55 protein-coding genes and 2 tRNA genes (1 of these 57 cut by a window edge) are annotated in these 56,260 nt (G+C 68.4%); 36 read left to right on the top strand and 21 right to left on the bottom strand.

Features of this window, described 5'->3' with window-relative positions:
• The first annotated feature begins 37 nt into the window (after window positions 1-37).
• A complete protein-coding gene (locus tag J2W45_RS13370; protein ID WP_310132688.1) occupies window positions 38-502 on the top strand; it encodes an Lrp/AsnC family transcriptional regulator in 465 nt (154 codons plus the stop codon).
• Between the two features lie 36 nt (window positions 503-538).
• Here J2W45_RS13370 and J2W45_RS13365 read toward each other — a convergent pair.
• From J2W45_RS13365 to dnaA, 10 genes are all read right to left on the bottom strand, one after another.
• Window positions 539-611 (bottom strand) — tRNA-Ala (locus J2W45_RS13365).
• 11 nt (window positions 612-622) lie between these two features.
• Window positions 623-699: transfer RNA gene (locus J2W45_RS13360), tRNA-Ile, on the bottom strand.
• Window positions 700-749: 50 nt separating this feature from the next.
• A complete protein-coding gene (locus J2W45_RS13355) occupies window positions 750-1,163 on the bottom strand; it encodes a DUF3566 domain-containing protein (RefSeq protein ID WP_310132685.1) in 414 nt (137 codons plus the stop codon).
• The gene (gyrA, locus tag J2W45_RS13350; RefSeq protein ID WP_310132683.1) at window positions 1,153-3,702 is read right to left on the bottom strand and encodes a DNA gyrase subunit A; all 2,550 of its coding nucleotides are present in this window, start codon (window positions 3,700-3,702) and stop codon (window positions 1,153-1,155) included. The genes J2W45_RS13355 and gyrA overlap by 11 nt, the downstream gene beginning before the upstream one ends.
• A gap of 47 nt (window positions 3,703-3,749) precedes the next feature.
• Entirely contained in the window at window positions 3,750-5,750 is a 2,001-nt protein-coding gene (gyrB, locus tag J2W45_RS13345) for a DNA topoisomerase (ATP-hydrolyzing) subunit B (protein ID WP_310132680.1), read from the bottom strand.
• A gap of 123 nt (window positions 5,751-5,873) precedes the next feature.
• Entirely contained in the window at window positions 5,874-6,362 is a 489-nt protein-coding gene (locus J2W45_RS13340) for a DciA family protein (protein WP_310132678.1), read from the bottom strand.
• Entirely contained in the window at window positions 6,355-7,521 is a 1,167-nt protein-coding gene (recF, locus tag J2W45_RS13335) for a DNA replication/repair protein RecF (RefSeq protein WP_310132676.1), read from the bottom strand. The genes J2W45_RS13340 and recF overlap by 8 nt, the downstream gene beginning before the upstream one ends.
• 13 nt (window positions 7,522-7,534) lie before the next feature.
• On the bottom strand, window positions 7,535-8,422 hold the full coding sequence (gene gnd / locus J2W45_RS13330) for a phosphogluconate dehydrogenase (NAD(+)-dependent, decarboxylating) (RefSeq protein ID WP_310132675.1): 888 nt from the start codon (window positions 8,420-8,422) through the stop codon (window positions 7,535-7,537).
• 36 nt (window positions 8,423-8,458) lie between these two features.
• On the bottom strand, window positions 8,459-9,604 hold the full coding sequence (dnaN, locus tag J2W45_RS13325; RefSeq protein ID WP_310132672.1) for a DNA polymerase III subunit beta: 1,146 nt from the start codon (window positions 9,602-9,604) through the stop codon (window positions 8,459-8,461).
• 415 nt (window positions 9,605-10,019) lie between these two features.
• On the bottom strand, window positions 10,020-11,453 hold the full coding sequence (dnaA, locus tag J2W45_RS13320) for a chromosomal replication initiator protein DnaA (RefSeq protein WP_310132669.1): 1,434 nt from the start codon (window positions 11,451-11,453) through the stop codon (window positions 10,020-10,022).
• A gap of 448 nt (window positions 11,454-11,901) precedes the next feature.
• Between dnaA and rpmH the strand changes: the two genes are divergently transcribed.
• The 8 genes from rpmH (at window position 11,902) to J2W45_RS13280 (ending at window position 19,127) form a co-directional block, all read left to right on the top strand.
• A complete protein-coding gene (gene rpmH, locus J2W45_RS13315; RefSeq protein ID WP_018189031.1) occupies window positions 11,902-12,039 on the top strand; it encodes a 50S ribosomal protein L34 in 138 nt (45 codons plus the stop codon).
• A complete protein-coding gene (rnpA, locus tag J2W45_RS13310) occupies window positions 11,978-12,442 on the top strand; it encodes a ribonuclease P protein component (protein WP_310132666.1) in 465 nt (154 codons plus the stop codon). The genes rpmH and rnpA overlap by 62 nt, the downstream gene beginning before the upstream one ends.
• Window positions 12,443-12,457: 15 nt before the next feature.
• Window positions 12,458-12,784: a membrane protein insertion efficiency factor YidD gene (gene yidD, locus J2W45_RS13305; RefSeq protein WP_310132664.1), complete on the top strand. Its 327-nt coding sequence runs from the start codon at window positions 12,458-12,460 to the stop codon at window positions 12,782-12,784.
• A gap of 9 nt (window positions 12,785-12,793) precedes the next feature.
• Window positions 12,794-13,759, top strand: coding sequence for a membrane protein insertase YidC (yidC, locus tag J2W45_RS13300; RefSeq protein WP_310132662.1), 966 nt, complete (start codon window positions 12,794-12,796; stop codon window positions 13,757-13,759).
• A 13-nt stretch (window positions 13,760-13,772) separates the two neighbouring features.
• On the top strand, window positions 13,773-14,333 hold the full coding sequence (locus tag J2W45_RS13295; protein WP_310132660.1) for a Jag family protein: 561 nt from the start codon (window positions 13,773-13,775) through the stop codon (window positions 14,331-14,333).
• Window positions 14,334-14,347: 14 nt separating this feature from the next.
• Window positions 14,348-14,974: a 16S rRNA (guanine(527)-N(7))-methyltransferase RsmG gene (gene rsmG / locus J2W45_RS13290; protein ID WP_310132657.1), complete on the top strand. Its 627-nt coding sequence runs from the start codon at window positions 14,348-14,350 to the stop codon at window positions 14,972-14,974.
• Window positions 14,975-17,265: 2,291 nt separating this feature from the next.
• A complete protein-coding gene (locus tag J2W45_RS13285; protein ID WP_396427089.1) occupies window positions 17,266-18,162 on the top strand; it encodes a ParA family protein in 897 nt (298 codons plus the stop codon).
• Complete coding sequence (locus tag J2W45_RS13280; RefSeq protein WP_310132652.1) at window positions 18,162-19,127, top strand: ParB/RepB/Spo0J family partition protein; 966 nt, start codon at window positions 18,162-18,164, stop codon at window positions 19,125-19,127. The genes J2W45_RS13285 and J2W45_RS13280 overlap by 1 nt, the downstream gene beginning before the upstream one ends.
• Window positions 19,128-19,134: 7 nt before the next feature.
• Here the strand turns inward: J2W45_RS13280 and J2W45_RS13275 are convergent, their stop codons facing one another.
• The 6 genes from J2W45_RS13275 to J2W45_RS13250 form a co-directional block, all read right to left on the bottom strand.
• Window positions 19,135-20,091, bottom strand: coding sequence for a D-alanine--D-alanine ligase family protein (locus J2W45_RS13275; protein WP_310132649.1), 957 nt, complete (start codon window positions 20,089-20,091; stop codon window positions 19,135-19,137).
• Between the two features lie 42 nt (window positions 20,092-20,133).
• The gene (locus J2W45_RS13270; protein WP_310132648.1) at window positions 20,134-21,459 is read right to left on the bottom strand and encodes an aminotransferase-like domain-containing protein; all 1,326 of its coding nucleotides are present in this window, start codon (window positions 21,457-21,459) and stop codon (window positions 20,134-20,136) included.
• A 138-nt stretch (window positions 21,460-21,597) separates the two neighbouring features.
• A complete protein-coding gene (gene trxA, locus J2W45_RS13265; RefSeq protein WP_089916071.1) occupies window positions 21,598-21,924 on the bottom strand; it encodes a thioredoxin in 327 nt (108 codons plus the stop codon).
• A 14-nt stretch (window positions 21,925-21,938) separates the two neighbouring features.
• A complete protein-coding gene (trxB, locus tag J2W45_RS13260; RefSeq protein ID WP_310132646.1) occupies window positions 21,939-22,925 on the bottom strand; it encodes a thioredoxin-disulfide reductase in 987 nt (328 codons plus the stop codon).
• Between the two features lie 82 nt (window positions 22,926-23,007).
• Window positions 23,008-24,615, bottom strand: a complete 1,608-nt coding sequence (gene murJ / locus J2W45_RS13255; RefSeq protein WP_310132644.1) for a murein biosynthesis integral membrane protein MurJ — start codon at window positions 24,613-24,615, stop codon at window positions 23,008-23,010.
• The gene (locus J2W45_RS13250) at window positions 24,608-26,893 is read right to left on the bottom strand and encodes a DUF6049 family protein (protein ID WP_310132643.1); all 2,286 of its coding nucleotides are present in this window, start codon (window positions 26,891-26,893) and stop codon (window positions 24,608-24,610) included. Before J2W45_RS13250 ends, murJ begins: the two co-directional genes overlap by 8 nt.
• A gap of 95 nt (window positions 26,894-26,988) precedes the next feature.
• Between J2W45_RS13250 and J2W45_RS13245 the strand changes: the two genes are divergently transcribed.
• The 7 genes from J2W45_RS13245 (at window position 26,989) to J2W45_RS13215 (ending at window position 33,316) form a co-directional block, all read left to right on the top strand.
• Complete coding sequence (locus tag J2W45_RS13245; protein WP_310132640.1) at window positions 26,989-28,413, top strand: CCA tRNA nucleotidyltransferase; 1,425 nt, start codon at window positions 26,989-26,991, stop codon at window positions 28,411-28,413.
• A gap of 257 nt (window positions 28,414-28,670) precedes the next feature.
• Window positions 28,671-29,042, top strand: a complete 372-nt coding sequence (gene rpsF / locus J2W45_RS13240) for a 30S ribosomal protein S6 (protein WP_018189014.1) — start codon at window positions 28,671-28,673, stop codon at window positions 29,040-29,042.
• Between the two features lie 4 nt (window positions 29,043-29,046).
• A complete protein-coding gene (locus tag J2W45_RS13235; RefSeq protein ID WP_310132637.1) occupies window positions 29,047-29,559 on the top strand; it encodes a single-stranded DNA-binding protein in 513 nt (170 codons plus the stop codon).
• Between the two features lie 81 nt (window positions 29,560-29,640).
• Window positions 29,641-29,904, top strand: a complete 264-nt coding sequence (gene rpsR, locus J2W45_RS13230) for a 30S ribosomal protein S18 (RefSeq protein WP_018189012.1) — start codon at window positions 29,641-29,643, stop codon at window positions 29,902-29,904.
• An 11-nt stretch (window positions 29,905-29,915) separates the two neighbouring features.
• Window positions 29,916-30,368: a 50S ribosomal protein L9 gene (gene rplI / locus J2W45_RS13225; protein WP_018189011.1), complete on the top strand. Its 453-nt coding sequence runs from the start codon at window positions 29,916-29,918 to the stop codon at window positions 30,366-30,368.
• Window positions 30,369-30,825: 457 nt separating this feature from the next.
• Complete coding sequence (gene dnaB / locus J2W45_RS13220; protein ID WP_018189010.1) at window positions 30,826-32,199, top strand: replicative DNA helicase; 1,374 nt, start codon at window positions 30,826-30,828, stop codon at window positions 32,197-32,199.
• 28 nt (window positions 32,200-32,227) lie between these two features.
• Window positions 32,228-33,316, top strand: coding sequence for a DNA glycosylase AlkZ-like family protein (locus J2W45_RS13215; RefSeq protein WP_396427088.1), 1,089 nt, complete (start codon window positions 32,228-32,230; stop codon window positions 33,314-33,316).
• A gap of 24 nt (window positions 33,317-33,340) precedes the next feature.
• Here J2W45_RS13215 and J2W45_RS13210 read toward each other — a convergent pair whose 3' ends face one another.
• On the bottom strand, window positions 33,341-33,589 hold the full coding sequence (locus J2W45_RS13210) for an SCO4226 family nickel-binding protein (protein ID WP_310132635.1): 249 nt from the start codon (window positions 33,587-33,589) through the stop codon (window positions 33,341-33,343).
• A gap of 108 nt (window positions 33,590-33,697) precedes the next feature.
• Here J2W45_RS13210 and J2W45_RS13205 point away from each other — a divergent pair, with 108 nt between their 5' ends.
• The gene (locus tag J2W45_RS13205) at window positions 33,698-36,517 is read left to right on the top strand and encodes an ATP-binding protein (RefSeq protein WP_310132632.1); all 2,820 of its coding nucleotides are present in this window, start codon (window positions 33,698-33,700) and stop codon (window positions 36,515-36,517) included.
• Window positions 36,518-36,520: 3 nt separating this feature from the next.
• On the opposite strand, the gene J2W45_RS13200 is transcribed toward J2W45_RS13205, so the two are convergent.
• Complete coding sequence (locus tag J2W45_RS13200; protein ID WP_310132629.1) at window positions 36,521-37,441, bottom strand: AraC family transcriptional regulator; 921 nt, start codon at window positions 37,439-37,441, stop codon at window positions 36,521-36,523.
• Between the two features lie 73 nt (window positions 37,442-37,514).
• On the opposite strand from J2W45_RS13200, the gene J2W45_RS13195 reads away from it, so the two are divergent.
• The 4 genes from J2W45_RS13195 (at window position 37,515) to J2W45_RS13180 (ending at window position 40,707) form a co-directional block, all read left to right on the top strand.
• A complete protein-coding gene (locus J2W45_RS13195) occupies window positions 37,515-38,900 on the top strand; it encodes a dihydrolipoyl dehydrogenase family protein (RefSeq protein WP_310132626.1) in 1,386 nt (461 codons plus the stop codon).
• A 78-nt stretch (window positions 38,901-38,978) separates the two neighbouring features.
• A complete protein-coding gene (locus tag J2W45_RS13190) occupies window positions 38,979-39,488 on the top strand; it encodes a hypothetical protein (protein WP_310132624.1) in 510 nt (169 codons plus the stop codon).
• Between the two features lie 287 nt (window positions 39,489-39,775).
• Window positions 39,776-40,378: a DUF308 domain-containing protein gene (locus J2W45_RS13185; protein ID WP_310132623.1), complete on the top strand. Its 603-nt coding sequence runs from the start codon at window positions 39,776-39,778 to the stop codon at window positions 40,376-40,378.
• A 26-nt stretch (window positions 40,379-40,404) separates the two neighbouring features.
• Window positions 40,405-40,707 (top strand): hypothetical protein, encoded by a 303-nt coding sequence (locus J2W45_RS13180; RefSeq protein ID WP_310132622.1) that lies wholly within the window; start codon window positions 40,405-40,407, stop codon window positions 40,705-40,707.
• An 18-nt stretch (window positions 40,708-40,725) separates the two neighbouring features.
• On the opposite strand, the gene purB is transcribed toward J2W45_RS13180, so the two are convergent.
• Entirely contained in the window at window positions 40,726-42,105 is a 1,380-nt protein-coding gene (purB, locus tag J2W45_RS13175; RefSeq protein WP_310132620.1) for an adenylosuccinate lyase, read from the bottom strand.
• Between the two features lie 69 nt (window positions 42,106-42,174).
• A complete protein-coding gene (locus tag J2W45_RS13170; protein WP_310132617.1) occupies window positions 42,175-42,561 on the bottom strand; it encodes a phage holin family protein in 387 nt (128 codons plus the stop codon).
• A gap of 55 nt (window positions 42,562-42,616) precedes the next feature.
• Here J2W45_RS13170 and J2W45_RS13165 point away from each other — a divergent pair, with 55 nt between their 5' ends.
• The 14 genes from J2W45_RS13165 (at window position 42,617) to J2W45_RS13100 (ending at window position 54,788) form a co-directional block, all read left to right on the top strand.
• Window positions 42,617-43,102, top strand: a complete 486-nt coding sequence (locus J2W45_RS13165) for a hypothetical protein (RefSeq protein WP_310132614.1) — start codon at window positions 42,617-42,619, stop codon at window positions 43,100-43,102.
• A 42-nt stretch (window positions 43,103-43,144) separates the two neighbouring features.
• Window positions 43,145-44,254 (top strand): pyridoxal phosphate-dependent aminotransferase, encoded by a 1,110-nt coding sequence (locus J2W45_RS13160; protein WP_310132610.1) that lies wholly within the window; start codon window positions 43,145-43,147, stop codon window positions 44,252-44,254.
• Window positions 44,255-44,258: 4 nt separating this feature from the next.
• Window positions 44,259-45,398 (top strand): thiamine pyrophosphate-dependent dehydrogenase E1 component subunit alpha, encoded by a 1,140-nt coding sequence (locus J2W45_RS13155; protein ID WP_310132609.1) that lies wholly within the window; start codon window positions 44,259-44,261, stop codon window positions 45,396-45,398.
• 377 nt (window positions 45,399-45,775) lie between these two features.
• Window positions 45,776-46,735, top strand: a complete 960-nt coding sequence (locus J2W45_RS13150; RefSeq protein ID WP_310135023.1) for an alpha-ketoacid dehydrogenase subunit beta — start codon at window positions 45,776-45,778, stop codon at window positions 46,733-46,735.
• A 47-nt stretch (window positions 46,736-46,782) separates the two neighbouring features.
• Window positions 46,783-48,174 carry a dihydrolipoamide acetyltransferase family protein gene (locus J2W45_RS13145; RefSeq protein WP_310132606.1) on the top strand — a complete coding sequence of 464 codons (1,392 nt, stop codon included), beginning with the start codon at window positions 46,783-46,785 and terminating at the stop codon, window positions 48,172-48,174.
• 94 nt (window positions 48,175-48,268) lie between these two features.
• Window positions 48,269-49,171, top strand: a complete 903-nt coding sequence (locus J2W45_RS13140) for a metal ABC transporter solute-binding protein, Zn/Mn family (RefSeq protein WP_310132604.1) — start codon at window positions 48,269-48,271, stop codon at window positions 49,169-49,171.
• Window positions 49,168-50,028 (top strand): metal ABC transporter ATP-binding protein, encoded by an 861-nt coding sequence (locus tag J2W45_RS13135; protein ID WP_310132601.1) that lies wholly within the window; start codon window positions 49,168-49,170, stop codon window positions 50,026-50,028. The genes J2W45_RS13140 and J2W45_RS13135 overlap by 4 nt, the downstream gene beginning before the upstream one ends.
• Window positions 50,025-50,930, top strand: a complete 906-nt coding sequence (locus J2W45_RS13130) for a metal ABC transporter permease (protein ID WP_310132599.1) — start codon at window positions 50,025-50,027, stop codon at window positions 50,928-50,930. Before J2W45_RS13135 ends, J2W45_RS13130 begins: the two co-directional genes overlap by 4 nt.
• Before the next feature lie 6 nt (window positions 50,931-50,936).
• Window positions 50,937-51,353, top strand: coding sequence for a Fur family transcriptional regulator (locus tag J2W45_RS13125; RefSeq protein ID WP_310132597.1), 417 nt, complete (start codon window positions 50,937-50,939; stop codon window positions 51,351-51,353).
• 138 nt (window positions 51,354-51,491) lie between these two features.
• Window positions 51,492-51,728 (top strand): 50S ribosomal protein L28, encoded by a 237-nt coding sequence (rpmB, locus tag J2W45_RS13120; protein WP_121263096.1) that lies wholly within the window; start codon window positions 51,492-51,494, stop codon window positions 51,726-51,728.
• A gap of 2 nt (window positions 51,729-51,730) precedes the next feature.
• Window positions 51,731-51,898: a 50S ribosomal protein L33 gene (gene rpmG / locus J2W45_RS13115; RefSeq protein ID WP_055922173.1), complete on the top strand. Its 168-nt coding sequence runs from the start codon at window positions 51,731-51,733 to the stop codon at window positions 51,896-51,898.
• Window positions 51,899-51,900: 2 nt separating this feature from the next.
• A complete protein-coding gene (rpsN, locus tag J2W45_RS13110; protein ID WP_310132587.1) occupies window positions 51,901-52,206 on the top strand; it encodes a 30S ribosomal protein S14 in 306 nt (101 codons plus the stop codon).
• Between the two features lie 213 nt (window positions 52,207-52,419).
• Window positions 52,420-52,704, top strand: a complete 285-nt coding sequence (locus J2W45_RS13105) for an HU family DNA-binding protein (RefSeq protein ID WP_018188985.1) — start codon at window positions 52,420-52,422, stop codon at window positions 52,702-52,704.
• 173 nt (window positions 52,705-52,877) lie between these two features.
• Window positions 52,878-54,788 (top strand): bifunctional copper resistance protein CopD/cytochrome c oxidase assembly protein, encoded by a 1,911-nt coding sequence (locus J2W45_RS13100; protein WP_396427119.1) that lies wholly within the window; start codon window positions 52,878-52,880, stop codon window positions 54,786-54,788.
• On the opposite strand, the gene J2W45_RS13095 is transcribed toward J2W45_RS13100, so the two are convergent.
• Entirely contained in the window at window positions 54,785-55,831 is a 1,047-nt protein-coding gene (locus J2W45_RS13095; protein ID WP_310132582.1) for a hypothetical protein, read from the bottom strand. The genes J2W45_RS13100 and J2W45_RS13095 overlap by 4 nt on opposite strands.
• A 93-nt stretch (window positions 55,832-55,924) precedes the next feature.
• On the opposite strand from J2W45_RS13095, the gene J2W45_RS13090 reads away from it, so the two are divergent.
• Window positions 55,925-56,260 carry the 5' portion of an ATP-dependent DNA helicase gene (locus J2W45_RS13090; protein WP_310132580.1) on the top strand. Its footprint extends 975 nt past the window's final position, so the window shows 336 of its 1,311 coding nt (coding positions 1-336); its start codon is at window positions 55,925-55,927; its stop codon lies off the right edge, out of view.

The raw sequence follows: 56,260 nt of genomic DNA, 5'->3' as shown, positions 1-56,260 counted from the left end.
GCGCATTCCGCCGTCGATCTCATGGCAGAATCGCGCCATGACCGTCACATCCCCGTTCGTCGCCGATAGCACCGACCGCACCATCCTCGCGGAGCTGCAGCGGGACGGGCGTCAGTCCATCGCCGAGCTGGCGCGCACCGTCCACATGTCGAACAGCGCGGTGGCGGAGAGGGTCCGACGTCTGGAGGAGGTCGGCGTGATCACGGGATACCGCGCGGTGGTGGATCCTGAGCGCCTCGGCTACGGCATCCTCGCCTACCTGCGGCTCCGCTACCCGAGCAGCCAGTACAAGCCGCTGCACGACCTGCTGGCGGAACTGCCCGAAGTGGTGGAGGCGCACCACGTGACCGGGGACGACTGCTTCATCTTGAAAGTGGTGGCGACATCCATGCGCCACCTGGAGCAGCTCAGTGGCCGAGTGGGGACGCTCGGAAGCGTGACCACGAGCGTGTCGTACTCGAGCCCGTTCCCGACACGGACGATCGTCCCGCCGAACGAGTGAGCCGGCCGCGTCGAGCCGCGGCCGATGCGATAAGTGTGGAGCCTAGGAGATTCGAACTCCTGACATCCTGCTTGCAAAGCAGGCGCTCTACCAACTGAGCTAAGGCCCCGCGAGAGGTGATGGTGGGGATACGAGGACTTGAACCTCGGACCTCTTCGTTATCAGCGAAGCGCTCTAACCGCCTGAGCTATATCCCCGAATGGGCAGATACGAGACTACCCGATCGGTCCTGGCATTGCGAAATCGGTCAGTTGTTGGTGAAGCCGACCAGCAGGCCGCCCGTGATCTTCACGGACAGGTTGTACAGCAGGGCGAAGACGGCTCCGAGGGCGGTGACCACGACGATGTCCAGGATGGCGACGATGAGCGAGAAGCCCATCACCTGACCCAGCCCGAGGATGGAGCGCAGGTCGCTCCCGCCGGCGCCCGAGATGTCCTTGAACAGGCTGTTGATCTGGTCGAAGATCCCGGTGCGGTCGAGGACCGTCCACACCAGGAACGTACCGACGATGGCGATGATCGCCAGGCAGATGCCCGCGAGGAACGACAGCTTCACGGTCGACCAGAAGTCGATGTAGACCAGCTTGAGCCGCACCTGCTTGGCGGATGCGGGTCGGCGGGTCGACTTCTTGGCGAGCTTGTCGGCGACGCTACTGCTCATCTACGGTTTCTTCCTTCCCGACCGCCTCGGTCTCCTCCGCGAGAGTGGAGTCGACGAGGTCGCGTTCGGTGTTCTTCGCCAGAGCGATGATCTTGTCGGACTCGGCGAAACGTGCAAAGACGACACCCATGGTGTCACGGCCCTTGGCGGGTACCTCGGCCACGGCAGAGCGTACCACCTTGCCGCTGGCAAGAACCACAAGGACCTCGTCGTCCTCGCCGACGATGAGAGCGCCCACGAGATCGCCGCGGTCGTCGCTCAGCTTGGCCACCTTGATGCCCAGACCACCGCGACCCTGGAGCCGGTACTGGTCCGCGGACGTCCGCTTGGCGTACCCGCCCTCGGTGACCACGAAGACGTAGCCCTCGTCCGAGACGACCGATGCATCGAGCAGGCTGTCCTCGCCGCGGAAGTGCATCCCGATCACACCGGAGGTCGAACGTCCCATCGGACGCAGAGCCTCGTCGGACGCGGTGAAGCGGATGGACATGCCCTTGCGCGAGACCAGCAGGAGGTCGGAGTCCTCCTCGACCAGCAGTGCGGAGACGAGCTCGTCGCCCTCCCGCAGCTTGATCGCGATGATGCCACCGGTGCGGTTGGTGTCGTACTCCGACAGCGCGGTCTTCTTGATCAGGCCCTCGCGGGTGGCGAGCACCAGGTACTTGGCCGCCTCGTAGTCGCGGATGTCGAGGATCTCGGCGATCTGCTCATCCGGCTGCAAAGCGAGAAGGTTGGCGACGTGCTGGCCCTTGGCGTCGCGGCCGGCCTCCTGCACCTCGTACGCCTTGGCCCGGTACACGCGCCCCTGGTTGGTGAAGAACAGCAGCCAGTGGTGCGTGGTGGTGACGAAGAAGTGGTCGACCACGTCCTCGCCGCGCAGCTGTGCGCCCTTCACGCCCTTGCCGCCGCGGTGCTGGCTGCGGTAGTTGTCGCTGCGCGTGCGCTTGATGTAGCCGCCGCGGGTGACGGTGACCACCATCTCCTCTTCGGGGATGAGGTCCTCGACGCTCATGTCGCCGTCGTAGCCGAACATGATCTCGGTGCGGCGGTCGTCGCCGAACCGGTCGACGATCTCGGTGAGCTCCTCGCCGACGATCGAGCGCTGACGGGCCGGGTCGTCGAGGATGGCGTGGTACTCCGCGATCTGCTTCTCGATCGCGTCCGCCTCCTCCATGATCTTCTGGCGTTCGAGGGCGGCGAGGCGACGCAGCTGCATGGCCAGGATCGCGTCCGCCTGCACGTCGTCGACCTCGAGCAGGCCCTTCAGGCCGTCGCGGGCGTCGTCGACCGTTGCCGACCGACGGATGAGCGCGATGACCTCGTCGAGGGCGTCCAGCGCCTTGAGGTATCCGCGCAGGATGTGCGCCCGCTCCTCCGCCTTGCGGAGACGGAAGCGGGTGCGCCGCACGATGACGTCGATCTGGTGGTCGACCCACGCGACGATGAAGCCGTCGAGCGAGAGCGTGCGCGGCACGTTGTCGACGATCGCCAGCATGTTGGCGCCGAAGTTCTCCTGCAGCTGCGTGTGCTTGTACAGGTTGTTGAGAACGACCTTGGCCACGGCGTCGCGCTTCAGCACGATGACCAGTCGCTGACCGGTGCGGCCGGAGGTCTCGTCGCGGATGTCCGCGATGCCGCCGATACGGCCTTCCTTGACCAGGTCGGCGATCTTGATCGCCAGGTTGTCCGGGTTGACCTGGTACGGGAGCTCGGTGACCACGAGGCAGACCCGGCCCTGGATCTCCTCGATGTTCACGACGGCGCGCATGGTGATCGAGCCGCGGCCCGTGCGGTACGCGTCGTGGATGCCCTTGACACCCAGGATCTGCGCACCGGTCGGGAAGTCCGGTCCCTTGATCCGCTTGATGAGCTCTTCGAGCAGCTCCTCGCGCGGCGCGTCCGGGTTCTCCAGGTACCACAGCGCGCCGGCCGCGACCTCGCGCAGGTTGTGCGGCGGGATGTTCGTGGCCATGCCGACCGCGATTCCCACCGAGCCGTTGACCAGCAGATTCGGGAACCGGCTGGGCAGGACGGCGGGCTCCTGGGTGCGACCGTCGTAGTTGTCCTGGAAGTCGACGGTCTCCTCGTCGATGTCGCGGACCATCTCCAGCGCGAGCGGCGCCATCTTCGTCTCGGTGTACCGGGGGGCGGCAGCGCCGTCGTTTCCGGGCGATCCGAAGTTGCCCTGGCCGAGCGCGAGCGGGTAGCGCAGGCTCCACGGCTGGACGAGGCGGACGAGCGCGTCGTAGATCGCCGAGTCGCCGTGCGGGTGGAACTGTCCCATCACGTCGCCGACGACGCGGGCGCACTTCGAGAACGCCTTGTCGGGACGGTATCCGCCGTCGAACATCGCGTAGATGACGCGACGGTGCACCGGCTTCAGGCCGTCGCGCACCTCGGGCAGGGCGCGCCCGATGATGACCGACATGGCGTAGTCGAGGTACGACCTCTGCATCTCCGACTGGAGGTCGACCTGGTCGATCCTTCCGTGGATGCCGAAACCGGCCCCGTCGCCCGACACGTTCTCTTCGTCCGTCACAGTCTTCTCTTCCTCTTCGGTTCCCTCACGTCATCGGCGCCGGAGCGTCAGATGTCGAGGAACCGGACGTCCTTGGCGTTCTTCTGGATGAACGAGCGTCGTGATTCGACGTCCTCGCCCATCAGGGTGGCGAAGATCTCGTCGGCCGCGGCCGCGTCGTCGAGCGTGACCTGGAGCAGCGTGCGCGTCTCCGGGTTCATCGTGGTCTCCCACAGCTCCTGGTAGTCCATCTCGCCGAGACCCTTGTAGCGCTGAACGCCGTTGTCCTTCGGGATGCGCTTGCCGGCGGCCAGTCCCTCGGCCAGGAAGGCGTCGCGCTCGCGGTCCGAGTAGACGTACTCGTGCTCGGCGTTCGACCACTTGAGGCGGTAGAGCGGCGGCTGCGCCAGGTAGACGTAGCCGAGCTCGATCATCGGCCGCATGTAGCGGAACAGCAGCGTGAGCAGCAGTGTGGTGATGTGCTGACCGTCGACATCGGCATCCGCCATCAGCACGATCTTGTGATAGCGCGCCTTCTCGGGGTCGAAGTCCTCGCCGATGCCGGCGCCGAACGCCGTGATCATCGCCTGGACCTCGTTGTTGCCGAGCGCGCGGTCGAGCCGCGCCTTCTCGACGTTGAGGATCTTGCCGCGGAGCGGGAGGATCGCCTGCGTCTCCGGGTTGCGGCCCTGCACGGCTGAACCGCCGGCCGAGTCGCCCTCCACGATGAAGATCTCGGAGATCGTCGGGTCCTTGGACTGGCAGTCCTTGAGCTTGCCCGGCATCCCGCCGCTCTCGAGCAGTCCCTTGCGGCGAGCGGTCTCGCGGGCCTTGCGGGCGGCGAGTCGCGCGGTCGCGGCCTGCAGCGCCTTGCGGATGATGTCCTTGGCCTGGTTCGGGTTGCGGTCGAACCAGTCGCCGAGCTGGTCGCCGACCACCTTCTGCACGAAGGCCTTGGCCTCCGTGTTGCCCAGCTTGGTCTTGGTCTGCCCCTCGAACTGCGGCTCGGAGAGCTTCACGGAGATGACCGCGGTCAGGCCCTCGCGCACGTCGTCGCCGGAGAGGTTGTCATCCCGGTCCTTCAGGATGCCCTTCTCACGCGCATAGCGGTTGACCAGCGTGGTCAGCGCCGCGCGGAAGCCCTCCTCGTGCGTGCCGCCCTCGTGGGTGTTGATCGTGTTCGCGTAGGTGAACACGCTCTCGTTGTAGCTCGTGGTCCACTGCATGGCGACCTCGAGGGCGATCTTTCGCTCGGTGTCCTCCGACTCGAACGAGATGATCTCGTCGTGGACGACCTCAACCTTCTTCGCGGAGTTGAGGTACTGCACGTAGTCCATGAGTCCGCGCTCGTATAGGAAGACCTCGTGGCGCGGGGTGTGCTCCTCGTCGACCTCTCCCTCGACCGGCTCGATCTCGGGGGCGCGCTCGTCGGTGATCGCGATCCGGAGCCCCTTGTTGAGGAACGCCATCTGCTGGAATCGGGTGCGCAGCGTGTCGTAGTCGAACTCGATCGTCTCGAACGTGTCCGGGCTCGGCCAGAAGGTGATGATCGTTCCGGTGCGCTCCGACGCCTCGCCCTGCTCGAGCGGCGCCTGCGGGACACCGTTGCGGTAGCTCTGCCGCCAGACGTACCCCTGCCGGTGCACCTCGACGTCGAGCCGGCTGGACAGCGCGTTCACGACCGAGCTGCCGACGCCGTGCAGTCCGCCGGACACTGCGTATCCGCCGCCGCCGAACTTGCCTCCGGCGTGCAGGATCGTCAGGACCACCTCGACCGTGGACTTCTTCTCCACCGGATGCTCGTCGACGGGGATGCCGCGACCGTTGTCGTCGACGCGCACGGCACCATCGGCGAGGATGGTCACCTCGATGTTGTCGGCGTGGCCCGCGAGGGCCTCGTCGACCGAGTTGTCGACGATCTCGTAGACCAGGTGGTGAAGACCGCGGGGACCGGTGGAACCGATGTACATCCCAGGTCGCTTGCGGACGGCTTCGAGACCCTCGAGGACCTGGATCTCATTAGCGCCGTATTCGTGTTCCGTCCCGGCCGCGTTCGGTTCCATCGTCATATGAAATTAGGCTCCTGACCGCACTCAACAGTGACTCTCCATTCTACCAAGAGCGCGCGGTGGAAATGCCGGAAAACGGCCGTCTGAGCCATTTTCTTCGGACTGGCGACCTCTTTTGTGCTCTCAGCCGTAAGTATCGCGCGGACCGCGCCCTGGAATGGACCTGGGGCCTCTTTTCCAGGAGGGGGCGTCCGGCCCCTGAAAACGGATCGACGCGATGCCCGCCTCGGGGAACCGTTCCGCGATGTGCGCGAGGAGTTCGGAGCGCATCATCCGCAGCTGCGTCGCCCACGCCGTGGACTCGCAGCGGACGACCAGCACGCCGTCCACGATCTGGTCCGGGACGGCGTGCTTCGCCGTCTCCTCACCGGCCAGTTCGCGCCACCTCTCGAGGAGGTCGGACTGGGCGAGAGCCGAGGTCCAGCCCAGCTGCGCGGCCAGCGCATCCACCACGTCCCCGACGCCGTGAGGGTCGCGGCCGGAACCGAACGGCGTGCTCGTCCCGGGGCTCTGCTCGTCGCGCGCAGCGCGCTTACGGCGCGCCGGCGTCCCGGTGAAGAGCGACTTCAGCCGGAGGTAGACGGCGGATGCTTCGCTGACCCGCTCAGACACCGGTCGCCTCCACGATCGCGCCCGCCTCTATACGGACGGTGTGGGCCGTGAGCTCGTCGGGCACGTCGTCGAAGACGGCCGCCGTGATGAGCACCTGCTCGTAACCTGCCACGGCGGTTGCAAGCATCCGGCGCCGGGCCTGGTCCAGTTCGGCGAAGACGTCGTCGAGGATGAGCACCGGGTCACCGGTGGTGGACTCGCGGCGCAGGAGCTCGGCGGAGGCCAGCTTCAGGGCGAGCGCGAACGACCACGACTCCCCGTGGCTGGCGTATCCCTTGGCCGGAAGCCCGTTCAGCTCGAAGAGGACGTCGTCGCGATGCGGGCCGACGAGCGTCAGACCGCGGTCGAGCTCCTTGCGACGTCCGGCGGCCAGTGCCCGCCGGAAGGCCTCGGGGGTGGTGACACCAGCTGACCCGGTCACATCGTCGGGGGCGGAATCGTCGTCGTCCTCGACGTGGGCACCGTGGATGGTGAGCTGAGGGACCAGACGCGGGTGGTGGTCGTCGCCGGCCACCGACCGATAGGCCGCGACGAGCGGATCGCTCAGCCGCCCGACCAGCTCGAGCCGCGCATCCATCAGCTCGGAGCCCAGCTGCACCAGGCGATCGTCCCAGATGTCGAGAGTGCCGAGCTGGTCCTCTCTGACGCGGGACGCGCGCGCGGATTTCAGCAGGGTGTTGCGCTGCTTGAGCACCCGCTCGTAGTCCGCGATGACCGCCGAGAACCGGGGGTTGCGCTGGATCAGCAGCTGGTCGAGGAATCGACGGCGGATCCCCGGCTCCCCGCGCACGAGCGCCAGGTCCTCCGGGGCGAAGAGGACGCTCGAGAAGTACCGCGGGAGTTCGCGCGGCTTGATCGCCGCCCGGTTCACCTGCGCGCGGTTCGCGCTGCCCCGGTTGAGCTGCACCTCGACGAGGAGCTCACGGCCGTCATGCTGGATGCGGGCCCGCACGATCGCGGCGTCCGCATCCTTCCGGATCATCGCCTGGTCGCTCGACACCCGGTGCGACCCGAGGGTGCTCAGGTAGCCGAGCGACTCGACGAGGTTGGTCTTCCCCTGACCGTTGCGGCCGACGAAAAGGTTCGCGCCGGCCGCGAACGGCACCTCCGCGGTGCGGTAGTTGCGGAAGTCGGTCAGGGAGAGGTGTGTGACACGCACAGAGTGACGGGTCTCAGTCCACGGCCTTCACAGCGTGGCCGCCGAACTGGTTGCGCAGCGCGGCGACGGCCTTCATGGCGGGCGAGTCCTCCTGGCGGGAGACGAAGCGCGCGAAGATCGACGCGCTGATCGTCGGCACGGGGACGGCGTTGTTCAGCGCCTCCTCGACCGTCCAGCGGCCCTCGCCCGAATCCTGCACGTAGCCCTCGATGTGCTCGAACTCCGGGTCCTGCTCCAGCGCCCGGACCAGCAGGTCGAGCAGCCACGAACGGACGACGGTCCCCCGCTGCCACGCCTTGAAGGTGCCGGTGACGTCCTTGATGATGTCCTTGCGCGTGTCCAGCAGCTCGTAGCCCTCGGCGTACGCCTGCATCAGCGCGTACTCGATGCCGTTGTGCACCATCTTCGCGTAGTGGCCGGCGCCGACCTCGCCGACGTGGACGAAGCCCTCGTCGCGCGGACCCTCCGGCCGGAGGGCGTCGAAGACGGGCATCACGCGCTCGACCTGGTCGGCCGAGCCGCCGACCATGAGGCCGTAGCCGTTCTCCAGACCCCAGATGCCGCCGGAGACGCCGACATCCATGAAGTCGACACCGCGTGGCGCGAGCAGCTCCGAGTGCTTGAAGTCCTCGGTGAACTTCGAGTTCCCGCCGTCGATGACGAGGTCGCCCTTCTCGAGCAGCGGCTCGAGCTCGCGGATCACCGAGTCGGTGATCTCGCCGGCGGGCACCATGACCCAGACGGTGCGCGGCGCGGGCAGCGCGGCCACCAGGTCGGCGACGGTCGCCACGTCCGACACGTCCGGGTTCGTGTCGTAACCCGTGACGTCGATGCCGTTCTTCTCGAGCCGGGCACGCATGTTGTTGCCCATGCGTCCGAGGCCGATGAGGCCGATGTGCATGATTGTCCTTCTTCTTTCGCTTCGACGGCGCCGGGTCTAGCGCAGGAGCAGGTTCGGCTGGAGCAGATACTTGTAGGAATCCGCGCCGGCCTGATCCTTCGACGTCTGGCTCGTGATGAGCACGGGCCCCGGCTTGTTGGGGTTCTCGGTCTTGGTGAACGAGATGCGCACGAATTCCGAGTGCACCGCACCGAGACCATCGAGCAGGAACTGCGGCTTCAATGAAACCACCGTCTCCTGGCCAGTGAGAAGAGCGTCGATGCTCTCGGATGCCTGCGCCTGCTCGGAACCGATCGCTTCCAGCGTCAGCCCGTCGGCGGTGAAGGTGTAGCGGAGCGCGGCCTCGCGCTCCAGCACGAGGGCGACGCGTCGCGTCGCCTCGATGAGCTCTGCGGTGTTGATCACCGCGTAGTTGTCGACCTGCTCGGGGAACAGCCGGCGGACCGGCGGGAAGTTGCCCTTGATCAGCAGCGACGTCACGGTCTTCCGGTCGGCGGTGAAGGCGATCAGCTCACGGTCGTCGCGGTTCGTGATGGAGATGGACACGTTGCCGCTGTGGCCGAAGGTCTTGCCGATCTCGGTGAGCGTGCGTGCGGGCACCAGCGCGGTGACCGGTTCGCCCGAGGTGGTGCCGTTGTCCCAGTCGATCTCACGGACGGCCACGCGGTAGCGGTCCGTCGCGACGAGGCCGAGCGTGTTGTCGCCCACCTCGAGCTGGACACCGGTGATGACCGGCGTGACGTCGTCACGGGATGCGGCGACGCCGACCTGCGCGACGGCCTGAGCGAACTCCTCGGCCGGCACCAGACCGGCCTCGCCGCCCACCTGCGGGATGCTCGGGTATTCCTCGACGGGCATGGAGAGCAGGGTGAAGTTCGCGGATCCGGCCCGGACGACGATCTTCGACTCCTCCGTCGAGAAGCGCACCGGCGCGTTGGGGAGCTTCGACGCGATCTCCGCGAGGAGACGGCCGGACACGAGGACGCGTCCCGGCTCCTCGACCTCCGCGGCGATCTCCGTCTGGGCCGAGACTTCGTAGTCGAACGACGACAGCTGCAGCCCGTTGTCCGTGGTCTCGATCAGCACGCCGCTCAGGATGGGCAGGGTCGTCCGCTGCGGAAGAAGCTTCACCGCGAAGGAGACGGCCTCGCTGAACACATCCCGATTGGCTTGGAACTTCACGAAGTCACCTCTGACGGCTTGACGGATAACGGACGTGACAAATCCTAGCGCCTGGCCTGTGACGCGGAAGCGGCGCCCGTCGGCCCTTGAGGTTGTCGTCCGCCCCTATGAGAAGAGTTAAGAAGTAATCGTGTTAACCGCTGTGGAAACTGTGGATAACTCTGTTGAAGCCAGACGAGGACTGGAAACTACACGTCGGTGACTTGTTGATGGCCTGAGGATTCCTGTTGTTCACAAGGTCGTGGGCCCGTCGACGCCGAGGAGGGCTTTTCACAGGCCACGGTCTCTCGTCCCCATTAATCGTCGAGTTCTCCGGAACCTTTCCACAAGTTATCCACACGTGTTAATAACGCACTGTCCCCACTCTGGGGATGGAGATGTGGATAACCGGTGCGCTACAGGGGGGCCCGACGGCCTACTTGCCGTAGCGGTGGTTCTGCTTGATCCGGCTGGTGAGCTCGGTTACCTGGTTGTAGATCGAGCGGCGCTCCTTCATGAGCTCGCTGATCTTCTTGTTCGCGTACATCACGGTGGTGTGGTCGCGGCCGCCGAAGAGCTGGCCGATCTTGGGGAGGGAGAGGTTGGTGAGCTCACGGCACAGGTACATGGCGATTTGCCGGGCCGTCGCCACCGCCTGCGAGCGGCTCGACCCGTAGAGGTCGTCGACCGAGAGCTTGAAGTACTCGGCGGTGTTGGTGATGATGTCGGTCGGCGCGATCACGTTGTCGTCGTCGAGCGTGATCAGGTCCTTGAGCACCGTCTGCACCAGCGGCATGTCGACCGGCGTGCGGTTGAGGCTGGCGAACGCCGTGACGCGGATGAGCGTCCCCTCGAGCTCGCGGATGTTGCTGGACACCTTGGTCGCCATGAACTCGAGGATGTCGTCCGGAACCTGGATCTTCTCGCTCTGCGCCTTCTTGCGCAGGATGGCGATGCGCGTCTCGAGGTCGGGCACCTGGACGTCGGTGATGAGTCCCCACTCGAACCGCGACCGCATCCTGTCCTCGAAGCCGGTGAGATGCTTCGGCGGCAGGTCGGAGGTGATGACCACCTGCTTGTTGTGGTCGTGCAGCGTGTTGAAGGTGTGGAAGAACGCCTCCTGCGTCTCGACCGCTCGCTGCAGGAACTGGATGTCGTCGATGAGGAGGATGTCGATGTTGCGGTAGCGCGCCTGGAACGACGAGCCCCGGTTGTTGGCGATCGAGTTGATGAAGTCGTTCGTGAACTCCTCGGAGGACACGTACCGGACGCGGATGCCGGGATACAGGCTCATCGCATAGTGCCCGATGGCGTGCAGGAGGTGGGTCTTGCCGAGTCCCGAGTCGCCGTAGATGAACAGCGGGTTGTAGGCCTTGGCCGGAGCCTCGGCCACCGCGACCGCCGCCGCATGGGCGAAGCGGTTGGACTGGCCGATGACGAAGTTGTCGAAGCTGTACTTGGCGTTGAGGCGGGTGTCGCCGCCGCGCGGCGGTGCGGTGATCTCGGTGGGCTGGCTGACCATCGGCGGGGCGATCTGCTCGACATAGGCCGGAGCGACCTCCGGCTCGGCGCCCGTGCCGGCCATGGTCTCCTGCTGGATCTCCGGGTTCACCACGATCGCGAACGTGTTCACCGCGAGGTCGTCGTCGAGACCGCCGATCGCGTTCAACAGGGGCAGCCGGCTCCGCTGCTCGATCATCCCGCGGGTGAACTCGTTCGGCACCTCCAGATAGAAGGTGCCGGCCATGATGCCCTTCGGCTCGACCAGGCTCAGGAATCCATACAGCTGCGGGGTGATCCGGTCGTCGGTCTCGAGCTTGCCGAGCACGTTCTGCCACGCCGCAGCTATGGACTCTTCGCCGCCTGCCATCGTTCCCCGTCTTCGTCTGTGTTGCGGATGCCGTCAGCCCGACGAGGGGACGAGTCGACCCCCGGTGACTCTCATCGGGTTGGCGGCTTCGGATGCCGCCGGTGGGTATTCACAGAGTTATCCACCGCTGTGTGAGAAATACCGTAGCCATCTCCGGCCAGAATTGGCACGGCCTGGGGATAACTTTCGACCTCACGGTAACTTGTCCACAGAAGCTCGATCAAATCCGATCCGAGGCATATGACGGCGAGTCGAACATCCTTTGCCTGCCAATACCGTGCATAATCAGTGGATTTGAGTCCATCGGTTTGACCTCGCCTGCACCCAGGCCGTAGTTTTAATCAGTTGACTTGCGGCCCTTCCGGCTGCCCTGAAACTTTCCTGGCCTCCTCGTGCTGGCCCTTCCGCTCAGCACCGGCCTGTGAAGAGACCACCCACGGAGATTGATATGAGCAAGAGAACGTTCCAGCCGAACAACCGCAAGCGCGCGAAGACCCACGGCTTCCGCCTCCGCATGCGTACCCGTGCGGGTCGCGCGATCCTCTCGGCCCGCCGCCGCAAGGGCCGCGAGAAGCTCTCGGCCTGACCCTCCTCCGGCAGAGGGCCGACCGGTGCTCGCCAAAGCCCATCGCATCACGCGAGGGTCGGACTATCGGACGACGGTACGGCGCGGATCCCGCTTCTCCGGAGCGGTGACCGTGACCTACATCCGTCCGAATCCCGACTCGGACGTGGTGCGATTCGGTTTCATCGTGAGCAAAGCGGTCGGGAACGCGGTGCACCGCAACCTGGTCAGGCGCCGGCTGAAGGCCGCAGCGTACGACCTGCTCCCCCACTTCTCGTCTCCCGCCGCTCCGGCCGGGGGCCTGGATGTGGTGGTGCGCGCATTGCCAGCCTCTGTTCAAGCGCCGTGGGCTAGCCTGCACGGGGAGCTTCTCGACGCTTCCACTCGATTCACCAGCCGCAGTCAGACCAGGTCGTCACAGTAAGGGCATCGTCCGTCCATGAACACCGCGCTCGCAGCAGTGCTCCTCGCGCCGCGGAATGCCGCAGTGCTGGTGCTGCGTGCATACCGCGCGGTGATCTCCCCGCTCTACGGTGACGTCTGCCGCTACTACCCGTCGTGCTCGGCCTACGCCCTGCAGGCGATCCAGCAGCACGGAGTGATCGTTGGCTCGGTGCTCGGCATCCGGCGTATCGCGCGCTGCCACCCGTGGGCGGCGGGCGGAGTCGACGACGTCCCGCCGGCGAAGAAGCCGCGTTACCGGGTCACCCCGTTCGGATTCGTCGTGGCACCCCACGACAGTGTCATCAGCCAGCGAAGGGCTTAGCCACAACACATGGACATCATCGGTACCATCCTCTGGCCCATCAAATGGGTCGTGGAGCTGATCCTCGTCGCCTTCCACTGGTTGTTCACACAGATGGGACTCGACCCGGCGGCGGGCATCACCTGGGTGCTGGCGATCGTCGGCCTCACGGTCGTGGTCCGTGCGGCGCTGATCCCGATCTTCGTCCGGCAGATCAAGAACCAGCGACGGATGCTGGAGATCGCGCCCCAGCTGAAGAAGATCCAGGACAAGTACAAGGGTAAGAAGGACCAGTTCTCGCGTGAGGCGATGTCCCGCGAGACGATGGAGCTCTATAAGAAGACGGGCACCAACCCGCTGAGCTCCTGCCTGCCGCTGCTGCTGCAGATGCCTGTGTTCTTCTCGCTCTTCCAGGTCCTCAACGGAGCGCAGGGCGGTCACGCCGGCGTCGGCCCGCTCAACGAGGAGCTGGCGCAGCAGTTCGGAAACGCGACCCTCTTCGGCGTGGCCCCGCTGCACCAGAGCTTCCAGGGCGCCATGAACGCCAACCCGCCGCAGGTCGCCGTCATGATCATTGCGGCCGTTATGGTTGTCCTGATGACGGGATCGCAGTTCCTCACGCAGCTGCAGATCGTCTCCAAGAACATGTCGCCGGAGACCAAGGCGAGCCCGCAGTTCAAGCAGCAGCGCATCCTGCTGTACCTGCTCCCCTTCGTGTTCCTCTTCTCCGGTTTCGCGTTCCCGCTCGGCGTCATGTTCTACTGGCTGACCTCGAACCTGTGGACCATGGGCCAGCAGTTCCTGGTGATCCGCAATATGCCGACTCCCGGATCGGACGCGGCGAAGGCCCGCGAGGCCCGGCTGGCCAAGAAGGGCAAGCTGGTTCAGGCGGACGGCTCGACGGTGCTCACCGTGGAGGAGCAGCCGAAGAAGCAGCCGACCCAGCGAGTGCAGCCCGTAAGCAAGACGCGTGCCAAGAAGCAGGCAGGAAAGTAAGGACCTCCCACCGATGACCGACGTGCAGACCTCCTCCCCCGAGCCGGTGGACGCCGCCGAGAACGACGTTCTCGTCGAGGAGTCCGAGGGATCGACCGAGGGCACCGAGCTCGCGCCGGCTGACCTCGACCGCGAAGGCGATGTCGCCGCCGACTACATCGAGGAATTGCTCGACATCGCAGACATCGATGGCGACATCGACATCGACACCCGCAACGGGCGCGCCTACATCTCGGTGAATGCCGAGGAGGGCTCGAACCTCTCGCTCCTCGCGAAGCCGGACACCGTCGCCGCGCTTCAGGAGCTCACCCGACTTGCCGTTCAGAACCAGACCGGTGGCTTCTCGCGTCTGATTCTCGACATCGCCGGTTCGCGCGATGCCCGTCAGGCCGAGCTGGGCCTGCTGGTCGACCGCGCGATCGCGCGCCTCGACGAGGGAGCTGCCGAGGCCGCGCTGCCGCCGATGTCGTCGTACGAGCGCAAGCTGGTGCACGACATCGTGTCTGAGCGCGGCTACGTCTCGACCTCGCGCGGCGAGGGCCGCGACCGCCACACTGTCATCACCGCGGCGTAGTTTCACGTGAAACTGTGACTGATCTCGAACTCGAGCCGCCCGCCGCTGCCGTTCTGTTCGGCGATCGGATCGATCTTGCTCGTCGCTTCACTCGCAACCTCGCGGAGCAGGGCGAAGAGCGAGGACTGATCGGACCACTGGAGCTTCCGCGGCTGTGGTCACGCCACATCCTGAACTGCGCGATCGTCGCGCCGCATCTGCGTCCGGGCGTCGTCGGTGATATCGGTAGCGGCGCCGGCCTGCCCGGTCTGGTGCTGGCGATCGCGCGTCCCGATGTGTCGTTCGTTCTCATCGAGCCGATGGAGCGGCGCATCGCCTGGCTGAATGAACAGGTCGTCGAGCTGGGTCTGACGAATGTGCGGGTCGTCCGAGACCGCGCCGAGGATGTGCGGCTGTCCGAGCCGCTCGACCAGGTCACGGCTCGCGCGGTGAGTGCGTTCCGTAAGCTCCTCCCGCTGACCGCTCCCCTGCTTCGGGACGGTGGCGAACTCGTCCTTATGAAGGGTGCGGGTGCTCCGGCCGAGGTGGAAGCCGCCGGCAAGGAGATCCGCAAATACGCGGTGCACGATATCGAGGTTCTGGAGCTCGGCGAAGGCCTGTTGTCGGAGACCACGAGGGTCATTCGGGCGACTGTTCGCTGATCGCGACGCGTCTCTGCGCCGCTTAGGATGCCTCTGGGCGCGCCGAAGCATGCGCTTCCGTTCGCTGAGCGGGATTCTCCGGGCATCTTGCGGCTCGCCGGAGACCCGAATTTGGGACCCGTGAGCGGCTATTCGGGTTCTCGTGGCTGCTAAAGGAAGTGTCGGGCGGGGGGTGGATGGCGACTATCCGGCTTGATGCGGATGACACGGGTGATCTTCTTGCCTTCCGCTCGGAGCTCTGGACGAGGCATGTTGGGGTGCGACCATCTGGGTGCGCCGCGTGCATCGACGGAAAGACCGCGTGGGTTTGCAGCGGGGCTTGATGTTGCCCTGCAGTCATCGACGCCGGAATCTGCGGCGGGAGTTTCTGCCGGATAGGACGAAGCAGGGTAAGGGCGGAAGCTTCACGTGAAAACTGCGCACTCCCCCGGCGGGCCCTGGGGTACCGCCGGGGTCGGGCAAGCTAGCTACGAACGCAACTGTCGGCGCCCGGATTCCGCTATGCGCCGTGCCGGATCGAGACGCATGCGACGACTCTGAGCGGGGCGCGTCGCGATGGTCCCATGATCGTGATCAGCCATCGAGTTCGACTCGACCGCACACCAGATCGGGTCGGAGGCCTGTGCCGGAGGTCGTTGGCTGACTAGCGAGCAGGCCAGCAACAAGCCAAGGGGTCGCTGCCTCTGAGGTTGCGGACTAGGTACAAGGCGGTCGGCGAGCATGCCGATTGTTGCGCCGCGAAACTCGGCATGCTGGCGGCGGCACGTTGGCTAGGTGCGCGGCTCAAGTGTCTTCAGCTAGCGATCGCAGTGCGCAATTCCGCTCCACCGGGCTGCCACGACGCGCAGGAGATACTATCCCCGCGTTCACGTCAACCGCGCTTGTCCGGCGCGGCCCCGGTTTCACGTGAAACGTACCCTCCGGATTCCACGGCGGGCTCCCCTCCGGGCCCACGGCCACGACAGGCGTTCAGTTTCGCCAGGTTGCTGTCGAGGCCAGCTATGCGACGCGGGTGCCGGCGCGCGCTGTCCGATCATCCGCCAAGAACGTCAGCACGGAGAGCTTCGTTTCACGTGAAACTAGCGCTAGAAGGTTCGCGCAGGCGCCCAATCGGTCGGTACGACTGTGAGCGAGCCCGATCGCCCTTGTGAGAGCCCACCGCGGCATCGTCGCGCGTGTTGTGCAGGCACGCGGACCACGGAGAGTATGCGTCCCTACTTGCCTCTCCTTTCCTAGGTTGCTGCGGCAGCATCATTCAGCCCGCGACTGCTGCGCCCCGTCGGTGCTTGTGCCTCTCCCGACGTCCGTGCCGCAGACGACCTGAGGCGCCGCCGGAAAGATCAGGCTTTGCCGCTGTGGGTCGCGTCGCTCTCAGCAGTGTCTGTCGACGATAGCCACGTCGGGCGCCAGCGCACAGCGGGCCAGCGGGACCTTCGCTTCGCAGATGCCGGAGCGAAGGCCTGAAGAGGGTTAGGCGAAACTTCCGTGCGCTCGCTTAGCGGGATACAGCGAGCTGCTGTGCGCCCAGGGTCACAGTTGCGGCGCGCCCTCCATCGAAGCCGCTTGAGATCCTTTCGTTTCACGTGAAACACACCTAAGGCAGCAGTCCTTGGCGTGCAGAACATAGGGCCGGGACTGGATCGACCCCGCTTGCAGGGAGCTCCATCATGGAACGCCCGAAGGCCCTGACGTTTCACGTGAAACGCGCTCTAGTGCGCACGCCTCGCTGGGTGGGCACCCCATAAGCAGTGCAGCCCTTCTCCCGCCGCCTGCACCGAAGCTGCTTTATGGCGCCGCGGGATGCCCCTCCGTTTCACGTGAAACGCGCTTTCTTCTGTACGCCTCGCAGGGTGGGCACCCTGTGTGCAGGGATCCCGTCCCCGCCGCCCGCACCGGAATTCCGCTTAGGGGTCGCCGGCGACCCCTGCGTTTCACGTGAAACACGGTGGAATGGTGAGGGCCTCGCGGGATAAGTACGCCACGACCCCGAGCCACTCCCCCGCCGCCGGGCGCCGATCCTTCAGACCAGCGCCGCCGGAAAAATACCGGCTAGGACGGGCTCCGATCATTCGTAGGAGACTCCACCAGAAAGTCACAATCAGCCGCGTCGCCACAGCGCGCGGCGCGTCGGGAAGCGTCTCGCATCCGAGTTAGAGTTGATCGACGGGTGCGCTGAGGGTGTGCCGAACGACCGACCAAGAGCCGGTGCGAAGCACCACAGAGCGACGAGGTTTCACGTGAAACAACCCCACCACGATGACCGCGGCAGAGTAGGTGAGATCGACAGCGAGATGGAGCCGATGACTGAGGACGCGACCTTCGACGGGACCACCCCGCTCGCCCAGGAGATCGCGAATCTGGCCCGCCGACGCCAGGCGATCGCGGCAACGACCCTCCCCCTTCCCTCTAAGACGCGCATCTTCACGATCTCCAACCAGAAGGGCGGGGTCGGCAAGACCACGACCGTGGTCAACCTGAGTGCCGCACTCGCGAAGTCGGGCGCGCGGGTGCTCGTCATCGACCTGGATCCGCAGGGCAACGCATCCACGGCGCTCAGTGTCGAGCATCGGGAAGGCACGCCCAGTGTCTACGACGTCGTCGTGAACGACAGGGAGCTCGAGGACGTCATCCAGAAGAGCCCCGAATTCGACGGGCTGTTCGTCATCCCCGCCACGATCGACCTCGCCGGCGCGGAGATCGAACTCGTTTCGATGGTCGCCCGTGAGCAGCGGCTGTCCCGCGCTCTCGACCGGTTCCTCGACGAGTACGACATCGACTACGTCCTGATCGACTGCCCGCCGTCGCTGGGCCTGCTGACGATCAACGCCTTCGTCGCAGCCACGGAAGTGCTCATCCCCATCCAGTGCGAGTACTACGCGCTCGAGGGGCTGAGCCAGCTGCTCAAGAACATCCAGCTCATCGAGCGGCACCTCAATCCCAAGCTCCGCGTGTCGACGATCCTGCTCACGATGTACGACTCCCGCACCAACCTGGCCCACCAGGTTGCGGCGGACGTCCGCGAGCACTTCCCCAACGAGGTGCTCGACACGATCATCCCCCGTTCCGTCCGCATCTCCGAAGCACCGAGCTACGGACAGAGCGTCATCAGCTACGACACCAACTCCAGTGGATCGCTCTCCTACATGGAAGCGGCCGCGGAGATCGCACGCAGAGGAGTACCCCGCTAATGGCAGCGAAGCGCACCGGACTGGGCCGAGGCATCGGCGCCCTCATCCCCACCAGCGACCAGAGCAGTCGGCCGGTGGACGTCTTCTTCCCCGACAACACCGCCGGGCTCGGTGGCTCGGCGGTAGCTGTGGCCGAGCGTCCCGACGACCTGGTGGCCGTCCCGGGCGCACGACTCGCCAGCATCTCCCCCGACGACATCGTGCCCAACCGCGTGCAGCCGCGAACCGAGTTCGACCGGGAGGCGCTCGACGAGCTCGTCGCCAGCATCCGCGAAGTGGGCGTGCTACAGCCGGTCGTGGTGCGACCGCTCCCCGACGAGCCGGGACGCTACGAGCTCATCATGGGCGAGCGTCGACTCCGCGCGACGAAGGAACTCGGCCTGGAGACGATCCCGGCGGTCGTCAAGGACACCGCCGACGAGGACATGCTCCGGGATGCGCTCCTCGAGAACCTCCACCGGAGCCAGCTGAACCCGCTCGAGGAGGCTTCGGCCTACCAGCAGCTCCTCGCCGACTTCGGTATCACGCAGGAGGAGCTGGCCGCGAAGATCGGCCGCTCACGGCCGCAGATCACCAACACGATCCGCCTCCTGAAGCTGCCGGCAGCGGTGCAGACCCGGGTGGCGGCCGGCGTGCTCAGCGCGGGCCACGCGCGTGCCATCCTGTCGCTCGGGGACGACCACGAGGCGATGCTCCGGCTCGCCGACAAGATCGTCAACGAGGATCTGTCCGTCCGCCAGGCGGAGGCGGCCGCCAGCAAGACGCCGAAGCCTGCCAGGACCAAGGCCACCGCGGGACGTCACCGCGGCCACCTGGACGAGATCGCCGGTACCCTGGGCGACCGCCTGAACACGCGGGTCAAGATCACCCTGGGAGCACGAAAAGGCCAGATCGTGGTGGATTTCGCGACGATCCAGGACCTCAACAGGATCCTCGACGAGCTGGGTCAGCCGAGCTTCACCTGACCAGGTGTCAGGCGTCAGCGATAGCAGCTGACGCCAGCGCGGCGTAGACCTCGCCGGTCTCGCGCCCCGCGGCGGCGATCGCCTGCGGCATGATCGACGTCTCGGTGAGACCGGGGAGCACGTTCGCCTCGAGGAACCACGGGGTCCCGGCGGCATCCACGATCAGGTCGATACGCGACAGATGGCGCAGGCCCAGCGCGGTGTGGGCGGTCGTGGCCGCCTCGGCAACTGCTGCGCCGACCGCGGAATCCAGCCGCGCGGGGACATAGAAGCGGGTCTCCCCCGCGTTGTACCGCGCATCGAACGTGTAGGCGCCGTCGACCGGCTCGATCTCCACCGCGGGAAGCGCTTCGGGGCCCTCGCCGACGTCGATGACGGCGACGGACACCTCCACACCCTCCACCTTCTGCTCGATGAGCGCCACATCGGAGTAGGTGTACGCATCCACCATCGCGCGCGGAAGCTCCTCGGCGGTCGCCACGATCGTGACGCCCTGCGCCGAACCTCCCTGGGCCGGCTTCACCACGAGCGGCAGGTCGAATCCCGCGAGGACCGTCTCCAGCACGCTCCCGGCGCCGAGCTCGCGGAACGTCTCCTGCGGCAGCGTCACCGAGCGCGGGGTCGCCACGCCGGCCCGCTCCACGACGGTCTTCGCGGTCGGCTTGGACCAGGCTAGACGGGAGGCGTCGGCGCGGGAGCCGACGAACGGCACACCGGTGAGTTCGAGGAGACCACGCAGCGCGCCGTCCTCACCGCTCGCTCCATGCAGCGCCGGCCAGACCACAGCGGGCCTCGACTCGTTCAGGAAGGCCAGCAGTGAAGCATCCGGGTCACGGAGGGTGACGCGGTGCCCCAGGCCGTTCAGGCCATCCGCGACGCGTCGGCCGCTGCGGAGCGAGATGTCGCGCTCATGCGAGATCCCGCCGGCGAGCACGACGATGTCCAGTGCTTCGTTTTCAGCCATGATCAGGCCTTTCTCGTCATCCATGCGTCTACAGCGGCGCGGTCAGCGCAGATCGGTGGGCGGGTTCGCGCTCGTCCGGCTGCGGCGGGACGCCGCTTCGAGGTTTCCGGTGCCGGCGAAGGTCTCCAGCAGGTCCTGCTCTCCCCCGATGACGTTCGCGAGGCGGCGGACACCCACGCGGATGTTCTCGGGGGTCGGATAGCAGAAGGAGAGCCGGATGTTCTGAGCCCCGGACCCGTCCGCGTAGAAGGCCGTCCCCGGCGTGTACGCGACGAGCTCGGTGACCGCCCGCGGCAGCATCGCCTTCGAGTCGAGGTGCGGCGGAAGGGTCACCCAGACGTAGAAGCCGCCGTTCGGGTCCGTCCAGCTCAACTCGGGCAGGTGCTCCTGCAGCGCCTGGATCATCGCCTCCTTGCGCTCCCGGTAGACGCCGCGGAAGGTGTCGATCTGACCCTTCCAGTCCGCGTCGCGCAGGTACTCGGAGATCACGAGCTGACTGAACGAGCTGGGGCTCAGCACAGCGGCCTCGTTGGCGAGGATCAGCTTCTCGCGGATGGCGTGCGGGGCGAGCGCCCATCCCACCCGGAATCCGGGCGCGAGAGTCTTCGAGAACGTGCCGAGGTACACGACGCCGTCCTTCTCGACCGACCGCATCGCAGCGGGCGGCTTCTGGTCGAAGTACAGCAGGCCGTACGGGTTGTCCTCAAGCACCAGGATGTCGTTCTGACGCGCGATCTCGAGGATCTCCAGCCGCCGCTCCCAGGTGAGGGTGACTCCCGCGGGGTTGTGGAAGGTCGGAACCGTGTAGAGGAACTTCACCCGACGTCCGGCCGCCTTGAGCCGAGCGATGTGCTCGCGCAACGCCTCCGGGATGAGGCCGTGCTCATCCATCGGGACGTGGTCGACCTCCGCCTGGTACGACTTGAAGATGACCATGGCGGTGACGTAACTGGGCCCCTCGGCCAGCACGACGTCGCCCGGGTCGATGAAGAGCTTGCTGAACAGTTCCAGCGCGTGCTGCGACCCCGTCGTCACGACGACGTCGTCCGCGCTGCCGCTGATGCCCTCCAGCGCCATCACGTCGAGGATCTGCTCACGCAGGGCCGGGACGCCCTGACCGGACCCGTACTGGAGGGCGACGGCGCCCTGCTCGCGCATGACCCGGTCCATCGCACCGACGACCAGGTCTTGCGGGAGGGCGGAGACGAACGGCATACCGCCGGCCAGCGAGACCACTTCGGGCCGGCTGGCGACGGCGAACAGGGCTCGGACCTCACTGGCGGCCAGGCCGCTCGTACGCTGCGCGTAGTGGTGATACCACGGGTCCAGATTGTTGCCCCGCTGTTGCGGGGAGCCCTGTTCGATCACGTGTGGGTTCCGTTCGTCTGCCGTTCAGCAATGCTATGGGGACGGCCCGCCGCGGAGAAAATCGGTGGACCGCCGTGGGTACGAAAAAGACCCGCCCGGCGGGTGAGCGCCGGACGGGTCTGAAGAGGACGGGTCGCGCTACGCCAGGTAGGCGGCCAGGTCGGCCTCGAGGGCGGGCTTCGGCTTGGCGCCGATGACGGTCTTGACGACCTCGCCACCCTGGTAGACCTTCATCGCGGGGATGGAGGTGATCTGGTACTTCGCAGCGGTCTGCGGGTTCTCGTCGACGTTGAGCTTGACGATCTCGATCTTGTCGGCGTGCTCGGAGGCGATCTGGTCGAGGATCGGACCGACCGCGCGACACGGACCGCACCACTCAGCCCAGAAGTCCACCAGAATGGTCTTCTCGCTGTTGAGGACGTCCTGCTCGAAGCTGGCGTCCGTGACCGAACGTGCTGCTGACATTTTCTTGTATCTCCTTATGCGGTGGTCGTGAGTTCGAGGTCACCCGACGCGCCATCCGCTGCGCTGTCGAGCAAGTTCTGGGGAAGCGTTGTCAGGTAGTGCTCCGCGTCGAGCGCGGCGACCGTACCGGACGCCGCAGCGGTGACCGCCTGACGGTAGGTCGGGTCGATGACGTCGCCCGCCGCGAAGACGCCGGGGAGGTTGGTCTTCGAGCTGCGGCCATCCACCGCGATGGTACCCTCGGCCGTCAGGTCGAGCTGGCCGTGCACGAGGTGGACGCGCGGGTCGTTGCCGATGGCGATGAACAGCCCGTGGAGCTGCAGCTCGCTCTGCTCGCCGGTGACCAGGTTGCGGAGCGTGACGTTCTGCACCTGCTCGTCGCCGCCGATCGCCACGACCTCCGAGTTCCAGATGAACTCGATCTTGTCGTTCGCGAAGGCGCGGTCCTGCATGATCTTGGACGCGCGCAGCGAGTCGCGGCGGTGGATGACGTAGACCTTGTCGGCGAAGCGCGTGAGGAAGGTGGCCTCCTCCATCGCGGAGTCGCCGCCGCCGACGACGGCGATCGTGCGCTGGCGGAAGAAGAATCCGTCACAGGTGGCGCACCAGGAGACGCCGTGTCCGGAGAGTCGCTCCTCGTCGGCGAGTCCGAGCTTGCGGTACGCCGAGCCGGTGGCGAAGATCACCGCGAGGGCCTCGTGAACCGCTCCCGAGCCGAGGGTGACCTTCTTGACCTCGCCGGTCAGGTCGACCGACACGACGTCGTCGAGCACGATCTCGGTGCCGAACTTCTCGGCCTGCGCCTGCATCTTGAACATGAGGTCGGGGCCCATGACGGCCTCCGGGAAGCCCGGGAAGTTCTCGACCTCGGTGGTGTTCATGAGCTCACCGCCCGCCTCGACCGAGGAGGCGATCAGCAGCGGCTTCAGGTTGGCGCGGGCCGCGTAGATGGCCGCGGTGTATCCGGCAGGGCCGGAACCGATGATGATGATCTGCCGCACGGCGGAACTCCTTGAGCTGTCACGACGCCTTCGTCTGGAGGCGTCGACCTGTAGAACACATCCTAGGCGGATGCTATTCCTGTCACCTGGGCGCGCGCGAACGCCGTCCGGCGCGGTTCAGGATGGGCGCCAATCCGCTCTCCAGATCGGGCGAACGCAGGATGACGAGGAAGCCCACGTAGACGATCAGCATGACCACGCCGACGACGGCCGTGGTGACGACCGCGGCGATCGGACCGCTGACCGGGAATGCTCCCGCATCCACTCCGCCCAGGATGACGAGGAAGCCCGCTCCCGCGGCGATCGACGCGAGCGCGGCGACCACGAACCGCCACAGCGACGCGAGGATGCGGCCGCCGTCCACTCCCCCGGTGCGCCGCCGGAGCAACCAGAAGGCGAGCGCCGCCTGCACGAAGCTGGCGATGGAGACGACCAGCGCGACCGAGGCCGCACGGATGCCGGGCGGTACCAGGAAGCACAGCAGGACGCCCGCGACGATCACCACGACCTGCGCCAGGGTGAAGAAGAACGGTGTGCGCGTGTCGCCGAGCGAGTAGAAGGCACGCTGGGCCATGAACACCAGCGAGAACGGGACGAGGCCGACCAGGTACGCGATGAGCACGAGACCGAGCGCCTGGTAGTCGGATGTGAACACCCGCGCGACGGGGAACGCGGTGACGATGAGGGCGGCCGACGAGAAGACGATGAGCAGCATGATCGATCGCGCGGCGGCCGAGAAGTCCTCGCGGAACTCGGTGATCGATCCGCGGTGGGCGTGCTCCGCCATCCGTGTGTAGAACGCGGTGACGATCGAGACCGCGATGATGCCGTGCGGCAGCATGAAGATCAGCCAGGCGTTCTGCATGGCGAACGGTCCGGCGTAGCCCTCGCCCGCCGAGTTCGACACGTTGGTCTCGATCAGACCCGCGACCTGGGTCGCGATCAGCATGGCGAACGTCCACCCCGCCGCCTTGCCGGCGGTGCCCAGGTCGACGCCCCGCCAGCCGAAGTCGAAGCGGAAGCGCAGGCCGACGCGTCGCCAGAAGACGAAGAGGATGAGCGCCTGCACCGCGACGCCCAGGGTCGCTCCGCCGGCGAGCAACGCGATCATCCCGAACGACCAGTCGCTGCCGTGCCGACCGGACGCGGCGGAACCGAACGCGAGGATGAACGCGAGCAGCGTCGCGATGGCGACGATGTTGTTGATCACGGGCGCCCAGGTGAACGGCCCGAACGACTTGCGGGCGTTGAGCACCTCACCGAGGAGCGTGTACAGCCCGAGGAAGAAGATCTGCGGCAGCGACCAGTAGGCGAAGGCCGTCGCGAGGTCCTTCTGCGCTGCCGGGATGCCGAACAGCGAGACGAGGACGGGCGCCAGGAACGTCGCGACCACCGCGACGGCGGCGAAGACGACCATCCCGAGCGTGACCAGCTTGTTGATGTACGCGCGGCCGCCGTCGGCGTTCACGGACGCGCGGACGATCTGCGGCACCAGGATGGCGTTGAGGATGCCCTGCGCGATGATCGCGTAGATGCTGTTGGGGACGATGGTCGCGGTGCCGTAGGCGTTCGCGGCGAAGGTGACGACCCCGATCGCCTGCACCAGTAGCCAGGCCTTGGCGAAGCCGAGGAGGCGGGAGACCAGCGTGCCGGAGGCGAGCATCGCGCTGGCGCGTCCGACGCTAGCCACCGGGGCGCTCCTCGGGGGTGGCTGACGTCGCGGGCGCGGCCGGCTCGGTCTGGTCGTCGTTCTCAGTGTCGGTCACGGCGGAACCGTCCGACCCGGTTACATCATCACCGCTGTCGCGCGAGCGGCGCCGGCGCAGGATGTTGCGCACGATCCCGAAGCCGAAGAGCAGCACCAGCAGCACGCCGAAGATCAGCGCGCCGATGCCCTCCCAGTCGGCGTGCACATCCACCGTCACCGTGGTGGGGTCGCCGATCGGCACGCCGGTCGGGCTGTAGAGGTGCAGTGAGAGCACGACCTGGCCGTTGCCGACCTTGGCCTTCACCGGGATCAGGACCGTCGCACGGGAGTCCTGGGGGATGCGCTTGGTCGTCGACTGGTCGACCTCGAGCCGGCTGTTCGAGGGCGAGGCGGCCAGCACGACCGTAACCGCGTCACCCGGTAACCCATTGCTCACGGTGAACGGGATCGATCCCTGCGCGCTCACCAGGTTGACGTTCTCCGTCGGGAGGATGCGGATGGAGTGCAGCGTCTTGACGGTCGCGGCGCGCTCGGCCGTCACCGCCGCCGGCCAGTCGGCGCGCGGGTTGAGCCACGAGACGGCGAGCAACGTCAGGAGGTCCGCGCGGGTGCGGCCGGTGAGCCGGGTCGGGTCGTCGAGGACCGTGGCGAACTGGCCGAGCGCCCCCTCGTCTTCGACGAGAGCGCGGATGTCGGTGATCCGCTGTGCGGACTCCGGGGAGTCGACCAGATCGAGGCCGGAGGTCGGCGTGGTGTCCTTGACGGTCGCGAACGACGCCGGCGTCGACCAGGGCGACGAGAACAGCGCATTGAGGGTCCGCTCGAGCTGCGTGCCGCTCGACGGCCACGAGCGGTCCAGCGCCACGAGCAGACGCCGCGGGTCGCCCGACTCCTGATTGATCAGCTCCAGCTGGGCGTTCACCTTGGACATCGCGGAGTTCCAGGCGACGTCGCTCGGCGCGGAGATCGCCTGCCGCAACGCGTCGCTGAGCCGCTGATCGGACGACACCAGACGGTCGTCACCCGCGGCGATCGGAGCGTTGGGCGTCGAGCCGAGGTCGGCGGCGTTGGTGTTGCTGCCCGACAGGATGGTGGTCTTCAGCCCCGCCGCGGCGAGCGGTGCGAGGTCGGCGCGCCGGACGGTCTTGTCGCCGGGCCAGCTGATCCCGGTGAGCGTGTAGTCCCAGGCGAGCAGGGCGTTCAGGTCGGGGATGACCGGTCCGGGCGTCGCCGTCGGGGTCGGTGTCGGCGTGGTCGCCTTGGGAGAGGGGGTCGCGGTGGCCGTCGACGGCTCGCCCACCGGGGTGGGCTGGGGCGTGAAGTTCTTCGGGTCGATGGCGTAGGCGAGGGACGTCGGCGGCAGGGGCGCGGGGAGACCCGCCTGGAGCTGGCCGACGGCGTCCGCATCCGCGTAACCGAGAGAGAAGGTGTCGTTCGGCAGCTCGGACAGCCGCGTCAGCCAGTCGATGGCGCTCGCCGGAGCGGCGTTGCCCAGCACCCGGATCGACGCGATGATCATCGGGTCGATCCCGACCGTCACGGTGGTGTGCCCGGTGAGGCCGTCCAGCTCGCGGGTCAGGATGCCGTTCGGTGCCGTGTAGGTCGCCAGATCGTCGGCCGCGATCAACCCGTCCGACCCCGGCGGGGTGACGATCGGCATGACGACGTTCACGCTGGCCTGCTTGGCCGCTCCCCCGGGGTACCAGACCACGGAGCCGCGGGCCTGCGCGCCGGCCGATCCGATCGTGACGGAGGCGCCGATCCCGAACACGCCGGACGTGGTGCGGCCGGCGAACGGGAGGGACGCGGCCGGCGCGGCGACCCGCACGACCGTACTCGAACCCGGCTCGAGGGTGTTCAGCTGGGCCTGGCCGACCGCGACGGCGTTCGCCGGCTCACCGGTGCCTGCGAGCCAATCCGTCAGGGCCTTGCGGTTCTCCTGTGCGGAGGGGTCGGTCCAGAGCGTCACGGTTCCGGATGCGAACGCCTGGTCGGTCGGATTGGAGACCGTCACCGAGACGCCGAGGTCCTTGCCCGGCGACAGGACGCCGCCCTCGTCCGCCGTGACGCTCGCGGTGAGCGCTGTGCCGGTGGAGGATGCGGTGGGCGTCGGGCTCGGTGTCGCGGCGCCTGCGGGTGCGGCTGCGCCCGTCGCCGCGGTCGCGGCCGCGAGGGCGCCGACCGTCAGAGCCGCCGCCAGCACCCGCACGCGGGCGCGGAGCCGCGCACCCTTCCGGAGGGTGGAGGGGACTGCGCTCATGCGTCGACGCGCGATCCCGACTCGGCCTCCATGACGACGATTCTAGAGGCCACCCCCTGAGAGCCCGGCCAGCGGGGCCGTTAAACTGGGGCACCATGCAGAGCGTCGCCGAATCCCTCGAACGCCTCGGCGACCTGGCGCGCACGCCCTCGGTCGCCCGCCTGGCCGACGCTTTCGAGGCCGCGGGGCACGAGCTCGCCCTGGTCGGCGGGCCCGTCCGTGACGCGCTCCTCGGGCGCGCGGTCCACGATCTCGACTTCACCACCGATGCCCGGCCCGACGACATCCTGCGCGTCGTCGGTCCGATCGCCGACGCCGTCTGGGACGTGGGTCGTAAGTACGGCACGATCGGCGCCCGTCTCGGCGACGACACGGTCGAGATCACCACCTACCGCAGCGACAGCTATGACGGCACCACACGGAAGCCCGAGGTCGAGTTCGGCGACACCCTCGAGGGCGACCTGCTGCGCCGGGACTTCACCGTGAACGCGCTGGCGCTGCGACTGCCCGAGGTGCGGCTGGTCGATCCGTCCGGTGGTGTGGAGGACCTCCTCGCCGGAGTGCTCCGCACGCCCAGCACCCCGCAGATCTCGTTCGGGGACGATCCGCTGCGGATGATGCGCGCCGCCCGGTTCACCGCGCAGCTCGGATTCACGGTCGACGACGAGACGCGCGAGGCGATGAGCGCCATGGCCGACCGGATCGAGATCGTGAGCGCGGAGCGCATCCGCGACGAGTTCAGCAAGCTGCTGATGGCCGACGAGCCCCGCGCCGGGTTGGAGCTGCTCGTCGAGACCGGGCTGGCCGAGCTCGTCGTGCCCGAGATCCCGGCCCTGCGGCTCGAGGCGGACGAGCACCACCATCACAAGGACGTCTACCAGCACAGCCTCACGGTGCTCGACCAGGCGATCGGGTACGAGAAGGAGCGGCACCCGGGCGAGGCGCCCGACCTGGTGCTGCGGCTGGCCGCCATCCTCCACGACATCGGCAAGCCCGCGACGCGCCGGTTCGAGCCGGGCGGCGCGGTCAGCTTCTACCATCACGACATCGTCGGGGCGAAGCTCGCGAAGAAGCGCCTGACGGCGCTCCGCTTCGACAAGGCCACCATCGACGCCGTCGCGCGCCTCATCGAGCTGCACCTCCGCTTCTTCGGCTACGCCGACGCCCAATGGACCGACTCGGCGGTGCGCCGCTACGTGAGGGACGCCGGCCCCGAGCTCGAGCGACTGCACATGCTGACCCGTGCGGACGTGACCACGCGCAACCGGCGGAAGGCCGACCGGCTCGGCTTCGCCTACGACGACCTGGAGGCCCGCATCCGGGAGCTGCAGGAGCGCGAGCAGCTGGAGGCCGTCCGGCCCGACCTCAACGGCGAACAGGTGATGAGCATCCTGGGCCTGCGGCCGGGCCGTGAGGTGGGACAGGCGATGAAGTACCTGCTGGAGCTCCGGCTCGACGAAGGCCCCCTCGGTGAGGAGGAGGCGACGCGCCGCCTGCTCGCCTGGTGGGAGGAGCGCTGACGCCCCGTCTCGCGCACCGACTCGTCCACAACCGGGCGCAGTATCGTCTTCTCCACTGATCCGGCATCGGCGCATCGGCGGCGGGCTGTTCTCGCGAGAGTGGAGGCATGACCGAGATCACCGCCGGCTGGCGTCCCGCACCCGCATCCGTTACGCTAGGGAAGTTGCCCGGGCAGAGTCCTGCCCTGGGCACGTCTATGACACCCTCCTGCTGCAGAACGTCTGCAGCCGCTGAGACCAGAGGAGGTGGGTTAGTCATGCATCAGTACGAGTTGATGGTCATCCTCGATCCCGAGATCGATGAGCGCACCGTGGCTCCGAGCCTTGACAAGTTCCTCAACGTCGTCCGTAACGACGGTGGAACGATCGACAACGTCGACATCTGGGGACGTCGTCGCCTGGCTTACGAGATCAACAAGAAGTCCGAGGGCATCTACGCCGTCGTCCAGCTCACCGCTGAGGGCGACACGACCAAGGAGCTCGACCGCCAGCTGAAGCTCAGCGAGGCCGTCATGCGCACCAAGGTCCTCCGCGCGGAGGAGGCGATCGCCCAGGTCGCCGCCGCTCAGAAGCGCGCCGACGAGAAGGCCGCCCGCAAGGCCGCCACCTCCGAGAAGGCCGGCGCCTAGTCCCATGGCCGGCGAGACCGTCATCACCGTGGTGGGAAACCTCACCGCCGATCCCGAGCTGCGCTACACGCAGAACGGGCTGGCAGTCGCCAACTTCACCATCGCGTCCACCCCCCGCACGTTCGACCGTCAGGCGAACGAGTGGAAGGACGGCGAGGCTCTGTTCCTCCGCGCCAGCGTCTGGCGCGAGTTCGCGGAGCACGTCGCGGGTTCGCTGACCAAGGGGTCGCGCGTCATCGCGCAGGGCCGCCTGAAGCAGCGCTCCTACGAGACGAAGGAAGGCGAGAAGCGCACCAGCATCGAGCTCGAGATCGATGAGATCGGCCCGTCGCTGCGCTACGCCACCGCTCAGATCACCCGTACGCAGTCCTCCGGCGGAGGACGCGGCCAGGGTGGTTTCGGTGGCGGTTCACCCGCCGTCGAGGAGCCGTGGGCGGCTTCGGCTCCGGCCGACCCGTCCGCCGGTGCGGATGTCTGGAACACTCCGGGCTCCTACAACGACGAGACCCCCTTCTAACGAGACTCGCCTCTCGGACGAGGGGCACACATCATCAGCCCGCCGGCCCAGCGCCGGGACGGGCGGAAAGCAAAGGAAACCATGGCTGGAAAGTCGAGCGGCGACCGCCGCAAGCCGATCCGCAAGGGCAAGGACGGCAAGAACGCCGCCCCCGCGAAGTCCGTTCGCGTCGGCGTCATCGATTACAAGGACGTCGCCACCCTTCGGAAGTTCATCTCGGAGCGTGGAAAGATCCGCGCTCGCCGGATCACCGGTGTCTCCGTCCAGGAGCAGCGCCTCATCGCCCGCGCGGTCAAGAACGCGCGCGAGATGGCGCTCCTCCCCTACGCCGGCTCCGGCCGCTAAGGAGAAACGACATGTCGAAGGTTATTCTCACGCACGAGGTCACCGGCCTCGGCTCGGCCGGTGACGTCGTCGACGTCAAGAACGGCTACGCCCGTAACTACCTCGTCCCGCAGGGCTTCGCGATCGCGTGGAGCCGCGGTGGCGAGAAGCAGGTCGAGCAGATCAAGGCGGCCCGTGCCGCTCGCGAGCTGCACACCGTCGAGCAGGCCCAGGACCTCAAGGCCAAGCTCGAGGCGACCAAGGTCAAGCTGACCGTCAAGGCGGGCCGCGAGGGCCGTCTGTTCGGTTCGGTCAAGACCGGCGATGTCGCGGACGCCGTCAAGGCGGCCGGCATCGGCGAGCTCGACAAGCGCAAGATCGAGCTCCCGAACCCCATCAAGGTGGTCGGCGACCACGAGGCGACCGTGCGTCTGCACGACGACCTCTCGGCCGTGATCTCCCTCCAGGTGGTCGCTGCCAAGTAGGCAAACACGCGAAAGTGTAGCGGCGGGCGAAGGCCCGCCGCTACCTCTCGTTAAGGGGATTCTCCCCCGTCTTGTACACAGGTCCGTGCGCCCACGTCCCAACGTTGAACACAGGGTTCAAGGAACTTTTTACACACAGGGTGGGGAAAGAAAAAGACCCGATCAAGGTGGATAAATCCGCGCAAGCTCATTTGTTGTCCACAGAGTTCCACACACCTTCTACACACACTCCACGGCGTTTCGCGCAGATTCTCCCCAGTTTTATCCACAGGCTGAGTTGTGATGTGGGGATGGGGTTCATAGTGTTGACCGACGTCGACGGACGACAGCCGCCGCAGAGCGGCGATGTCGGAGGTCGTCCCGACAATCGAGCCAGGGAAGCGGTTCGTGCGACCAGCGCGAGCCGGCGTCCCGGCATGGTCTCGTCGTGCCCGCGCGAAACAGTGGAGGAGTGAACGTGTCGATCGCCCATATCGGTCTCGCCGACGGTCGTGACCCGGGCGACGCCCGCTCCCCCGAGCGCACGCCGCCGCACGACCTCCTGGCCGAGCAGAGCGCTCTCGGCGGCATGCTGCTGAGCAAGGATGCGGTCGCCGACGTGGTCGAGGTCATCCGGGGCACCGACTTCTACATCCCCAAGCACGAGATCATCTACGACGCGATCCTGTCGCTGTACTCGCACGGCGAGCCGACGGACGTCATCACCGTCACCGACGAGCTGACCAAGATCGGCGAGCTCTCCCGGGCCGGCGGAGCCGAGTACCTCCACACGCTCACCAGCCTCGTGCCGACCGCGGCCAACGCGGGCTACTACGCCAACATCGTCGGCGAGAAGGCACTGCTGCGCCGCCTGGTCGAGGCCGGAACCCGCATCACGCAGATGGGCTACAAGGCCGAGGGCGAGGTGCTCGACCTCGTCAACAACGCGCAGGCCGAGATCTACTCCGTCACCGGCACGCAGGAGACCGAGGACTACGTTCCGCTCACCGAGGCGGTCACGGTCGCCATCGACGAGATCGAGGCCGCGAAGCACAAGGACGGCTCGATGACGGGCGTCCCCACCGGCTTCGCCGAGCTCGACGAGCTGACGAACGGCCTGCACCCGGGCCAGATGGTGATCGTCGCGGCGCGACCCGCGCTCGGAAAGTCGACGCTCGCGCTCGACTTCGCCCGGGCCGCGGCGATCAAGCACGACATGCCGACGATCTTCTTCTCGCTCGAGATGGGCCGGAGCGAGATCGCGATGCGTCTGCTCTCCGCCGAGGCCACCGTCCCGCTGCAGAACATGCGCAAGGGAACGGTCGACAACCGCGACTGGACGACCATCGCCTCCACCCGCGGCCGCATCAACGACGCCCCCCTGTACATCGACGACAGCCCCAACATGACGCTCGTCGAGATCCGCGCCAAGTGCCGCCGGCTCAAGCAGCGGGTGGGCCTCAAGATGGTGATCATCGACTACCTGCAGCTGATGACCAGCGGCAAGCGGGTCGAGAGCCGCCAGCAGGAGGTCAGCGAGTTCTCGCGTGCGCTCAAGCTGCTCGCGAAGGAGCTGCAGGTGCCGGTGATCGCCCTGTCGCAGCTGAACCGTGGCCCGGAGCAGCGCGCCGACAAGCTCCCCGCCCTGAGCGACCTCCGCGAGTCGGGATCGATCGAGCAGGACGCGGACGTCGTCATCCTCCTCCACCGCGAGTCGGCCTACGAGAAGGACAACCCCCGCGCCGGCGAGGCCGACCTCATCGTCGCCAAGCACCGAAACGGCCCCACCCGCACCGTCACGGTCGCCTTCCAGGGCATGTACTCGCGCTTCACGGACATGGCGCCGATCTAAGCGCGTGTGAGCTGACCGGCCTGCACCCATGCTGACCCTCGATCGCGACGAAGCCCGGCGGATCGCCGTTCGCGCCCAGCGGCTCGACGCCCGGGCCGCGGTCGCCGCCGCCGAGGTCGTCCCGCTCGTCGAGCACTTGACGTTCCTTCAGCTCGACCCGACGGCCGTGATCGCTCCGAGCGCCGATCTCATCGCCTACACCAGGCTCGGCGCCGGCTACCGGCCCGAGCAGCTCCAGCAGGCGGTCGAGCGCGACCGCCTGCTCTACGAGCTCAAGGCACAGGACGATCCCGTCCAGCCGCCGTTCGCCATGGTCCGGCATGTCTCCGACCTCGGGCTCAATCTCGACCGCATGTCCGCCGGGCCGGTGCACGGCGGATGGAAGGCCTGGCTGGAGGCGAACCCGGGCTTCCGGCGGGACGTGCTCGACCGCCTCCGCGCCGAAGGCCCGCTCATGTCGAAGGACATCCCGGACACCGCCGAGGCGCCGTGGGGTTCCTCCGGCTGGACGCACAACCGCAACGTCACGATGATGCTCGAACTGCTCCAGGGCCTCGGTGAGGTCGCCGTCGCCGGCCGGGTCGGCCGCCAGCGCACGTGGGACCTCGCGGAACGCGTCTACCCGGCGGGCATCCAGGTCGTCCCCGAGCGCGAGGCAAAAGGCATCCGTGACGCCAGACGGCTGAAGGCCCTGGGTATCGCGCGCCCGCAACTGGTGGGCGACGCGGGAGAACCGGCGCGCGTCGACGGGAGCTCACGCGAGTGGCGTGTCGACCCCGATGCGGTCGGCCAGCCGTTCGCCGGACGCACCGCCCTGCTCTCGCCGTTCGACCGGCTGGTGCACGACCGGGTGCGCAGCGAGGAACTCTTCGGCTTCGAGTACCTGCTGGAGATGTACAAGCCCGAGGCGAAGCGCCGCTGGGGGTACTTCGCGCTGCCGATCCTCCACGGCGATCGCCTCGTCGGCAAGCTCGACGCCGCCGCCGACCGAAAAGCGGGGCTGCTGCGCGTGGCGGCGGTGCACGAAGATGTGCCGTTCACCGCCGACACGCGCGACGCCGTGGACGCGTCCATCACCGAGCTCGCCGCCTGGATCGGCGTCGAGGTCGAGCGGTAGCGCGGGTCGCGGCCGCGGCGCCTGTCAGACCTGGATGCTCACCTCGTAGACCTGGTCGGTCGGGTGTCCGGCGCGCTCGTGGATGCGCATGAGCGCCTCCTTGGACGGCCCGGTGGACAGGCAGAACACCTTCCCGCTCACCGGGTCGAGCCACGCACGCTCGATGTGCACCCCCTCCTCGGCCTCGATCGCAGCGTCGGCATCGTGCGCCTCCTGCAGCTGTTCCCTGGTGACGTCGACGAATCCGTCGTGAACGTCGATGAATGTGGCCATGATCGGCTCCTTTCTGACAGCAGCCTCGCCGACCGCGGCCGCCACGACATCGGTCATCCGACCCATCTCGCCTTCTTCCGGAAACGGTTCCGGCGCTACACTGCGCTCATGGGCACGGGGTCGCCGCCCGCGGGCGGCGTGGCCAGAGTCTGTCCGCTGTTCGTCGGGCGCGAGGACGTGATGGCGCTCGTACTGCGCCGGAGGGCCGAGGCGGCGGCGGGACGGGGCGAACTGCTGCTCGTGGGCGGTGAAGCCGGCATCGGCAAGTCGCGTCTTCTCGACGAGTTCGTCCTGCAAGCGGGCGGCCGGTCCGTCCGGGCGGATTCGTTCGCGGGTGACCGCGGCACGCCGGGGCTGCTCCTCCTCGGCATCGCGGCGGCGCTGCGTGAGGCCGAGCAGGTTGCGGCGGCCGATCGGCTTCGGGAACTGGTGCTGAGAGCCGCCGATGACGCCGCTTCGGAGGGCGCGCGGCGCATCCTCGTCGCCGAACTCGCTGCGACGCTGGCGGAGGGTCTGGCGACGCCACTGCTGCTCCGCCTGGAAGACCTGCATTGGGCCGACCAGCTCAGCCTCGATGTGCTGCAGCGGGTCACGGTGTCCTTGCCGTTGGTCCCCTCGCTGGTCGTCGCCAGCTATCGCTCCGAAGAACCGGAGACGTCCCGGGATTTCACGACGTGGCGGTTGGGGCTGCTCGCCCAGCGACGCGCTGAGGAGGTGGTGCTGGAGCGCCTCGACCGCGACGGCACCCGGCGCATGCTCGCATCCATCGGAGGGGAGGAGCCCGCCGCAGACGAGGTCGACCGGCTGTTCGACGCCTCGGACGGCATCCCGTTGCACGTCGAAGAACTGGTGGCGGTCGGTGTGGATGCTGTCCCCGACACCATCGGCGAGGCCGTGGTCGTGAGGATGGCGCGGCTCGGTGAGAACGCGGCCCTCGCTCTGGCCGCCGCGGCGGTGATCGGGCGGGAGTTCGATCGCGGCTCGCTGGGGGCGGTCCTGGGCGATGACGCGGGTGTCGACGCAGCGCTGGAGGAGCTCATCGCGGGGAATTTCGTCGTCCCGGCCGGAGACGGGTTCGACTTCCGTCACGCGCTGATCCGCGACGCCGTGTACGGCTCCGTGCCGGCGGCCAGGCGACGCGAACTGCACGCGCGCGTCGTCGGGGCAGTGCCGCAGCTCTCCGACGCAGCCATGTCCCGCCATTTCGAGCGTGCCGGGCGCGCCGACGAGGCGTACGCCCGAGCACGCAGGGCGGCAGGACGGGCCGCGGCCCTGTCGGCCCATCGTGAGGCAGTCGACCTCTATCGCCGTGCGGAGCGCACCGTCCCCTCCGGCACACTGGTGGCCGAGCGGGCAGAGCTCCACCGGCTGCTGGGAGCAGAGCTCGCCGCGACGGATGCCAATCGGGAGGCCGAACGGGAGTTCTCCCGGGCCATCGAACTGTTCCACGAGGCGGGCGACCCCGTGGCCGCGGCCGCCGTCGTGCCGGCGCTCGTCGCCGCCCGGCACCTCCTCGGCGCCGGATACGAGGCGCGAGCCGCAACCATCGAAGAGGCCCTCGACTGGATCGCCGGCGTCGGCGCGACGCCTGTGTCGGAGCGCGTCCGCGGCCGCCTCCTCGCCGCCGACGCCGCTGCCGCCATGCTGGATCGCCGTCTCGACCTCAGCCTCCGCTTGACCGAGGAGGCGCGCGAGCTCCTCACCGACGACCCCGAAGAGAGTCTGGCCGTGGACGTCACGCGGGGAGCCGTGCTGGTCTTCGCCGGCGCGGGCGAGCAGGGCTGGGAGCTCCTCGAGCACTCGGCCTCGGTGGCCGCCGCCCGCGGATGGGAGGCCGCGGCCGCCCGCGCGTACCGCATGATCGGCTCCTCTGCGTCGGTGCTGCTCCAGTACCGGCGCGGACGCCGGTGGCTGGAGGAGGGAATCGCGTACGCCACGCGGATCGAGCGCTGGAACGACGCCCACTACCTCGAAGCGCACCTGGCTCACGTTGAGTGGGCGACGGGGTCCCTCGACGCGGCCGAGCGGCGGGCGAGCCGGGCTCGCGCCGACGGACGCGGTGGGATCACCACCGAGGTGACCGCCCTGCACGTGCTCGGCTACGTGGCCCTCTCGCGCGGCGACACCCGTCGGGCGTCCGACCTGCTCACCGAGGCGGCGGAGATCGGCGAGCGCATGAACGAGCTGCAACGCCTCTCCCCCGCCCTGTGGGGGCTCGCGGAGGTCGCTCTCGCCGACGGCGACGCGGAGCGCGCGATCGAACTGTGCGAGCAGGGTCGGCGGGGCTCGGAGGCGATCCAGGATGCTGCGTACGCCTTCCCCTACCTGGTCACCGGCACGCGGGCGCACCTTCTTCTGGGCGACGTCACCGGCTCCCGTGGATGGGTGGAGCGGGCGGCAGCGCTCGTCCGGTCGCGGGGCATCCCCGGCACGGAGTACGGCATCGCGCATGCCGAGGCGCTGGTCGCGCTGGCCGAACGCCGCCTCAGCCGGGCGAAGGAGCTGCTCGCCGCTGCCGGGGACGGTTGGGATCGGGTGGATCGATGGTGGGAGGGGACTCAGGCGCTGCTCGACCGCGCGGAATGCGCCCGACGGACCCGCGGTCCGGCCGAGGCGGCCGCCCTGGTCGACGCGGCGCGCGTCCGGGCCGAGGCGGCCGGAGCCGAAGCGCTGATCGCGCGCGGCGACGCCCTCACCCGGCGCCTGGCGCGGGGTGCAGAGACGTCGGTGCTGAGCTCGCGCGAGCACGAGGTCGCGCGACTCGTTGCGGCCGGGGCCACGAACCGTGAGATCGGAGAGAGTCTCCACATCGCACCCAAGACGGTGGCGACGCATGTCGAGCACATCCTCGCGAAGCTGGGCGCGGCCCGGCGGACGGAGATCGCCGCCTGGGCCGTCGAGGAGGCGCGGCGCGGTTCGGCCCGGTGAGGTTCATGCCTCCGACCTCTGCGACCGGCGGAAGCGGGCGGGAGTGACGCCCACCTCCTCCCGGAACGCGCGGGTGAACGCGGACTCGGAGCGGTAGCCGACCTGCGACGAGATCGTCGACACGGTCAGGTCGGTGCCGGCGAGCAGGTCGGCGGCGCACATCAGGCGGGTACGAACCAGGAATCGGCCGAACGTGGTCCCGGTAGCCGCCTGGAAGCGGCGGATGAACGTCGCCCTCGACATCGCCGAATCGCGGGCCAGTGCGGCGATCGACCAGGAGTCCCCGGGTTTCTGCACCACGCGCTGGATCACGTCGGCGATAGGCCCGTCCGCGGCGGCCGTCCACAGGCCTCGATGAGCGCCCGCGCTCGCGGAGGTGCGGAGGACGAGCGCGATCAGCACCGTGCACAACGCCGACATGATGGCTGCACTCCCCGCACCGTCGTGCTGGGCCTCGGCACGCATCAGCGCGCTCAGCTGCAGGAGCACCGACCTGCCCGCCTCCGATTCGAACAGCGACACGTGGGTCGGCGTGGGCAACGAACCGAACAGGATGGCGCCGGCGCCCGGGGCCACGCGGTAGTGGCCGCAGAACAGGTCGATCACGGCCGGCCCGCCTCCGGCGCTGGAGGTGCGCGTGAAGGTGGCGCCCGCGGTCTCCACCGTTCCGCGGGCGGGCAGGGAGCCCGAGGTGATGACCCGGTGCCGCACGGCGGCGGGAAGGACGATCACGTCGCCGGCGACCATCGGGAAAAGGTGGCCGCCGACCTCGAACTCCAGCTCGCCCTCGAGGAGGACGTGGAACGGCACGTCGCGTTCCGCGCCGGGCTGCACCACCATGGTCGTCGAAGCGCCGAGCAGGCACCGCTTGTCGAGCGTGGCCTCGAGACGCGCCATGCGCAGCATCCGGCTGATGTCATCCACTGTGAGACTTTCGAGCATTTTCTTGAGACGTGAACGTGTACAAGTATCATGCCCGTCGCTGTTGACTGCAAGCATGGAAACCACGACAGCACTCACCGCGGACGTTCTCGTCCTCGGATTCGGCAAAGGCGGGAAGACCGCCGCGCACGCTCTCACCGACGCGGGGAAGCGGGTCATCCTGATCGAGCAGTCCGCCGACATGTACGGCGGAACCTGCCCGAACGTCGGCTGCGTCCCGACCAAGATGCTGGTCCACTACTCCACCTCCAAGCGGCTGGAGGATGAAGCCCAGGAGTTCTTCGCCAACTCGATCGAGGGCGTCCGCGCCCTGACCAGCGCCTTCCGGGCGGGCAACTTCGACGCTCTCGACGGCAAGGACACCGCGACGGTCATCACCGGCACCGCCCGATTCGTCGACCCGCACACGGTGGAGGTGGGGAGGGACGCCGACCGGATCACGGTCACAGCGCCGACCATCCTGATCAACACCGGCTCGGAGCCGATCGTCCCGGACATCCCGGGCCTCGCAGACAGCGCCCACCTCGTCAGCAGCACGGACCTCACACGGACGGGGACACTCCCCCGCCGGCTGGTCATCATCGGCGGCGGCTACCTCGGCCTGGAGTTCGCCTCCATCTACCGGCACTTCGGGGCGGAGGTGACCATCCTGGAGGCTGCCGACCGGCTGCTGGTCCGTGAGGACGAGGACGTCGCAGCCGTCGCGACCGGGATCCTGGAGGGCGACGGCATCTCCATCATCACCGGAGCCCGCGTCACGGGGGTGGCGGACACCGACGGCGCCGCCATCATCAGCTACGAGAAGGACGGGCGGACGCGCGACATCCGGACGGATGCCTTCCTCGCCGCGACCGGACGCCGTCCGGCCACGGCGGGCCTGGGTCTGGAGGCGGCGGGGGTTCGGACGACGGCCCGTGGCGCGATCGTGGTGGACGACCGGCTGCGCACGACGCAACCGCACATCTTCGCCCTCGGAGACGTCAACGGCGGCCCGCAGTTCACGTACGTGTCGCTGGACGACGCGCGAATCGTGATCGACCAACTGGCGGGGAGCGGGGAGCGGAGCACAGCCGATCGGGCGGCCGTGCCGGCGACGCTGTTCATCACGCCGCCGCTCGCGACCGTCGGGATGACCGAACGCGAAGCGCGTGAGCGCGGGCTGAACATCCGCGTGGCCCGCGAGAACGTCGCCGACATCGTCGCGATGCCGCGGGCGTACACGGTGGAGGAGACGCGCGGGGTGATGAAGTTCATCCTCGACGCCGACACCGACCTCATCCTGGGCGCCGCCATCCTCAGCATCGACGCCCAGGAGATCATCAACACGATCGCGCTCGCCATGCGCCAGGGCGTCGCGGCCACCACGCTCAAGAACGCGATCTACACACACCCGAGCTCGACGGAGGCGCTGAATGAAGTCCTCGGTGTCATCGTCGGGTAGGACGGCACCCGAGCGGAGGGCGGCGGATCATCCTCGCGGAGGACGCGCCGCCGCCCGGCCGGGGGTTCAATGGGACGCATGATGGGCATCATCCTCCCCGTGCTGCAGGGCGCCGGCAGTGTGGCGCTCGCCCTCGTGGCCTTCGCCCTGTCGTTCACGTGGCCGTCGCTGCGGGAGCCGATCGCGGCTCTGCGCACCGACCGCGCACGCCTGTTGGCGTCGCTCGGACTCGGCCTGGTGCTCGCGCTGTCCGCTGCGCTGGTCTACGTCACGCCCGGCGTGCTGCTGCGGGACCCGCTGGGGATGCTGCTCGCCGTGCCGGTCGCCATCCTCTGGCTGACCGGGGGCGTCGCGCTCGTCATCCGCGGGATCGTTCTCGGCGGCGCGGCCCGGGGCATCTCGTACGCGCTCGCGACGGTCGCCGTCGCCGGGGTGATCGCCGGGATCGTGTCTGCGCTCGTGACGCAGCACGGCGTGACCGACACGGTGACGCCGATCGGAGGTTTCCTCCTCGCCCTCGGGGCGCTCGCCGCGTTCAGCCTGTGGGCACGCGCCGAAGAGCCGGCTCCGCGTCCGCTGGTGGTCTGACCGCCCAGCGCCGTTCTGGCTCGTGTGCGGGTCGAGGAACGGGTAGGGATACCAGGGTCACGAGCAGCACGGCCCAGATGGCGAGCACGACGAGCCCGAAGACGTTCGAGTCGATCGTGAAGAAGCTGAAGAAGTTCAGAACCAGACCGGCCACGTCGCCGCCGCGTTCGCTGGTCGACCGGATGCTCGTCGCAAGCTGCGCCACCACCGCGGCCCCACGATGCGGCGAACGCGCAGGAAGCCGTTGACTAGACTGGAGGGCGAATCCGTACGAAAGAGGTCGCCGAATGGCTACCGCCGTCCCTGCCCCGGACCCGACCGTCCACGCGCACAGCCGGTACTGGGTCGTCCCCGCGATCCGGGCCCTGGCGGCCCTCGCCGCCGGCGCGGTGATCACGTTCACCCGGGACGCGCACACGGCCGCGTTCGGACTCATCGTCTTCGGTGTGTTCGCCCTCGTCGACGGACTCGCCTCGGGCATCCTGAGCTGGCTCTTCGCCGGCCGTCGCCTCACCCGCACGCTTTTCGCGGTGCAGGGCGCCATCGGCGTCGTCGCCGGCGTGGTGGCGCTCGCCCTGTCGGGCGGCGGGCTGGGGCTGTTCCTCTACCTCGTGACGGTCTGGGCGGCGCTCGCCGGATTCCTGGAGCTGTACAACGGCATCCGCGAGCGCGGCCGGGACGCCGCCGCCCGCGACTGGTTGATCACCGGAGCTCTCACCGCGGTGCTCGCCCTCGTCCTCCTCTTCATCCCCGCCGACGCGGTGCTCGCGATCGGCCTGTTCGGGGCGTGGGCCGTCATCGTGGGCGTCTTCCAGGGGATCGGCGCCGCGACGCTGCGCGGGGCCTCCCGCCCGAGCGCGGATGCCCGCGGAGCGGAGAGCGGATCGTGACCGCGCGCGACAAGAAAGACCCTCGAGTGACCCAGAACCTGCGGCCTTCGCGGCGCGACCGCTTCCTCCCCGTCGAGCTGATCGGCATCTCGGCCGGCCTGGCCGTCTTCGTCGGCCTGATCGTGCTGATCGCGACGCGCGAGTTCGTGCTCGCCGGGATCGCGCTCGGCGTGACGTTCATCATCGCCCTGGTTCTGCTCGCGCTGTTCGCGCTCGCCTTCAAGCCGACGGAGGCGGAGGTCGAGGACATCCACGAGCAGGATGCGGAGGCCCGCGCCAAGGCCGCCCAGGCGCGGCAGGACGGCGACGACCGCCCGCGCGGTCACTGACCGCCCGCCGCTGCGCCCCTACAGGTAGTCGACCAGCTCGGACGCCAGCCCGATGTACCCGGCGGGCGTCAGCGCCAGCAGCCGGTTCTTCGCCGCCTGCCCGATCTCCAGCCCCTCGACGAACGCGATGAGGGCCGCGTGGTCGACCCGCTTACCGCGGGTGAGCTCCTTGAGCAGCGCGTACGGGTCGGAGATCGTCGAGCGTCCGGCGGTGACCTCGGCCCGGATCACGGTCTGGATGGCCTCGGCGAGCACCTCCCAGTTCGCGTCGAGGTCGTCGGCGAGCGCCTGACGGTCGATGGCGATCTGACCGAGGCCGCGCTCGATGTTGTCGAGGGCGAGCAGCGAATGGCCGAGCCCGACGCCGATGTTCCGCTGAGTGGTGGAGTCGGTCAGGTCGCGCTGCAGCCGGCTGGTGACGAGCGTCGCGGCCAGCGAGTCCAGCACGGCGCTCGACAGCTCCAGGTTCGCCTCGGCGTTCTCGAACCGGATGGGGTTCACCTTGTGCGGCATCGTCGAGGAGCCCGTGGCGCCGGGCTCCGGCACCTGGCGGAAGTAGCCGAGCGAGATGTAGGTCCAGATGTCGGTGCAGAGGTTGTGCAGGATGCGGTTGGCGTGCGAGATGCGGCTGTACAGCTCCGCCTGCCAGTCGTGCGACTCGATCTGCGTGGTCAGCGGGTTCCAGTCGAGGCCCAGGCTCTCGACGAACTCGCGCGAGATGCGGGGCCAGTCCGCCTCGGGGTCGGCGACGAGGTGGGCGGCGAACGTGCCGGTCGCTCCGCTGAACTTGCCGAGGTGCACGCCGCCCTCGATCTGCTCCCGCACCCGCTCGAGGCGGTGGACGAAGACCGCGAGCTCCTTGCCCATCGTGGTGGGCGTCGCCGGCTGGCCGTGGGTGCGGGCCAGCATGGCGTCGTCGCGGTACTGCTTCGCCTGCGCGCGCAGCTCCGCGATGACCGCGCGGAACTTCGGCAGCCACGTCTCGCGCACGGCGGCGCTGACGGTCAGGGCGTAGGAGAGGTTGTTGATGTCCTCGCTGGTGGCCGCGAAGTGCGTCAGCTCGGCGATGCTGTCGAGGCCGAGCGCGTGCAGCCGCTCCCGGACCAGGTACTCGACCGCCTTTACGTCGTGCTTGGTGGTCGCCTCCAGCTCGGCGAGCCGGTCGATCTCCGGCTGGCCGAAGTCGTCGGCGAGGGCGCGGAGCCCCCGCTTCTGCTCCTCCGTGAGCGGCGACGACCCGAACATCCGGTGCTCGGTCAGGTAGAGCAGCCACTCCACCTCCACCTGCACGCGCGCACGGTTGAGCCCGGCCTCGGAGAGGTGGTCGCCGAGTCCGATCACGGCGGACCGGTAGCGGCCGTCGAGCGGGCTGAGCGGCTGGGGAGGCAGGGCGGTCATGGTGCTCCTCGCGGGATCAGGCGGCGGGTTCCCCACCATTCTCCCGCACGAGGAGCGGCCCCGACGACGTCAGTCCCGGCTCACCGGGCGGATCAGCAGGCCCAGCAGCCACGCGATGATGCCGAGCACCAGCGCCCCCAGTACACCCGACCAGAAGCCGTCGATATGCAGCCCGAAGCCCATCGCGTCGCTGATCCACGACACGATGAACAGCAGGAAGGCGTTCACGAGCAGGGAGATCAGTCCCAGCGTCAGGATGTAGAGCGGGAACGCGACGACGCGGATCACCGTCCCCACGATCGCGTTGACCACACCGAAGATCAGCGCGATGAGCAGGTAGGTCAGCACGAGCGCGGTCGTGTCATCCGCATAGGGCTTCACGGTCACGCCGCTGACGATCAGCGTCGTGAGCCACAGGGCGAAGGCGTTGACGACCAGTCTGAGCAGGAATCGCATGGCCACATCCTTCCAGGCGCGGGCAACGCGGTACAGGGGTGGCTAGAGTCGGCCTGTGGCGAGACGACCCGACGGCCTGGTGGCACCCGAGCCACTGGATGAAGCGCGGACCAAGAGGGTGTACCCGCCGCTGCAGTGGTGGCCGCTTCGCGTAATGAACCCATGGCACAAGTTCGGCTTTCTCATCGCGTATGTTCTCGGCGCTCAGCTGGTGGGCCGCGCGCTGGATCTGGTCCTACCGGCGCCCGCCTCAGCGGTTGTCTTCCAAATCGTGTGGACCGTCGTCCTGATCGCAATGGCGCGGTCTTTTCGCGGTTTCGGCGAACCGGTCGCCGCTCCGCGCGCGTGGTGGCGACTGACGGCGCGCCCACTGGCGGGGTGGTTGCTCGGAGCGCTGAACGTTATCGCTTCGATCAACGCGTTGTTCGCTCCGTTGAGCATCGTCCGGTCGACCGAGGACCTCAGCTCCTTGCTCCTAGGGCTCGCCTTCCTGAACTCCTCCATACGTCTCCACGCCCAGCGCCGCCGTCCACAGGCATAGGGAATTCCCCTGCCGGTATGCGGGCGCGGCTAAATTGGGTCTGTGAGTTCCGATGACACGCTCGGCGTGAGACTGCGCCCGGAGATCGTCGCCGTCCCCGCCTACCGGCAGGGGCGCCCGGCGCCGGCCGACGGTTACAAGCTGTCGAGCAATGAGAACCCGTACCCGCCGCTGCCCTCCGTGGTGGATGCGGTGGCCGCGACCCTCGGGGAGCTCAACCGCTACCCGAACGCCGGCGGCGCCGACCTGCGCGCGCGCCTGGCCGAGCGCCACGGCGTCTCCGTCGAGCAGGTGCACCTGGGCAGCGGCTCGGTCGCCCTGCTCTCCCAGCTCATCTCCGCCGCGGCTGGCGCGGGCGACGAAGTCGTCTACTCGTGGCGCTCGTTCGAGGCGTACCCCGGCCTCGTCACGGTCGCCGGCGCGACCAGCGTGCAGGTGCCCAACCGGCCGGACGGCAGCCACGACCTCGACGCGCTGGCCGACGCCATCACCGACCGCACCCGCGTCGTCATCGTCTGCACCCCGAACAACCCGACCGGCACCATCGTCACAGCCGCGGACTTCGAGGCGTTCATGGCGCGCGTCCCGTCCGACCTGCTCGTGCTGCTCGACGAGGCGTACTACGAGTTCGTCACCGATGACGCGGCCGTGGACGGCATCCCGCTGCTCTCGCGCTACCCGAACCTCGTCGTGCTGCGCACGTTCTCGAAGGCGTATGGACTCGCGGCGCTCCGCATCGGCTACGCCGTCGGGCCCGCGGCCGTCCTGAACGCGGCACGATCGGCGGCGATCCCGCTGTCCGTCACCGACGCCTCCCGCGTCGCCGCCCTCGCCTCGATCGACGCGGAGGACGAGCTCATGGAGCGCGTCGCCCGCATCGCCATGGTGCGCGACCGGCTCCGGGATGCGCTGCTCGAGCAGGGCTGGGCTGTCCCGGAGGCGCAGGGCAACTTCGTCTGGCTGGCCACCGGCGAGCAGACGGAGGCCGCGAACGACGCCTTCTTCGATGCGGGCCTGACGGTCCGCGCCTTCCCGCCGGAGGGCATCCGGATCAGTGTCGGCGAGGAGCAGTCTGTGGACAAACTCCTTCAGGTGGCGGCCGATGTTGTGCGGAACCTACCAAATGGCCACCCCGGCAAGCGGTTAGGTTAGTACGGTGGTTGCGACGAACGAGAATCCGCGCCCGGCGAACACGGTCCAGCTGCTGACAGCGGACGGCCGTTTCCAGCCGAGCGAGACGTCGGCGGAGTACCTCCCGTATCTGGAGCGGCTCGACGAGAACGACTACCGCCGCTTCTACCGCGACATGGTGCGGGTCCGTGCCTTCGACAACGAGGCGGCCAACCTGCAGCGGCAGGGCCAGCTCGGCCTCTGGGTGCCCAGCCAGGGCCAGGAGGGCGCGCAGGTCGGCTCCGCGCACGCCGCGAAGCCGCAGGACCACCTGTTCCCGTCGTACCGCGAGCACGTGATCGGCATGATCCGCGGCATCGACCCCATCGGGATCATCGGCCTGCTGCGTGGCACGACGCACGGCGGTTGGGACCCGACGGACCCCGCCGTCGGCAACTTCCACCTGTACACGCTGGTCATCGGCTCCCACACGCTGCACGCGACCGGGTACGCGATGGGCATCAAGTTCGACGGAGCGGTCGGCACGGGCGACCCCGAGAAGGATGCGGCCTCCATCGTCTACTTCGGCGACGGCGCCACCAGCCAGGGCGACGTGAGCGAGGCGTACGTCTTCGCCGCCAGCTACCAGACCCCGCAGGTCTTCTTCCTGCAGAACAATCATTGGGCGATCTCCGTGCCGGTGAGCACGCAGTCCCGCACCCCGCTCTACCTGCGCTCCAGCGGCTTCGGCATCCCGGGCGTGCAGATCGACGGAAACGACGTGCTGGCCTCCCACGCGGTCACCGCCAAGCACCTGGACGACGCCCGCAACGGCGAAGGCCCGAGCATGATCGAGGCGCTGACGTACCGGATGGGCGCGCACACCTCGAGCGACGACCCGAGCAAGTACCGCAGCGACGAAGAGGTGACCTACTGGGCCGAGCGCGACCCCATCCTGCGGTTCCGGATCTTCCTGGAGCAGCAGGGCGTCGGGCAGGCGTTCTTCGACAGCGCGGACGAGGAGGGTGCCGACCTCGCGGCGGACATCCGCCGGCGCACGCTGGAGCTCGGCACACCGAGCGTGGCCTCGATGTTCGACCACGTCTACAGTGAGCCGCACCCGGTGACCGAGGAGCAGCGGCGATGGCTCGAGGAGTACGAGGCATCGTTCGGAGGTGACGCATGAGCGACGTGAGAAGCGAGGCCGAGTACGTGGAGGCCGAACTGATCGAGAGCCATCCGGAGGACGGCGGCGCGAATGACGGCGACGGCGCGGTGGACAGCACCTCTCTCGACACGCAGGCGATCGATGTCGTCGAGATCATCGAGAGCGACCCCGACTCGCGCGTGCTCGAAGAGCACGTCGCCGAGCAGGAGTGGACGCGCGAGTTCGTGATCGAGGACGAGGATGCGGCCGCCGTAGCGCAGGCGAACGCCGACGCCCAGGCGTCCGCGGAGGTCGGCGTGGACGCCGCCGCCGCGGATCACGCGCCGGCGGACGCACCCGAGGCGGCTCAGCCGTCCGAGGAGGCGGCACCCCAGCCGCGCATCCAGTCGCTCCCGATGGTCAAGGCGCTGAACGCCGGTCTGCGCCGCGCGCTCGCCGACGACCCGAAGGTGCTCATCCTCGGCGAAGACGTCGGTCCCCTCGGCGGCGTCTTCCGCGTGACTGAGGGCCTGCAGCAGGAGTTCGGGACGCAGCGCGTCGTCGACACCCCGCTCGCGGAGGCGGGCATCATCGGCACCGCGATCGGGCTCGCGATGCGCGGGTACCGCCCGGTCGTCGAGATCCAGTTCAACGGCTTCGTCTTCCCCGGCTTCGACCAGATCACGACGCAGCTCGCCAAGATGACGAACCGTCACAGCGGGAAAATGCGCTTCCCCGTGGTCATCCGCATCCCGCACGGCGGGCACATCGGCGCCGTCGAGCACCACCAGGAGTCGCCGGAGGCGTACTTCGCGCACACGGCCGGCCTCCGCGTGGTCGCGCCGTCGACGCCGCACGACGCCTACTGGATGATCCAGGAGGCGATCCGCTCCGACGACCCCGTGGTCTTCTTCGAGCCGATGAGCCGCTACTGGCCCAAGGGCGAGGTCGACCTGGTCGAGAACGCGACCCCCCTGCACGCGAGCCGCGTCGTCCGTACCGGTACCGACGCGACGGTCGTCGCGTGGGCCGGCATGGTCAGCGTCGCGCTCCGCGCGGCCGAGCTCGCCGCCGAGGAGGGGCGCAGCATCGAGGTCGTCGACCTGCGGTCGCTCTCCCCCATCGACTACGCACCGGTCGTGGCCTCGGTGCAGAAGACCGGGCGCCTGATCGTCGCGCAGGAGGCGCCGGGGAATGTGTCCGTCGGCTCCGAGGTCGCGGCGACGGTCACCGAGAAGGCGTTCTACTCGCTCGAAGCCCCGGTGATCCGCGTCGCCGGCTTCGACGTCCCGTTCCCGCCGGCGAAACTCGAGGAGCTCTACCTCCCCGACGCCGACCGCATCCTCGAGGCCGTCGACCGAGCGCTGGCGTACTGAACGCCGGCGGCGCAGCGACGCCGCACCCTGACAGAGAGAAGTCGCACATGAGCGAGTCCCAGTTCCTGCTGCCCGATGTGGGCGAGGGTCTGACCGAGGCGGAGATCGTCTCGTGGAAGGTGGCGCCCGGCGAGCAGGTCGCGGTCAACCAGGTGATCGTCGAGATCGAGACCGCCAAGTCGCTGGTGGAGCTGCCGTCGCCGTTCGAGGGCACGGTGGGCGAACTTCTCGTCACGGAGGGGCAGACAGTCGAGGTCGGCACGCCGATCTTCACTGTCACCGCCGGAGGCGACCCCACGCCCGCTCCGGAGCCTGCGCCCGCCGACGAGCTGGTGGCCGACGCGGCCGCGACCGTTTCGCACGAGGAGGAGCCGAAGCCGGGCGCCGTTCTGGTCGGCTACGGTTCGGCCGGGCACGGCAGCAGCCGGCGCCGCCGCGTGACCCACCCGGGCACGGCATCCATCCCCGTCGCGTTCAGCGGCAGCATCCCGCAGCAGGCCGCCGCACCCGCCGCCGCAGCGCACGCGCCTCAGGCGCCGGCGACCGCGCGCGCGACCGCCCCGGCGGCCCGACCCTCCGGTCCGGTCGTGGCCAAGCCGCCGATCCGCAAGCTCGCCAAGGACCTGGGCGTCGACCTCACGCTGGTCACCCCGACCGGTCCGATCGGCGACATCACCCGGGACGACGTGGTGCGGGAGGCGACGCAGGCGACCGTGTTCCGCAACATCCAGACGCCGGAGTGGCCGGACGACCGCGAGGAGCGCATCCCCGTCAAGGGCGTGCGCAAGGCGATCGCGAGCGCGATGACGTCGAGCGCGTTCAGCGCGCCGCACGTCAGCCTGTTCGTCGACGTGGACGCCACCCGGACCATGGAGTTCGTGAAGCGCCTGAAGAACTCGGCCGACTTCGCGGGCGTCAAGGTGTCGCCGCTGCTGATCATGGCGAAGGCGATCATCTGGGCCGTGCGCCGCAACCCCACGGTCAACTCGACGTGGACGGATGAGGAGATCGTCGTCCACCACTACGTGAACCTCGGCATCGCCGCGGCGACTCCCCGCGGCCTGATCGTGCCGAACGTCAAGGAGGCGCAGGGCATGACCCTGCTCGAGCTGGCGCGAGCCCTCGAGCAGCTGACGCTGACGGCCCGCGACGGCAAGACGCCGCCGAGCGACATGAGCGGCGGCACCATCACGATCACGAACATCGGCGTGTTCGGGATGGACACCGGCACGCCCATCCTGAACCCGGGCGAGGTCGGGATCGTCGCCCTCGGAACGATCAAGCAGAAGCCGTGGGTGGTCGACGGCGAGGTGCGCCCGCGCTACGTGACGACTCTCGGGGCCTCGTTCGACCACCGCGTGGTCGACGGCGACGTCGCCTCGCGCTTCCTGGCGGATGTGGCGTCCATCATCGAGGAGCCGGCGCTCCTGCTCGACTGAGTTTGACAATCATTCTCAACAAGCCGTAGTCTGTTGCGGTGCACGCGACCGCGTGCACTCGCTTCGTGTCGTTCGCGACTTAGACAGGCTCCCCATGAAGACGCGCTCCCTCGTCTCCGCCCTGGCGCTCGCCGCCGTGACCGCGCTGGCGCTCGCCGGCTGCTCCACCCCGTCCGCTGAGGCGGATGGCACCCTTCGCGTAGTAGCCAGCACCAACGTGTACGGCGACATCGCCGAGACGATCGGCGGCGAATCCGTGCACGTCACCTCGCTGATGTCCGACCCGGCTCAGGACCCGCACTCCTTCGAGGCCAGCGCCCAGAACCAGCTCGCCGTGAAGAAGGCCGACGTCGTCATCGAGAACGGCGGAGGCTACGACGACTTCATGCAGACGCTGGTGAAGGGCGCGCAGAGCGAGAGCGCGACCGTCCTGAACGTCGTGGACCTCTCGGGCAAGAAGCCCGTGGACGGCGAGCTCAACGAGCACGTCTGGTACGACATCCCGACGATCCGCACGCTGACCGACGCGCTGACTGCCGCCCTGGCGAAGGCGGACCCGTCGAAGAAGGCGGAGTTCGAGAAGAACGCCGAGGCCTTCGAAGCGAGACTGAGCGCACTGGAGGCCGCTGAGGCGAAGCTCAAGGCGTCGTACGCCGGTGAGGGCGTCGCCATCACGGAGCCGGTGCCGCTCTACCTGCTGGACGCCATCGGGCTGCAGAACAAGACCCCCGAGAAGTTCAGCGCCGCGATCGAGGAGGAGAACGACGTCTCCCCGGTCGTGCTCAAGGACACGCTTGCCCTGTTCAGCGGCCACCAGGTGCGGCTGCTGGTCTACAACGAGCAGACGACCGGGGCCCAGACGGAACGGGTGCTCGCCGCGGCGAAGCACGCCGGCATCCCCGTCGTGCCCGTGACCGAGACGCTGCCCGACGGCCTGCACTATGCGGGCTGGATGCAGGGCGTGCTCGATGAGATCGGAAAGGCGCTGGCACGATGAGCGAACCGTTGCAGCGGGTGGCAGCGCCCGGCGATCGCGACGTCGTCCTGCGGCTGCGCGACGCCTCCCTCGGGTTCGGCGAGCGGACGCTGTGGAGCGGCCTCGACCTGGATGTGCACGCCGGCGAGTTCGTCGCGGTCCTCGGGCCGAACGGCTCGGGCAAGACCAGCCTGCTGCGCACCATCCTGGGCCAGCAGCGTCTCGACTCCGGCGAGATCGCCTTCGAGGGGCACGCGGTCCGCCGCGGCGATCGCCGCATCGGCTACATCCCGCAGCAGAAGCTCATCCCCGCCGGCACTCCGCTGCGCGCCCGCGACCTGGTCGCCCTCGGCGTGAACGGTCACCGCTGGGGCCTCCCGCTCCCCCGCCGCGCGGACCGCGAGCAGGTCGACGGCCTGATCGACGCGGTCGGCGCCCGCCGCTACGCGGACGCCGCGGTCGGCTCCCTCTCCGGCGGCGAGCAGCAGCGGCTGCGTGTCGCCCAGGCCCTCGCCGGCGACCCGGCGCTCCTCCTCTGCGACGAGCCGCTGCTCTCGCTCGACCTGCAGCACCAGCGCGGCGTGAGCGAGCTCATCGACCGGCGGCGCCGCGAGCACGACAGCGCGGTGGTCTTCGTCACGCACGACGTGAACCCCGTGCTCGGGATGGTCGACCGCGTGCTCTACCTGGCCGGCGGCCGGTTCCGCACCGGCACGCCCGACGAGGTGCTGCGCAGCGACGTGCTGACGGACCTGTACGGGACCCCGGTGGACGTCATCCGCAGCCGGGGCCGCATCGTCGTGGTGGGCATCCCGGACGCGGAGACCCACGACCACCACGAACACACCCGCGAAGCGCACCCGGAGCCCGCCGCATGATGCACCTCGACATCTGGTCGCAGCTCTTCGACTTCACCGACTACGGCGAGCTGCTGCTGCTCGTGAAGAACTCGATCTTCGCCGGGGCCGTGCTCGGCATCGTCGGCGGCCTCATCGGCGTGTTCGTGATGCAGCGCGACATGGCCTTCGCGGTGCACGGCATCAGCGAGCTCTCCTTCGCCGGCGCGGCGATCGCGCTGCTCTTCGGCGTCAACGTGGTGGCCGGCTCGCTGATCGGCTCCCTGATCGCGGCCGTGCTGATCGGCGTGCTCGGCGCGAGAGCGAGGGACCGCAACTCGATCATCGCGGTGCTCATGCCGTTCGGGCTCGGGCTCGGCATCCTGGCGCTCGCGCTGTATCCCGGCCGGAGCGCCAACAAGTTCGGGCTGCTCACCGGGCAGATCGTCTCAGTGGACGATCCGCAGCTGGGCTCGCTGCTGGTGATCGGCGCGATCGTGCTGATCGCGCTGCTGCTGATGTGGCGCCCGCTGACCTTCGACAGCCTGGATGCGGATGTGGCGGCCGCGCGCGGCATCGCGACCCGGTTCGTGGCGCTGGCGTTCATGGTGCTGCTCGGGCTGGCGGTCGCGGTGAGCGTGCAGATCGTCGGCGCACTGCTCGTGCTGTCGCTGCTGGTGACACCGGCCGCCGCAGCGATGCGCATCTCGTCGTCCCCGCTCGCCGTCCCCGTGCTCAGCGTGGTCTTCGCGCTCGTCTCGGTGGTGGGCGGGATCATGCTCGCCCTCGGCAGCGCCCTCCCGATCAGCCCCTACGTCACGACGATCTCGTTCGTCATCTACGTGGTGTGCCGGATCGCGGGCGGCCGGAGGACGCGGCGCCGAGCGGTCACGCGCGACCGCCGGCCGGAGGGCTCACGGCCGCTCGTGAGCCGGGCGGGATAGCCTGGGATGGTGAAGCGCAACACGTGGCAGCGGGAGGCCGTCCGCGAGGCCCTGACCTCGACGGAGGGCTTCATCAGCGCGCAAGGGCTGCACCTCAGCCTCCACGAGGCGGGGTCGCCGATCGGCCTCGCGACGGTCTACCGCGCGCTGGCCGACCTCGCCGCGGAAGGCGATGCGGACTCGCTGCAGTCGCCCGAGGGCGAGAGCCTGTACCGGGCGTGCACCACGGGCCACCACCATCACCTCATCTGCCGCAACTGCGGGCTCACCGTCGAGATCGAGGCGGACGCGGTCGAGGAGTGGGCGCGGCAGGCGGCGGCAGCGCACGGCTTCACGCAGGCGCAGCACGTCGTCGACGTGTTCGGCCTGTGCGCCTCGTGCACAGCCAAGGCTGATTTGGCCGGCCCCGCATCCATGGCGTAGAGTGGTTCTTTGGCTGAGTGGGCTCCTCCCGCTCAGATCGTGTACGAAACCCCCACACTTTCATGCGTAGGGAAGTCGTGCGCCGACAAGTGACCTTGGGTGGTGCCGTCCGGCACCACGGTATTGGAGAAGAAAGAAATGGCAGCAGTGTGCCAGGTGACTGGAGCCGTTCCCGGCTTCGGTCACAACATCTCGCACTCGCACCGTCGCACGAAGCGCCGGTTCGACCCGAACATCCAGAAGAAGACGTACTACGTTCCGTCGCTTCGCCGTAACGTCACCCTGACCCTGAGCGCCAAGGGCATCAAGGTCATCGACGCCCGTGGCATCGAGGCAGTGGTCAAGGACCTCCTGGCCCGTGGGGAGAAGATCTAAGCATGGCGAAGCAGCAGGACATCCGTCCGATCATCAAGCTCCGTTCGACGGCGGGCACCGGTTACACCTATGTGACCAAGAAGAACCGCCGCAACGACCCCGACCGCCTCGTGCTCAAGAAGTACGACCCCATCGTGCGCAAGCACGTCGACTTCCGAGAGGAGCGCTAATCATGGCCAAGAAGTCCAAGATCGCCAAGAACGAGCAGCGCAAGGTCGTCGTCGAGCGCTACGCCGCCAAGCGCGCCGAGCTCAAGAAGGCCCTCGTCGACCCGAACGGTTCCGACGAGTCCCGTGAGGCCGCCCGCCTCGGCCTGCAGAAGCTTCCCCGTGACGCCTCCCCGATCCGCGTGCGCAACCGCGACGCCGTCGACGGCCGTCCCCGCGGAAACCTCAGCAAGTTCGGTATCTCCCGTGTTCGCTTCCGCGACATGGCGCACCGCGGCGAGCTGCCCGGCATCACCAAGTCGAGCTGGTAATCCAGCGCGACGACGCTCATCCGAGGGGCGTCCGGCTTCGGCCGGGCGCCCCTTTGGCGTCTCCATCGGTGAAAGAGGCCGGAAATCCGCGAGTTTCCGCGGGATTCTGATACATTCGAGGCGGTCGACCGACCAAACGTAATGGCCCAGTGTGGCCTCAACCGTTCCACAAGATAGCTGTAGATCCAGCACAAGGTCCGAGGAGGACACTCAATGGCTGACAACCTGAACAAGACCGAGCTCGTTGCCGCCGTCGCTGCGGCGTCGGGTCAGAGCCAGGCCACCGTCTCGAGCGTCGTCGACGCGTTCTTCAGCACCATCAGCGAGACCGTCGCCAAGGGTGGCAAGGTGACCATCCCGGGTTGGCTCGCCGCCGAGCGCAGCGAGACCGCTGCCCGCACCGGCCGCAACCCGCAGACGGGCGAGGAGATCTCGATCCCGGCCGGTCACCGCGTCAAGCTGACCGCGGGTTCGAAGCTCAAGGCTGCCGTCAAGTAGTCCTTCCCAGCTTTGCCCGAGGGCGGCGCCGCGATCTGCGGCGCCGCCTTCGTCGTATCCCGGCGTCCGCTGCTGTGGGCGGGCGTCCAGGGCCGTGGACGTAGGCTGGACGGGTGCCACGAATCCTCCGCGTGATCGGCCCTGCCGTGCTGCTCCTCGCAGCCGCCGTGGCCATGATCGCCGCCCTCGCGTTCGGTGGCGGCGCGGCCGCGCCCCTGCTTGCCGACCCGGGCGTGCTGGTGCGCTGGGGGCTGCCCGCCGCGACGCTCGTGGTCAACCTCAGCCTGGCGGGAACCATCGGCGCGCTCGTGCTGGCCTGCTTCGCCTTCTCCCCTGACCGTGACGAGTACGGCAAGGCGCTCGACTTCGCCGCGGGCAGCGCCGGCGTCATGACGGTCGCCGCGGCCGCGACCGGGCTCTTCACCTTCGTGAGCGTGTCGAATGAGCCGTGGTCGTTCGACGCCACCTTCAGCAACGGGCTGAGCTCCTTCGTCACCAGCGTCTCGCTCGGGCAGGCGTGGCTCGGCATCACCCTGATCGCCGCGGCGGTCACCGTCCTCTGCTTCGCGGTGCGCAACCAGACCGCCATCGTCTTCGTCACCCTGCTCGCCATGGCGACCGTGGTGCCGATGGCGCAGCAGGGGCACAGCGCCGAGGCCGCGGGTCACGATGCCGCGGTCACCTCCTTCGGCCTGCACGTGCTGTTCGCCGCGATCTGGCTGGGCGGGCTCGTCACCCTCGTCGTCGTCAAGCAGACCCTCGGTAAGGGTCGCCTGGTCACGGTGCTGGAGCGCTACTCAACGGTGGCCCTCGTCTGTTTCATCGTCGTGGCGGCCTCGGGCTATGTGAACGCGGAGCTGCGCGTCGGCACGCTCGCCGAGCTCGCGACGCCCTACGGCATCCTGGTGCTGGTCAAGGTCGCGGCGCTGGTGGTGCTCGGCCTGTTCGGCCTGACCCAGCGCCGCTTCCTGATCAACCGGCTGAAGACGAGCGGTGAGCCGCGCAGCTTCTGGTGGATCGTCGTCGCCGAGCTCGCCTTCATGGGCATCGCCTCGGGCGTCGCCGCTGCGCTCGCGCGCACCGTCACGCCGGTCCCTGAGACGCGAGCGGCCACGCCGACCCCGGCCGAGATCCTCACCGGCGAGAAGCTGCCGCCGGAGCTCACCTGGGGGCGGCTGTTCACGAGCTGGAACTTCGACCTGCTCTGGGTGCTCGCCTGCGCGTTCGGGCTCTTCTTCTATCTCGCCGGTATGTGGCGTCTGCGCCGCCGCGGCGATGCCTGGCCGATCTACCGCACCGTCCTGTGGACCCTGGGCATCGTGCTGCTCTTCTACATCACCAACGGTGGTGTGAACGTCTACGAGAAGTACCTCTTCTCGGCCCACATGTCGGCGCACATGGTGCTCACCATGGCCGTCCCGCTCCTCTTGGTACCGGGCGCGCCGGTGACTCTGGCAGCCCGGGCTATCCGCAAGCGCCGCGACGGGTCGCGCGGAGGCCGCGAGTGGATGCTGCTCGCGGTGCACTCGCGCTTCGCGGCCGTCATCTCCAACCCGATCGTCGCCGCGGTGCTGTTCGCGGGCTCCCTGTGGGCGTTCTACTACACGCCGCTGTTCCGGTGGGCCACCACGGACCACATCGGGCACGAGTGGATGATCACGCACTTCCTGATCACCGGGTACCTCTTCGTGCAGTCGCTGATCGGGATCGATCCGGTGAAGTACCGGCTCCCCTACCCGTTCCGTCTGCTGCTCCTGCTGCTCACCATGGCGTTCCACGCGTTCTTCGGCCTGTCGATCATGCAGATGCACGGGCTGATGCTCGCCGACTGGTTCGGGGCGATGGGGCGCACCTGGGGCGACGCTCCGCTGATCGACCAGCAGACCGCCGGCGGGATCGCCTGGAGCATCGGCGAGATCCCGACGGTCATCCTCGCCATCGTCGTGGCGATCCAGTGGAGCCGCAGCGACGAGCGGGAGACCCGCCGGCGGGACCGCAACGCCGACCGCACCGGCGAGGCCGAGCTCGAGGCCTACAACGAACGGCTCGCCCGGATGGCGGACCGCGACCGCGCAGTCCGCTAGGGCTCCTGCGCCACCACGATGGCGAGCGACCCGTCCGGCCGGATGGTGACGCTGCTCAGGCTCATCGAGAACGGATGGTCGTCGCTGCGCTCGCTGACGGTGCCGTCGAAGAGCGACTGGACGGTCACGTCCAGATGGGCGACGCCCACCATCTCGTCCGTCTTCCAGCCGGTGTCGCCCGCCACGAGGCGGACCACCGGATAGGTGACCATCGACCAGACCGGGTCGCCCTGGACCCGGTCGTCGATCTCGGCGCCGAACGGGCACTCCGCCGGCTGCAGCACCTTCTGCTCCGCGCAGCGGTCGAGGAAGCCGTCGACCTGCTTCTGCACGGCGGTGGTGAACGCGGTGGTGGGCTGCGCATCCACGACGGTCTCGGTCACGTCGCCGGGCGATACCCGCGCGAGCACGGGCGCAGCGCGAACGTAGGCCGACGTGTGCGACAGTTCCAGCGGCGCGAGGGGGACGGCGAGATAGTCGGCGGAGACGCTGAAGGCGTCGGCCGGCTGGTCCGGCGAGGCGGCGCGCGGGTTCACGGTGTGGCGGCCGACGGTGAAGTCGTCCGCGTGCGCCACAGTGATCCGGGCGACGCCCAGCGGCGTGGACGCGAAGGACCAGGTGGGCAGCACGCCGAGGACGGAGCCGGTCTGCCGCACGTGGAACGTGGCCGAGACGGGCTCGCCGTCGGCGGAGGCCTCCACGACGACGGTGCGCGTGCCGTCCTTCTCGGCCGTCTCGGACGCGATGCGTGCATCCCGGATCGCGGGCAGGGTGTCCGACCGCAGCAGCTCCCGCGATGCGCCGGTCGGCAGCTGAGCAGCGCGGAGCGACGCCCGCGTCGGCGCGGCGCCGGGCATGGCGAGGGCCTCCGGGACGCGGTGGGCCGCGAGGTTCCCGACGAACGCCTCCACGAAGCCGGACGGGCTGTAGTACGTCCGCTGGACGGCACCGAAGGCGGCGCCGAGCGCGATCAGGAGGAGCACGCCGAGTCCCGACCAGAGCAGGACGGCGCGCCGGAGCGCGCGCGTCTCCCCCACAGCCATGAGGCCATCCTAGGGTCCTGTGGATAAGCGGCAGCCGCCGTGCAGGCGGGGTTAGAGTAGTCCGGCAAGCCGGGCGAGACGGAAGGGGAGGTCATGGGCCGTCTTTCCCTCTCGCCTGAACAGCAGGCGGTCTTCGACCTCATCGAGAACACCCGCGAGCACGTCTTCGTCACCGGCCGCGCGGGCACCGGCAAGTCGACGCTGCTCAACCACCTCTCGTGGAACACCGAGAAGTCGCTCGTCATCTCCGCGCCCACCGGCGTGGCGGCGCTGAACGTCGGCGGCCAGACCATCCACTCGCTCTTCCGCCTGCCGATCGGGGTCATCGCCGACCACGCCATCGACCAGAGCGCCGAGCTGCGCAAGTTGCTCAACAGCATCGACACCCTGGTGATCGACGAGGTCTCCATGGTCAACGCCGACCTGATG

This window comes from Leifsonia shinshuensis (assembly GCF_031456835.1).
Taxonomy (GTDB): domain Bacteria; phylum Actinomycetota; class Actinomycetes; order Actinomycetales; family Microbacteriaceae; genus Leifsonia; species Leifsonia shinshuensis_C.
Note: the sequence above shows the minus strand (reverse complement) of the source record. Positions and strands in the feature narration are given on the sequence as shown.

Bases quoted from the DNA above. Each gene is read 5' to 3' on its own strand.
- rpsN (WP_310132587.1), top strand. From the start codon at position 51,901: ATGGCCAAGAAGTCCAAGATCGCCAAGAACGAGCAGCGCAAGGTCGTC.
- J2W45_RS13285 (WP_396427089.1), top strand. From the start codon at position 17,266: ATGGAGCCGATGACTGAGGACGCGACCTTCGACGGGACCACCCCGCTC.
- rpmG (WP_055922173.1), top strand. From the start codon at position 51,731: ATGGCGAAGCAGCAGGACATCCGTCCGATCATCAAGCTCCGTTCGACG.
- J2W45_RS13190 (WP_310132624.1), top strand. From the start codon at position 38,979: ATGATGGGCATCATCCTCCCCGTGCTGCAGGGCGCCGGCAGTGTGGCG.
- J2W45_RS13170 (WP_310132617.1), bottom strand. From the start codon at position 42,561: ATGCGATTCCTGCTCAGACTGGTCGTCAACGCCTTCGCCCTGTGGCTC.
- gnd (WP_310132675.1), bottom strand. From the start codon at position 8,422: ATGCACATCGGCCTCATCGGCCTCGGACGCATGGGCAACAACATGCGT.
- J2W45_RS13235 (WP_310132637.1), top strand. From the start codon at position 29,047: ATGGCCGGCGAGACCGTCATCACCGTGGTGGGAAACCTCACCGCCGAT.
- rplI (WP_018189011.1), top strand. From the start codon at position 29,916: ATGTCGAAGGTTATTCTCACGCACGAGGTCACCGGCCTCGGCTCGGCC.
- purB (WP_310132620.1), bottom strand. From the start codon at position 42,105: ATGACCGCCCTGCCTCCCCAGCCGCTCAGCCCGCTCGACGGCCGCTAC.
- J2W45_RS13370 (WP_310132688.1), top strand. From the start codon at position 38: ATGACCGTCACATCCCCGTTCGTCGCCGATAGCACCGACCGCACCATC.
- J2W45_RS13215 (WP_396427088.1), top strand. From the start codon at position 32,228: ATGCTGACCCTCGATCGCGACGAAGCCCGGCGGATCGCCGTTCGCGCC.
- dnaA (WP_310132669.1), bottom strand. From the start codon at position 11,453: ATGGCAGGCGGCGAAGAGTCCATAGCTGCGGCGTGGCAGAACGTGCTC.
- rpmH (WP_018189031.1), top strand. From the start codon at position 11,902: ATGAGCAAGAGAACGTTCCAGCCGAACAACCGCAAGCGCGCGAAGACC.
- J2W45_RS13100 (WP_396427119.1), top strand. From the start codon at position 52,878: ATGATCGCCGCCCTCGCGTTCGGTGGCGGCGCGGCCGCGCCCCTGCTT.
- J2W45_RS13245 (WP_310132640.1), top strand. From the start codon at position 26,989: ATGCAGAGCGTCGCCGAATCCCTCGAACGCCTCGGCGACCTGGCGCGC.
- gyrB (WP_310132680.1), bottom strand. From the start codon at position 5,750: ATGACGATGGAACCGAACGCGGCCGGGACGGAACACGAATACGGCGCT.
- trxA (WP_089916071.1), bottom strand. From the start codon at position 21,924: ATGTCAGCAGCACGTTCGGTCACGGACGCCAGCTTCGAGCAGGACGTC.
- J2W45_RS13135 (WP_310132601.1), top strand. From the start codon at position 49,168: ATGAGCGAACCGTTGCAGCGGGTGGCAGCGCCCGGCGATCGCGACGTC.
- J2W45_RS13295 (WP_310132660.1), top strand. From the start codon at position 13,773: ATGACCGACGTGCAGACCTCCTCCCCCGAGCCGGTGGACGCCGCCGAG.
- J2W45_RS13280 (WP_310132652.1), top strand. From the start codon at position 18,162: ATGGCAGCGAAGCGCACCGGACTGGGCCGAGGCATCGGCGCCCTCATC.
- J2W45_RS13205 (WP_310132632.1), top strand. From the start codon at position 33,698: ATGGGCACGGGGTCGCCGCCCGCGGGCGGCGTGGCCAGAGTCTGTCCG.
- J2W45_RS13105 (WP_018188985.1), top strand. From the start codon at position 52,420: ATGGCTGACAACCTGAACAAGACCGAGCTCGTTGCCGCCGTCGCTGCG.
- yidD (WP_310132664.1), top strand. From the start codon at position 12,458: ATGAACACCGCGCTCGCAGCAGTGCTCCTCGCGCCGCGGAATGCCGCA.
- rpsR (WP_018189012.1), top strand. From the start codon at position 29,641: ATGGCTGGAAAGTCGAGCGGCGACCGCCGCAAGCCGATCCGCAAGGGC.
- rpsF (WP_018189014.1), top strand. From the start codon at position 28,671: ATGCATCAGTACGAGTTGATGGTCATCCTCGATCCCGAGATCGATGAG.
- J2W45_RS13195 (WP_310132626.1), top strand. From the start codon at position 37,515: ATGGAAACCACGACAGCACTCACCGCGGACGTTCTCGTCCTCGGATTC.
- yidC (WP_310132662.1), top strand. From the start codon at position 12,794: ATGGACATCATCGGTACCATCCTCTGGCCCATCAAATGGGTCGTGGAG.
- J2W45_RS13275 (WP_310132649.1), bottom strand. From the start codon at position 20,091: ATGGCTGAAAACGAAGCACTGGACATCGTCGTGCTCGCCGGCGGGATC.
- rpmB (WP_121263096.1), top strand. From the start codon at position 51,492: ATGGCAGCAGTGTGCCAGGTGACTGGAGCCGTTCCCGGCTTCGGTCAC.
- J2W45_RS13210 (WP_310132635.1), bottom strand. From the start codon at position 33,589: ATGGCCACATTCATCGACGTTCACGACGGATTCGTCGACGTCACCAGG.
- J2W45_RS13145 (WP_310132606.1), top strand. From the start codon at position 46,783: ATGAGCGAGTCCCAGTTCCTGCTGCCCGATGTGGGCGAGGGTCTGACC.
- J2W45_RS13130 (WP_310132599.1), top strand. From the start codon at position 50,025: ATGATGCACCTCGACATCTGGTCGCAGCTCTTCGACTTCACCGACTAC.
- J2W45_RS13185 (WP_310132623.1), top strand. From the start codon at position 39,776: ATGGCTACCGCCGTCCCTGCCCCGGACCCGACCGTCCACGCGCACAGC.
- J2W45_RS13355 (WP_310132685.1), bottom strand. From the start codon at position 1,163: ATGAGCAGTAGCGTCGCCGACAAGCTCGCCAAGAAGTCGACCCGCCGA.
- J2W45_RS13150 (WP_310135023.1), top strand. From the start codon at position 45,776: ATGGTCAAGGCGCTGAACGCCGGTCTGCGCCGCGCGCTCGCCGACGAC.
- J2W45_RS13095 (WP_310132582.1), bottom strand. From the start codon at position 55,831: ATGGCTGTGGGGGAGACGCGCGCGCTCCGGCGCGCCGTCCTGCTCTGG.
- J2W45_RS13140 (WP_310132604.1), top strand. From the start codon at position 48,269: ATGAAGACGCGCTCCCTCGTCTCCGCCCTGGCGCTCGCCGCCGTGACC.
- J2W45_RS13125 (WP_310132597.1), top strand. From the start codon at position 50,937: ATGGTGAAGCGCAACACGTGGCAGCGGGAGGCCGTCCGCGAGGCCCTG.
- J2W45_RS13250 (WP_310132643.1), bottom strand. From the start codon at position 26,893: ATGAGCGCAGTCCCCTCCACCCTCCGGAAGGGTGCGCGGCTCCGCGCC.